This is a genomic window from Halomonas sp. TP35 (genome assembly GCF_052375975.1).
In the GTDB taxonomy this organism is placed as follows: domain Bacteria; phylum Pseudomonadota; class Gammaproteobacteria; order Pseudomonadales; family Halomonadaceae; genus Vreelandella; species Vreelandella citrativorans.
In genome coordinates, this window is record NZ_JBQSUZ010000005.1 from 1 (window position 1) to 57,671 (window position 57,671).

The 57,671-nt window shown below is 52.3% G+C and carries 49 protein-coding genes; 17 read left to right on the forward strand and 32 right to left on the reverse strand.

Features of this window, described 5'->3' with window-relative positions; all coding sequences use genetic code 11:
* The first annotated feature begins 528 nt into the window (after nucleotides 1-528).
* The 3 genes from pgaA to pgaC are packed head-to-tail and all read left to right on the forward strand — an operon-like array spanning nucleotide 529 to nucleotide 6,160.
* Entirely contained in the window at nucleotides 529-2,955 is a 2,427-nt protein-coding gene (gene pgaA, locus ACT3RU_RS07840) for a poly-beta-1,6 N-acetyl-D-glucosamine export porin PgaA (protein WP_192528025.1), read from the forward strand.
* Nucleotides 2,952-4,913: a poly-beta-1,6-N-acetyl-D-glucosamine N-deacetylase PgaB gene (gene pgaB, locus ACT3RU_RS07845; RefSeq protein WP_192528026.1), complete on the forward strand. Its 1,962-nt coding sequence runs from the start codon at nucleotides 2,952-2,954 to the stop codon at nucleotides 4,911-4,913. The genes pgaA and pgaB overlap by 4 nt, the downstream gene beginning before the upstream one ends.
* Nucleotides 4,910-6,160 carry a poly-beta-1,6-N-acetyl-D-glucosamine synthase gene (gene pgaC / locus ACT3RU_RS07850; RefSeq protein ID WP_192528027.1) on the forward strand — a complete coding sequence of 417 codons (1,251 nt, stop codon included), beginning with the start codon at nucleotides 4,910-4,912 and terminating at the stop codon, nucleotides 6,158-6,160. The genes pgaB and pgaC overlap by 4 nt, the downstream gene beginning before the upstream one ends.
* A gap of 200 nt (nucleotides 6,161-6,360) precedes the next feature.
* On the opposite strand, the gene ACT3RU_RS07855 is transcribed toward pgaC, so the two are convergent.
* Nucleotides 6,361-6,882, reverse strand: coding sequence for a GNAT family N-acetyltransferase (locus ACT3RU_RS07855; protein ID WP_192528028.1), 522 nt, complete (start codon nucleotides 6,880-6,882; stop codon nucleotides 6,361-6,363).
* A 109-nt stretch (nucleotides 6,883-6,991) separates the two neighbouring features.
* On the opposite strand from ACT3RU_RS07855, the gene ACT3RU_RS07860 reads away from it, so the two are divergent.
* Complete coding sequence (locus ACT3RU_RS07860; protein ID WP_087107480.1) at nucleotides 6,992-8,308, forward strand: hypothetical protein; 1,317 nt, start codon at nucleotides 6,992-6,994, stop codon at nucleotides 8,306-8,308.
* A gap of 147 nt (nucleotides 8,309-8,455) precedes the next feature.
* On the opposite strand, the gene ACT3RU_RS07865 is transcribed toward ACT3RU_RS07860, so the two are convergent.
* On the reverse strand, nucleotides 8,456-8,977 hold the full coding sequence (locus tag ACT3RU_RS07865) for a zinc ribbon-containing protein (RefSeq protein ID WP_087107482.1): 522 nt from the start codon (nucleotides 8,975-8,977) through the stop codon (nucleotides 8,456-8,458).
* A 160-nt stretch (nucleotides 8,978-9,137) separates the two neighbouring features.
* Here ACT3RU_RS07865 and leuS point away from each other — a divergent pair, with 160 nt between their 5' ends.
* The 5 genes from leuS (at nucleotide 9,138) to ACT3RU_RS07890 (ending at nucleotide 14,726) form a co-directional block, all read left to right on the forward strand.
* Nucleotides 9,138-11,723, forward strand: a complete 2,586-nt coding sequence (leuS, locus tag ACT3RU_RS07870) for a leucine--tRNA ligase (RefSeq protein WP_192528029.1) — start codon at nucleotides 9,138-9,140, stop codon at nucleotides 11,721-11,723.
* On the forward strand, nucleotides 11,720-12,214 hold the full coding sequence (locus tag ACT3RU_RS07875; RefSeq protein ID WP_087107486.1) for an LPS-assembly lipoprotein LptE: 495 nt from the start codon (nucleotides 11,720-11,722) through the stop codon (nucleotides 12,212-12,214). Before leuS ends, ACT3RU_RS07875 begins: the two co-directional genes overlap by 4 nt.
* Nucleotides 12,211-13,278 (forward strand): DNA polymerase III subunit delta, encoded by a 1,068-nt coding sequence (gene holA, locus ACT3RU_RS07880; RefSeq protein WP_087107488.1) that lies wholly within the window; start codon nucleotides 12,211-12,213, stop codon nucleotides 13,276-13,278. Before ACT3RU_RS07875 ends, holA begins: the two co-directional genes overlap by 4 nt.
* A gap of 103 nt (nucleotides 13,279-13,381) precedes the next feature.
* Complete coding sequence (locus ACT3RU_RS07885) at nucleotides 13,382-13,786, forward strand: PA2779 family protein (RefSeq protein WP_087107490.1); 405 nt, start codon at nucleotides 13,382-13,384, stop codon at nucleotides 13,784-13,786.
* Between the two features lie 10 nt (nucleotides 13,787-13,796).
* Nucleotides 13,797-14,726, forward strand: coding sequence for a PA2778 family cysteine peptidase (locus ACT3RU_RS07890; protein ID WP_192528030.1), 930 nt, complete (start codon nucleotides 13,797-13,799; stop codon nucleotides 14,724-14,726).
* A 90-nt stretch (nucleotides 14,727-14,816) separates the two neighbouring features.
* Here the strand turns inward: ACT3RU_RS07890 and sthA are convergent, their stop codons facing one another.
* The 9 genes from sthA to ACT3RU_RS07935 all read right to left on the reverse strand — a co-directional run bounded on the left by sthA (nucleotide 14,817) and on the right by ACT3RU_RS07935 (nucleotide 24,586).
* Nucleotides 14,817-16,208 carry a Si-specific NAD(P)(+) transhydrogenase gene (sthA, locus tag ACT3RU_RS07895; protein WP_087107494.1) on the reverse strand — a complete coding sequence of 464 codons (1,392 nt, stop codon included), beginning with the start codon at nucleotides 16,206-16,208 and terminating at the stop codon, nucleotides 14,817-14,819.
* Nucleotides 16,209-16,304: 96 nt separating this feature from the next.
* Nucleotides 16,305-16,559 (reverse strand): (Na+)-NQR maturation NqrM, encoded by a 255-nt coding sequence (nqrM, locus tag ACT3RU_RS07900; protein WP_087107496.1) that lies wholly within the window; start codon nucleotides 16,557-16,559, stop codon nucleotides 16,305-16,307.
* 267 nt (nucleotides 16,560-16,826) lie between these two features.
* A complete protein-coding gene (gene nqrF / locus ACT3RU_RS07905; protein ID WP_172118386.1) occupies nucleotides 16,827-18,059 on the reverse strand; it encodes an NADH:ubiquinone reductase (Na(+)-transporting) subunit F in 1,233 nt (410 codons plus the stop codon).
* 71 nt (nucleotides 18,060-18,130) lie between these two features.
* The gene (gene nqrE, locus ACT3RU_RS07910) at nucleotides 18,131-18,748 is read right to left on the reverse strand and encodes an NADH:ubiquinone reductase (Na(+)-transporting) subunit E (protein WP_087107500.1); all 618 of its coding nucleotides are present in this window, start codon (nucleotides 18,746-18,748) and stop codon (nucleotides 18,131-18,133) included.
* A gap of 1 nt (nucleotide 18,749) precedes the next feature.
* Entirely contained in the window at nucleotides 18,750-19,418 is a 669-nt protein-coding gene (locus ACT3RU_RS07915) for an NADH:ubiquinone reductase (Na(+)-transporting) subunit D (RefSeq protein WP_087107502.1), read from the reverse strand.
* Nucleotides 19,419-19,420: 2 nt separating this feature from the next.
* Nucleotides 19,421-20,239 carry a Na(+)-translocating NADH-quinone reductase subunit C gene (locus ACT3RU_RS07920; protein WP_087107504.1) on the reverse strand — a complete coding sequence of 273 codons (819 nt, stop codon included), beginning with the start codon at nucleotides 20,237-20,239 and terminating at the stop codon, nucleotides 19,421-19,423.
* Nucleotides 20,239-21,462 (reverse strand): NADH:ubiquinone reductase (Na(+)-transporting) subunit B, encoded by a 1,224-nt coding sequence (locus ACT3RU_RS07925; RefSeq protein ID WP_087107506.1) that lies wholly within the window; start codon nucleotides 21,460-21,462, stop codon nucleotides 20,239-20,241. Before ACT3RU_RS07925 ends, ACT3RU_RS07920 begins: the two co-directional genes overlap by 1 nt.
* A gap of 2 nt (nucleotides 21,463-21,464) precedes the next feature.
* A complete protein-coding gene (locus tag ACT3RU_RS07930) occupies nucleotides 21,465-22,814 on the reverse strand; it encodes a Na(+)-translocating NADH-quinone reductase subunit A (protein ID WP_192528031.1) in 1,350 nt (449 codons plus the stop codon).
* Between the two features lie 311 nt (nucleotides 22,815-23,125).
* Nucleotides 23,126-24,586 (reverse strand): glyceraldehyde-3-phosphate dehydrogenase, encoded by a 1,461-nt coding sequence (locus ACT3RU_RS07935; protein WP_087107510.1) that lies wholly within the window; start codon nucleotides 24,584-24,586, stop codon nucleotides 23,126-23,128.
* Nucleotides 24,587-24,827: 241 nt separating this feature from the next.
* Here ACT3RU_RS07935 and mfd point away from each other — a divergent pair, with 241 nt between their 5' ends.
* Complete coding sequence (gene mfd, locus ACT3RU_RS07940) at nucleotides 24,828-28,277, forward strand: transcription-repair coupling factor (protein WP_192528032.1); 3,450 nt, start codon at nucleotides 24,828-24,830, stop codon at nucleotides 28,275-28,277.
* A gap of 82 nt (nucleotides 28,278-28,359) precedes the next feature.
* Complete coding sequence (locus ACT3RU_RS07945) at nucleotides 28,360-29,481, forward strand: L,D-transpeptidase family protein (RefSeq protein WP_192528033.1); 1,122 nt, start codon at nucleotides 28,360-28,362, stop codon at nucleotides 29,479-29,481.
* A gap of 100 nt (nucleotides 29,482-29,581) precedes the next feature.
* Here the strand turns inward: ACT3RU_RS07945 and ACT3RU_RS07950 are convergent, their stop codons facing one another.
* The 6 genes from ACT3RU_RS07950 to ACT3RU_RS07975 all read right to left on the reverse strand — a co-directional run bounded on the left by ACT3RU_RS07950 (nucleotide 29,582) and on the right by ACT3RU_RS07975 (nucleotide 37,163).
* Nucleotides 29,582-29,845, reverse strand: a complete 264-nt coding sequence (locus ACT3RU_RS07950) for an Lpp/OprI family alanine-zipper lipoprotein (RefSeq protein ID WP_087107516.1) — start codon at nucleotides 29,843-29,845, stop codon at nucleotides 29,582-29,584.
* A 209-nt stretch (nucleotides 29,846-30,054) separates the two neighbouring features.
* A complete protein-coding gene (locus ACT3RU_RS07955) occupies nucleotides 30,055-30,684 on the reverse strand; it encodes a L,D-transpeptidase family protein (RefSeq protein ID WP_087107518.1) in 630 nt (209 codons plus the stop codon).
* Nucleotides 30,685-30,842: 158 nt separating this feature from the next.
* On the reverse strand, nucleotides 30,843-31,307 hold the full coding sequence (locus ACT3RU_RS07960) for a ferritin family protein (protein WP_087107520.1): 465 nt from the start codon (nucleotides 31,305-31,307) through the stop codon (nucleotides 30,843-30,845).
* A 92-nt stretch (nucleotides 31,308-31,399) separates the two neighbouring features.
* The gene (locus tag ACT3RU_RS07965; protein WP_192528034.1) at nucleotides 31,400-31,861 is read right to left on the reverse strand and encodes a DUF6586 family protein; all 462 of its coding nucleotides are present in this window, start codon (nucleotides 31,859-31,861) and stop codon (nucleotides 31,400-31,402) included.
* Complete coding sequence (gene topA / locus ACT3RU_RS07970; protein ID WP_192528035.1) at nucleotides 31,858-34,485, reverse strand: type I DNA topoisomerase; 2,628 nt, start codon at nucleotides 34,483-34,485, stop codon at nucleotides 31,858-31,860. Before topA ends, ACT3RU_RS07965 begins: the two co-directional genes overlap by 4 nt.
* A 305-nt stretch (nucleotides 34,486-34,790) precedes the next feature.
* Nucleotides 34,791-37,163, reverse strand: a complete 2,373-nt coding sequence (locus ACT3RU_RS07975) for a DUF3141 domain-containing protein (protein WP_225733878.1) — start codon at nucleotides 37,161-37,163, stop codon at nucleotides 34,791-34,793.
* A gap of 237 nt (nucleotides 37,164-37,400) precedes the next feature.
* Between ACT3RU_RS07975 and ACT3RU_RS07980 the strand changes: the two genes are divergently transcribed.
* Together ACT3RU_RS07980 and lipA are read left to right on the forward strand one after the other, a co-directional pair.
* Entirely contained in the window at nucleotides 37,401-38,387 is a 987-nt protein-coding gene (locus ACT3RU_RS07980; RefSeq protein WP_192528036.1) for a LysR family transcriptional regulator, read from the forward strand.
* 167 nt (nucleotides 38,388-38,554) lie between these two features.
* Nucleotides 38,555-39,607, forward strand: a complete 1,053-nt coding sequence (gene lipA, locus ACT3RU_RS07985) for a lipoyl synthase (RefSeq protein ID WP_087107531.1) — start codon at nucleotides 38,555-38,557, stop codon at nucleotides 39,605-39,607.
* A 121-nt stretch (nucleotides 39,608-39,728) separates the two neighbouring features.
* Here the strand turns inward: lipA and lipB are convergent, their stop codons facing one another.
* The 11 genes from lipB to ACT3RU_RS08040 form a co-directional block, all read right to left on the reverse strand.
* Nucleotides 39,729-40,379: a lipoyl(octanoyl) transferase LipB gene (gene lipB / locus ACT3RU_RS07990; protein WP_192528037.1), complete on the reverse strand. Its 651-nt coding sequence runs from the start codon at nucleotides 40,377-40,379 to the stop codon at nucleotides 39,729-39,731.
* Nucleotides 40,380-40,691, reverse strand: a complete 312-nt coding sequence (locus tag ACT3RU_RS07995) for an HP0495 family protein (RefSeq protein ID WP_087107536.1) — start codon at nucleotides 40,689-40,691, stop codon at nucleotides 40,380-40,382.
* A gap of 55 nt (nucleotides 40,692-40,746) precedes the next feature.
* Nucleotides 40,747-41,946, reverse strand: coding sequence for a D-alanyl-D-alanine carboxypeptidase family protein (locus ACT3RU_RS08000; RefSeq protein WP_192528100.1), 1,200 nt, complete (start codon nucleotides 41,944-41,946; stop codon nucleotides 40,747-40,749).
* A 59-nt stretch (nucleotides 41,947-42,005) separates the two neighbouring features.
* On the reverse strand, nucleotides 42,006-43,004 hold the full coding sequence (locus tag ACT3RU_RS08005) for a septal ring lytic transglycosylase RlpA family protein (RefSeq protein WP_192528038.1): 999 nt from the start codon (nucleotides 43,002-43,004) through the stop codon (nucleotides 42,006-42,008).
* A complete protein-coding gene (gene mltB / locus ACT3RU_RS08010) occupies nucleotides 43,001-43,969 on the reverse strand; it encodes a lytic murein transglycosylase B (protein ID WP_192528039.1) in 969 nt (322 codons plus the stop codon). Before mltB ends, ACT3RU_RS08005 begins: the two co-directional genes overlap by 4 nt.
* A 103-nt stretch (nucleotides 43,970-44,072) precedes the next feature.
* On the reverse strand, nucleotides 44,073-45,233 hold the full coding sequence (gene rodA / locus ACT3RU_RS08015) for a rod shape-determining protein RodA (RefSeq protein ID WP_087107542.1): 1,161 nt from the start codon (nucleotides 45,231-45,233) through the stop codon (nucleotides 44,073-44,075).
* Between the two features lie 3 nt (nucleotides 45,234-45,236).
* Nucleotides 45,237-47,144 (reverse strand): penicillin-binding protein 2, encoded by a 1,908-nt coding sequence (gene mrdA / locus ACT3RU_RS08020; protein WP_192528040.1) that lies wholly within the window; start codon nucleotides 47,142-47,144, stop codon nucleotides 45,237-45,239.
* A gap of 70 nt (nucleotides 47,145-47,214) precedes the next feature.
* Complete coding sequence (gene rlmH / locus ACT3RU_RS08025; RefSeq protein ID WP_087107546.1) at nucleotides 47,215-47,682, reverse strand: 23S rRNA (pseudouridine(1915)-N(3))-methyltransferase RlmH; 468 nt, start codon at nucleotides 47,680-47,682, stop codon at nucleotides 47,215-47,217.
* A complete protein-coding gene (gene rsfS, locus ACT3RU_RS08030) occupies nucleotides 47,679-48,065 on the reverse strand; it encodes a ribosome silencing factor (protein ID WP_087107548.1) in 387 nt (128 codons plus the stop codon). The genes rlmH and rsfS overlap by 4 nt, the downstream gene beginning before the upstream one ends.
* A gap of 78 nt (nucleotides 48,066-48,143) precedes the next feature.
* A complete protein-coding gene (gene nadD, locus ACT3RU_RS08035; protein ID WP_087107550.1) occupies nucleotides 48,144-48,803 on the reverse strand; it encodes a nicotinate-nucleotide adenylyltransferase in 660 nt (219 codons plus the stop codon).
* A gap of 46 nt (nucleotides 48,804-48,849) precedes the next feature.
* Complete coding sequence (locus tag ACT3RU_RS08040; protein WP_192528041.1) at nucleotides 48,850-50,157, reverse strand: glutamate-5-semialdehyde dehydrogenase; 1,308 nt, start codon at nucleotides 50,155-50,157, stop codon at nucleotides 48,850-48,852.
* Nucleotides 50,158-50,355: 198 nt separating this feature from the next.
* On the opposite strand from ACT3RU_RS08040, the gene ACT3RU_RS08045 reads away from it, so the two are divergent.
* The 3 genes from ACT3RU_RS08045 to ACT3RU_RS08055 are packed head-to-tail and all read left to right on the forward strand — an operon-like array spanning nucleotide 50,356 to nucleotide 53,553.
* Entirely contained in the window at nucleotides 50,356-51,204 is an 849-nt protein-coding gene (locus tag ACT3RU_RS08045; RefSeq protein ID WP_192528042.1) for a hypothetical protein, read from the forward strand.
* Nucleotides 51,201-52,127 (forward strand): diguanylate cyclase domain-containing protein, encoded by a 927-nt coding sequence (locus ACT3RU_RS08050; protein WP_192528043.1) that lies wholly within the window; start codon nucleotides 51,201-51,203, stop codon nucleotides 52,125-52,127. The genes ACT3RU_RS08045 and ACT3RU_RS08050 overlap by 4 nt, the downstream gene beginning before the upstream one ends.
* A 28-nt stretch (nucleotides 52,128-52,155) precedes the next feature.
* Nucleotides 52,156-53,553 (forward strand): bifunctional DedA family/phosphatase PAP2 family protein, encoded by a 1,398-nt coding sequence (locus ACT3RU_RS08055; RefSeq protein WP_192528045.1) that lies wholly within the window; start codon nucleotides 52,156-52,158, stop codon nucleotides 53,551-53,553.
* A gap of 5 nt (nucleotides 53,554-53,558) precedes the next feature.
* Here ACT3RU_RS08055 and ACT3RU_RS08060 read toward each other — a convergent pair whose 3' ends face one another.
* The 3 genes from ACT3RU_RS08060 to mpl are packed head-to-tail and all read right to left on the reverse strand — an operon-like array spanning nucleotide 53,559 to nucleotide 56,211.
* Entirely contained in the window at nucleotides 53,559-54,179 is a 621-nt protein-coding gene (locus tag ACT3RU_RS08060) for a LysE family translocator (protein WP_087107560.1), read from the reverse strand.
* Nucleotides 54,179-54,829 carry a flavin prenyltransferase UbiX gene (locus ACT3RU_RS08065; RefSeq protein ID WP_192528047.1) on the reverse strand — a complete coding sequence of 217 codons (651 nt, stop codon included), beginning with the start codon at nucleotides 54,827-54,829 and terminating at the stop codon, nucleotides 54,179-54,181. Before ACT3RU_RS08065 ends, ACT3RU_RS08060 begins: the two co-directional genes overlap by 1 nt.
* Complete coding sequence (gene mpl / locus ACT3RU_RS08070; RefSeq protein WP_192528048.1) at nucleotides 54,826-56,211, reverse strand: UDP-N-acetylmuramate:L-alanyl-gamma-D-glutamyl-meso-diaminopimelate ligase; 1,386 nt, start codon at nucleotides 56,209-56,211, stop codon at nucleotides 54,826-54,828. The genes ACT3RU_RS08065 and mpl overlap by 4 nt, the downstream gene beginning before the upstream one ends.
* 290 nt (nucleotides 56,212-56,501) lie before the next feature.
* Here mpl and ACT3RU_RS08075 point away from each other — a divergent pair, with 290 nt between their 5' ends.
* Nucleotides 56,502-56,891, forward strand: a complete 390-nt coding sequence (locus ACT3RU_RS08075; RefSeq protein WP_192528050.1) for a glutaredoxin family protein — start codon at nucleotides 56,502-56,504, stop codon at nucleotides 56,889-56,891.
* Nucleotides 56,892-56,902: 11 nt separating this feature from the next.
* Here the strand turns inward: ACT3RU_RS08075 and ACT3RU_RS08080 are convergent, their stop codons facing one another.
* Nucleotides 56,903-57,403, reverse strand: coding sequence for a hypothetical protein (locus ACT3RU_RS08080; protein ID WP_225733879.1), 501 nt, complete (start codon nucleotides 57,401-57,403; stop codon nucleotides 56,903-56,905).
* Nucleotides 57,404-57,671 lie beyond the last annotated feature (268 nt).

The following is a 57,671-nucleotide window of genomic DNA, read 5'->3' on the forward strand; positions in this document are numbered from 1 at the left end:
GCTGGAGGCGACGAAAACGACGCATCATGGATAACCAGGTATATGTTATCCTTTTAAGTTCAGCAGACAATTTATCGCAATGATGTGTCTAGCCACTTGCGCCTACAACTCGTCCTGAGCTCGACCAACTTTATGCCCAACTTACCTACCTACTGCTTCTTAAAAGCACATACTTCACACCCAGGAAAATAACTTACAATTAATCGTAATTACTAACATATAACCATTAAAACCTTCAACCTCTACCTTTATCCACTCTTTTAAATCTTACCTTTTAAATTCAACTTTTTATAAAGTAATTTGAGAAACACTCAACATTTTAATCATTCACGAAGAAAAATAATTAAAAAGAATAATACTTCAATACTCATCAATACTACTTAGACGTTCGGCATTACGAACCATTATTACCGGCTTCAATATCAACCTTTATCCTGGTTCAACCTATTAGATACTCCTATACACTGAATATACACGTTTTTCTTAGCAATAGCGTTTGCTACTACGCCTCAGTGTAGGAATAACACTATGCACGGTCATCCTCGCGCCTTATTACCCATTTACTTACTCGCTTGTTTAAGCGTAGATACGGTGTATGGGCAAACCACTATAAATGCACAGCGGGAAGCCTTGGTTTTAGAAGCACGCCATGGAGCACCTGGGCCTTCAATTGATGGTTTACAATCCCTTTATTATCGAACACAAAACAGTCGTGTACGGGAGGATTTGATAGCTCTGCTGGTACGTGCGACAAGGTATGAAGACGCGCTGGCAGTTTGCTCAGCGTGTCAACCCCAGGATTACAGCGACTCTGAACTTGCCAACCTGGGCGGTGCAGCGCGTAGTGCAGGTGATTACCCTAAAGCGCTCTCGCTATTTCAATCGCTTACCTATCGCAGTCCTACCTATGCAGAAGGTTGGCTTGGGCAAGCGTTAGTTCACACCGACATGGCTAATTATACCTTGGCCGATATCGCCTTACAGCAATATAGCCAAGTGGCAGGCACGACGACCGCCGGCTTGGAAGCCAAAGGCTATTTGGCCGCAAAAACAATGAATGCCGTTCAAGAGCTACAGGTTCGGCAAGCACTGGTAGAGCAAGACCCCGCCAATACCAGCGAGTTACAGGCACTCTACCGCTTGGCAGTGGGTTTAGGCGCCAGCTCCGCCGCCCGTAACATCATGCAGGACAACCCAACGGTTTTCTCTGAAAGTGACCGCCTTTGGCTTATCTACTACGAAGCAGTTACTGATATACGTTTGGGCATTCATACGGATCAGCCTCCCAGAACGCGCAGTGGCTTGGCCCAGTTAAACCAGGTACTGGATTCACCAGCGGTCCCTCAGGAATTAGTCAAGCTTGCCGAATATGACAAAGTCGTCGCACTTGCCCAGCTAAGGCACTTCTCCGAAGCGGAGGTCCTCGCCGTTAGGCTCCAACATCAGCATGGCCCGTTGCCAAGTTACGTGAGCCGGGCCAGAGCGTATGCCTTGAATGGCCTGGGCCGCCCTGACGAAGCCATTGCGCTTTACGAAGGCCTGATACAACAAACCCCTCAGCGTGGCTCTGACCCTGATGATCCGCTTAACGAAGGGCTCTTTTATAGCTATACCGACGCTCAGCGTTTTCGTGATGCTGATCGACTGTTGGCTTCCTGGCGTGCGAGCGAACCCGAACAGCGCTGGGATTTCACTCAGACCACGCGTATCAATAACCCAAACTATCAAAAAGTCCTGCTACTTGACGTGTTGCTTACTGCCTGGCGTGGTCAAGCTGGCTTGGCCAGCGAACGCTTGGCCAATTATCAAGACCAGGCACCTGGCGACCCTTATCTTTGGCAGGTTAAAGGTGACATTGAACGAGACCGAGGCTGGCAACGAAAAGCGGAAGTATCTTACCTACGCGCGACAGAGCTACTTTCCCCAGACCAGCAAGACGCAGCCCGCCATGGGATGCTGCTGGCCAACCTGGAGCGCGGGCAATGGAAAGGCACTACAACGGCCGCCGCGCAAGAGATCGCCGAAGCCAAACCCAGCGCAACCCGGGATGAGCTAGTACGAACGTTGCGTGAGCTACGTGCACCACAGCTGACTAACTCGGTAACGCGTAGCGAGGGGCAAGGTAGCGGCACCCAAGCCTCGCGGGAATGGCGCTATGACGTGCTTTTGGAAGGACCACGTAATACAAGCGGCTCCCGCGCATTTGCACAACGCATCGGTCAGTATGGGAAATTTGATGACACAAACCTTTACGCAGCCTACGACATAGCGGGTTATGAGTGGAACTTACACCCAGCGACCATAAAATTTGCCGCCGGGCACGGTGCCCAACTTAACAATAACTTTATGGCTTCGGTTGAGTTGCGCTACGCCGCTTCAGACCACCTAACCACCACGCTGGGTATCGAACTTAACACACCAGACACTCCTTTACGGGCGTTGCGTGACGGCATTAATGCCGACCGATATCGCGGAGAGATCGCCTATCGTCATGATGAGCGCGGCGCAGGAGCGATCGGCCTGATGGTGACCGACTTTGAAGACAACAATCTGCGCCAATCTGTCTATGGCTACTGGAACCAAACACTCTATCATCTTGATCGCTGGCAAATTAACGGTGAAGTGTATACCACCACGTCACGCAACGATGAGGTTGAGGCCAGCTACTTCAACCCACGTCGAGACGCCAACCTCGGTGGTGTTTTATCACTAAATTATGAACTCCCCCTCGATTATCGACAGTCGTTTATTCAGACCCTATCGCTAGGCTCCGGACGCTACTGGCAAGAAGACAATGGCAGCGAAAACACCTGGTCGCTGGGTTACGAGCATCAGTGGCAATTAGCACCCACGTTCAATATTGAATATGGCATTTTCAGAGAAAGGTCCGTTTACGACGGCACCCCTGAATATGACAACCGCATTGAGGCCAGCTTTATATGGAGGTTCTTATGAAACATTGGCGTGTTTTTGTAATTAGCGCTGCCTTGCTGGCCATGCTAAGCCTTCAAAGTGCCCACGCAGCCCGGGTGTCCGGTGATTACGTGGTTATCAGCTATCATGACATTGTTGATACGGCGGTTACCCCCGATTTACCCATCTACTCACAAACCATTACCCGAAGCCGTTTAATTGAGCACTTTAACCTGCTGGCAACAGGCGGCTACCATCCTGTTAGCCTTCAACAAATTATCGACGCCAAGGCTGGTGGGCCGCCGCTCCCCGAAAAGGCCGTACTGCTTACCTTTGATGATGGGTACCGCAGCTTTTATGACATCGTTTTTCCGCTACTCAAACTCTATAACTTTCCGGCTATTCAAGCGGTGGTGGGAAGCTGGATGGATGTTCCCGCCGGCGGGCAAGTTCCCTATGGCAATACAACCTTGCCTCGCGAACGTTTCTTAACCTGGGAGCAGGTCCGAACGCTTGATGAATCGCCCTTGGTCGAAATTGCCTCGCATACCTACCGCCTACACTATGGCGTTAAGGGAAACCCGATGGGTAACGAGCAAGCCGCCTCTATCACCAGCATCTGGGACCCCCAAACCGGCTATGAAAGTGAAGCCACCTATCTTCAAAGAATTCACGACGACATGGCGCGAACCCGGCAGCAGTTTCAAACGCATTTGGGTCGCTCTCCTCGCATAATGGTGTGGCCTTACGGTGCCTATAGCAAAGCAACGCTGGATATCGCTGGCGAATACGGGATGACGTACACCTTTAGCTTGCTAAGTGCGCCCAATCAACTCAACGACGCCATGCGAACTATTAACCGCTACCTCATTGACCAGGAAACCGGCCTTCAAACCATTGATGAAATACTGTCTGATCGCGTATGGCAGCCCGAAGAACTCCGTATCGTCCACGTTGATTTGGATTACGTTTTTGATGAAGACCCCGTGCAGCAAGAACGAAACCTCGACAGGCTGATTGAACGAATTTTTAACTACGGAATTAGCACCGTTTATTTACAAGCATTTGCAGACCCAGATGGCAACGGCGTCGCCGATGAACTCTACTTCCCTAATCGTCATTTACCGGTAAGAGCCGACCTTTTCAACCGAGTCGCCTGGCAGCTTAAAAAACGTGCTGAGGTAAAAGTCTATGCCTGGATGCCCGTTCTCTCATTTGATCTTGGTGACGGACACCGCTATGTCACCGATGTCAGAACGGGTGCCGAGAACCCCGGCCAATACCGCCGACTCTCACCCTATGTAGAAGATAACCGTCGTATTATCCGTGAAATTTATCAAGACCTCGGGCGGCTGACGAAATTCGATGGCCTGATCTTTCACGATGATGCTTTTCTCACCGACTTTGAAGATAACAATCCCGAAGCACTGTCCGCCTATGCACAGGTTTCTCTGCCTGCTGATGTGGCCTCGATCAAGAACGATGACAACCTGATGGATCTATGGACTCGGCATAAGACCCAGTTCTTGACAAATTTTACTGACGAACTGACACAAGCCGCTGACTACTATCGCCAAGCCGACAACAAAGTATTCACAACGGCGCGCAACCTTTATGCAGGCACGATAATGAACCCAGAAAGCCAACTGTGGTTCTCCCAGGATATCCAAAATTTCGCAGAGAGCTACGACTTTGTTACCGTCATGGCCATGCCCTATATGGAAGAAGCAGACAACCCTAACGAATGGCTGCGGGCGCTGGCGCAACGCTCACTTTCTCAGGTTAATGCCAATCAGTTGGTCTTTGAATTACAGACCCAGGATTGGCGCACCCAAACCCCGATCCCCAGCGCGGAAATCGCTGAATGGATACGTTTGCTGCGCGAAGAAGGCATCAAACATATCGGTTACTATCCGGACGATTTTATTCAAAGCCATCCTGAAATCAGTGTTATTAAGCCCGCCTTCTCCATTGGACGTCGCTTTAGGGCTCTCCCATGAACATACTCGACTACCTAGCCATGTTCACGCTTGGTTACCCGAGCCTAATGGCAACCATCTGGATTTGTGGCGGCATCTACTTTTATGTGCATTGGGAACGTAAGCAGCCTTGGCCCGATACGTTTGAATGGGATGAAAACGCGCCTTCAGTCACGGTGTTGCTGCCCTGTTATAACGAAAGCGCTAATGTCGATGAAACTGTTCATCATCTTTTCAAGCAAAACTATCCGCACATAGAAGTGGTTGCCATTAATGATGGTAGCAATGACAGCACCGGTAGTCGGCTTGAAGCGCTCGCGGTTGAGTATCCTGGGTTAAAAGTGCTGCACCAACCCAACCAGGGTAAAGCTAGCGCTATGAATCTTGGGTTGGGTGAGGCAACGGGCGAGATCATTGTGGGCATTGATGGAGATGCCATTCTCGATTACGACGCTATTAGCTACATGATGGGGCATTTTATAAGCAGCCCTAAAGTAAGCGGCGTCACCGGCAACCCTCGCGTGAGAACCCGTTCAACGGCTATTGGCAAAATACAAACCGGCGAATTTTCCGCGATTATCGGTCTTATCAAACGAGCCCAGCGTATCTACGGCATGGTGTTTACCATATCCGGTGTTATCTGTGCATTTAGACGCACGGCTCTGGAGAAAGTCGGCGGCTGGAACACCGATATGATTACCGAAGATATCGACATTAGCTGGCGTTTGCAGCTGGCAGGCGGCCATGTCCGCTACGAGCCACGCGCCATGTGCTGGGTGCTGATGCCTGAAACGCTGCGCGGGCTTTTTAAGCAGCGGCTGCGCTGGTCCCAAGGTGGTGGAGAAGTCGTTTTGCGTTATTTCTCTCAAACCATTCGCTGGAGGAATCGGCGCTTCTGGCCATTGATGCTGGAATATATCGTCAGTGTGGTCTGGTGCTACTCGGTGATCGCTTTACTTATCGCCTGGCTTATTTCCCTGGCGGCTCAGCCCACGGCTTGGCCGATCACAACACAGACATTCTCATATTTTGGCAGCCTTCTTATCGCGATTAGCTTTATCCAATTTACCGTCAGTTTTTATATCGACAGTCGCTACGACAAACAGATATTTCGCTGCGTTTATTGGAGCATTTGGTACCCATTTGCCTACTGGATGATCAATATGGCGACCGTTGTTATTGCCTTCCCAAAAGCCATCATGCGCCAACAAGGAAGGCTTGCGACCTGGACCAGCCCAGACCGAGGAGAGCCCTTCCATGAACAATAAACTCGTGCCTATCATTATTGATAACCCTTCCCAACGAGGCTGGGGCTACCGTATCCGCGACCTCCTTATTACGGCTGCCACACTTATTTTATGGCTACTCGTGCTGGCAAGGTTATACACCTTCTTTGTTATTGAAGAGGCCATTCTGGAACAACTTTATGGCTCCCTTATGATCAAAGTCGTCGCCTCTGGCTTTGTCGTTACCTTTCTGCTTTTTCATTGCTGGGCGGTTTACAACCAATACCTGTATACCCGCATTGTGAAACACCATTAACATTACGCGCAATCATCAACACTTCGTCTGATGAATATAAATTACTAATAGTGGCTTCAATCTCAGCGCCTAATGTGGATCTATATAATCGTTGAGCAACGTTATCCGCTCTAGTGGTGACCAATACGTGCTTTAACGTGGAACCCTGTTGTGCCAGCTGCTCTTTAACCAAAGGGAGTGAATTTTCGATTAAATTTTTCCCAACCCCTTTACCTTGACGATTTGGCAATACTGCCAATTGCTCTAACTCCAGAACCGCCTCCGGGCGGAAGCCGCTTTTTTGCATCCAAACAATATATCCAATAACGCTACACTCCTCCTCTACGACAAAGCAAAGAAATCGAGGAGAGGCACTGAGACTGCATTCCAACCATTCATACGAATGCGTTTGGCGAGGAAATGCCAGTGAATGGACGCTTGCAGCTTCGTCTAAATCAGCGATGTTCATTGACCTTATTTTCATTAAAAACCTCATCAATTTATTGATAGCATATCGGCTGCGACTAGCCTTTCAGCACCAACCCTATTAGCCTGCTAATTCACTTTAAGGGTTTAGCATGCAAGAAACGACTTTTCGGCAGCGCTTGGCGGGTGTGCTGATTCTGCTTGGGTTGATCGCACAGGTTCTTGGGTTTACCGGTCTGATAAACACGGCGCACGCAGTGAGCTATTTGTTGTGGCTCGCCGTGATATTGCTGTGGAAGGACATTCCCAAGCGCTCACGTTTTCAGGCCGGCGTGTTGATGGTTTTGGGCATATTAATGCTGCTGGTGGCGCGTTTTTATTACCATGACCACGTGGATTGGCCCGCAATGCTGCAGGGCAATGCCTTTGTAGTGGCCATGCTGGTAGGCGTCAGCTTTATTTCCCTGGTAGGTAAACAGCAAGGGCGAAAAAAAGCGCCTGGCAAACGCTTAACGGGCAGTGGCGGCGTATTACGTACCTGGCTTGGCGTGCATTTTCTGGGCACGATTTTGAATATATCGACCGTTATTATGGTCGGTGACCGACTGGCACGAACGGCTCCTTTAACGATTCCACAGTACCTGGCATTGAATCGAGGGCTGTCAAGTGCCGCGCTGTGGTCACCGTTTTTTGCTTCCATGGGAATAGTGATCGCACTCGCACCACAGATGCAGTACTCCTACGTGGCACTCTTTGGATTCCCATTAGCAATGATTTCCGGGTTGCTAACGACGCTTGAACTTGGCCGCCGATTTGATTTACGTGAGGTGTATGGCTTTTCTCTGGCACCGCGCAGCCTACTAATGCCCGTGATCATGGCCTTGTTGGTCATGGTGTTTCATTTCTGGCTAACGCCCAGACTCTCAATTGTTGGCATTATTACCTTTTTGATCCCGGCCGTTGCCTTGATCTATAACCTGCGCGAAGGCACCGGCTATACGTTGTGGCGTGTTCGCCAACACACCACCACACGCCTCCCGGCCATGCGAGGAGAAGTCTCACTGTTTTTAGCGGCTGGGCTTTTTACGCTGGGGCTTTCAGCGCTTGTGGCTGCCGTAGCGGGCAACGATTGGACGCTATTCGAAACCTTTGGCGCACAGCAAGGCATGATGAGTTTTCTCAGCATTGTGCTGAGTGCGCTGGTGGGGCTTCACCCGATTATTGGGGTATCGGTGCTGGCCTCCATCGTAAGTTTGCACGGTGGAGAGCACACTCTGTTTGCGTTTGTCTGTTTATGTTCATGGGCCGTGGGCACCAGCGTCGGGCCTTTATCAGGAATTAACCTGAGCCTTCAGGGCCGCTACGGGATCAACGGTTACCACATGATGAAAAACAATCTTTTTTATGCAACGGTGATGAGTCTACTTTCGCTAGCCTCAATCACTGCGATGAGCTATCTGGTGACGTAGCTCCCCGCCTATTGCATCACACAGAATTACCAACGGAACAGGGGCAACCCCCTTCGGTGAGCCCCTGCTCTGACCACCCAACTGACTAGATTGAGCTACTGACGCGTCCTCCCTGCCCACACCATTTTACAGCGGTTAGAGAGCTGCTCAGGTTTCGATAACCTTACTCGGAAACCGATAAAAGTAGCGGTGACCACATTGATGGCAAGGCTCAAGGCGCGCCACATGGGGCAGCATTACCTGAGTATCACAGTGGACACAGGCCATCAGGCCTGGTGCCGCCATTTCACCTTCGCAATAATCTGCCCGAGCTGCCTCAAGATCTTCATCAAAGCGCTCACGCTCTACAATGCTTCGATCTGCGATGGAAAGTAGTGACTCCGCAACGCGACGAGAAAGCCCACTGATATCCACGCCCAACCAGGTAGCGACCTGCATCCCGGTATCTGCCAGGTAGTGGCGCATATCTTTTAAGTCGCGCTCAACCCAAGCGCGCAGCAGGGCCAGCTCATCTTTCGTGTACTCTTCAAGCTCCTCTTCAAAAGCGACTGCGTCGTCTAAATCCTTTTGCAGATTGTCCCAGGTTAAGTCATTTGCGCCATGCTGCATGCGCTCCAGCAAGCGCTCATAGCCTTCGCGCAAGCGGTGGTCATTGTGTTGTTCACTCATGATGCCTCTCCTTTTGTCGACGCAGGTGTTTCCTATCATCAGCTTGCCGTTCAAGGATACCCCTTCATAGGATACAATCGACACTACTTATCTGACAGTCGTCATCTACCATTCACTTTGCGCCCTATTGGGCGAATACGCCAAGGCATTAAAAAAACCGATGGACGCACACTATAGCCCTCGTGAAATTGAACGTGACGCCCAGCAGTACTGGGACAAACATCAGTGCTTCAAAGCAGTAGAAGACGCGAATCGCGAGAAGTTTTACTGCCTATCCATGTTCCCCTACCCCAGCGGCAAGCTGCATATGGGCCATGTGCGTAACTATACTATCGGTGACGTCATTTCACGTTTCCAGCGCATGCAGGGTAAAAATGTGATGCAGCCCATGGGCTGGGACGCTTTTGGCATGCCTGCGGAAAATGCAGCGATCCAGAACCAGGTACCGCCTGCGGAATGGACATATCAAAACATTGATTACATGCGCAACCAGTTGAAAGCGCTAGGCTTTGCCTACGACTGGAGCCGCGAATTCGCCACCTGCGATACCAGCTACTATCGCTGGGAACAGTGGTTCTTTACCAAATTGGTCGAGAAAGGCCTGGTTTACAAGAAGATGTCCACAGTGAACTGGGACCCGGTTGATCAGACCGTACTTGCCAATGAGCAGGTCATTGACGGCCGCGGCTGGCGCTCAGGTGCGCTGGTTGAGCGTAAGGAAATTCCGCTGTGGTTCTTGAAGATCACCGACTACGCCGATGAGCTTTTGACCGACCTGGACAAAGTAGAATGGCCTGAGCAGGTCAAAACCATGCAGCGCAACTGGATTGGTAAATCTCGTGGCGTTGAGCTGACGTTTGATATCGAAGCGGCAGACGGTAGCGCGGCTGAACCACTAGCCGTTTACACTACTCGTCCGGATACACTGTCAGGGGTTACCTACGTCGCGGTAGCCGCTGGCCACCCGCTTGCCAAACAGGCGGCAGAACAAAACACAGCGCTGGCAGCCTTCTGTGAAGAGTGCGCCAAAGGCGGCACCTCAGAAGCTGAAATGGCCACTAAAGAGAAACTTGGCATGGCCACCGGCCATGTAGCCATTCACCCGCTGAGCGGCGCTAAAGTTCCGGTGTTTGTGGCCAACTTTGTACTTATGGAGTTCGGCACCGGCGCTGTCATGGCAGTACCTGCCCACGACCAGCGCGACTGGGAGTTCGCCACCAAGTACGGTGTCGATATTAAACCTGTTATTGCCGATGAAAACGGCAATACGCCCGACCTTTCCGAAGCCGCGTATATTGAGCATGGTGCGCTGATCAATTCCGGTGAGTTCGATGGCTTGGAGTTTGAGCAGGCCTTTGACGCGATTGCCGCAAAACTTACCGAAATGGGCCGTGGCGAGGTTAAAACCAACTATCGCCTGCGCGATTGGGGTGTTGCCCGCCAGCGGTATTGGGGCGCGCCGATTCCGGTTAAATACGGCCCGGAAGGCCAGACCGTTCCGCTGACCGATGAAGAGCTCCCGGTATCACTTCCCATGGAAGTGACGGTTGACGCCTCCGGCTCACCGCTCAAGAAAATGCCTGAGTTTTCTGACCTGGGCGATGGTTGGGTACGCGAAACCGATACGTTTGACACCTTTATGGAGTCCTCCTGGTACTTTGCGCGCTTCTGCTGCGCCGATAATCATGACGCCATGCTGGACGATCGCGCCAACTACTGGTTACCGGTCGATCTTTATATCGGCGGTATCGAGCACGCCATTTTGCACCTGCTATACGCACGTTTCTTCCATAAGCTGATGCGCGACTTTGGCCTGGTTGATTCTGATGAGCCCTTCCAGCAGTTGCTTACGCAAGGCATGGTCATCGCAGAAACCTACTATCGCCATACCGATAACGGCGGCAAACAGTGGTTCAACCCGGACGATGTCGACGTTCAGCGTGATGAGAAAGGCCGTCCGCTAAGCGCTGTCCTGATAAGTGATGGTCAGCCGGTTGAGATGGGCGGCATCGAAAAAATGTCCAAGTCGAAAAATAACGGTGTTGATCCGCAATCGATGATCGATAAGTTCGGTGCTGATACCGTTCGCTTGTTCATGATGTTTGCGGCGCCGCCCGAGCAGTCGCTGGAATGGTCTGACTCAGGTGTTGAAGGTGCGCACCGCTTTATCAAGCGCATTTGGCGCCAAGTGAGCGAGCATCTTGAAGCCGGCACACCGGGTGAGCTGAAGGTTGATGCGCTTAATGATGACCAAAAAACACTGCGTCGAAAAACGCATGAAACCATCAAGAAAGCCAGCGACGATATTGGCCGCCGCACCACCTTTAATACCGCTATCGCAGCAGTCATGGAGCTTTCCAACGCGCTTGGAAAGTTTGATGACACCTCTGAGCTTGGTTTAGCGGTTAGCCGTGAAACGCTGGAAGCATGTGTCTTGCTGCTTTCCCCAATCACTCCACACGTGTGCCATCAGTTGTGGCAGAACCTGGGGCATGCAGAACCCGCTATTGAAGTGCAGTGGCCAGTGCTTGACGAAGCAGCGCTTACTCGCGATAGCATTGAACTTGTCGTGCAAGTAAACGGTAAGTTACGTGCACGCCTGGAAGCACCGGCTAGTGCAGACAAAGCAGCCATCGAGAAACTGGCGATGGAAAACGAAAACGTCCAGCGCCACTTGGAAGACAAAACGGTCCGTAAAGTGATTGTCGTGCCAGGCAAGCTGGTAAACATTGTGGTAAGCGGATGAATCGACGCACATTTTTGACAACCAGCATCGCCGCTTCAGCGGCGGTGCTACTCAGCGGTTGCGGCTTTCATCTGCGCGGCCATGGCGCTATGCCCAGCCTGCCCGCGCTGACGCTGGAAGGGGACATTAATAGCACCACGGCCCAGCAGCTACGTGCACGCCTGACACAGTTAGGAACGGAGATTAGACCTGACGCGCCTTGGCGCGTCACGTTAGGCCCCCCTTCCTTACTGGAGCGACGCATTGGTAGCGATAGTCGCGCCAGCCGTGAACACGAGCTGGTGCTGAGTACAACGCTCTCGGTCCAACAGCGTCAGACCAATGCATATGCGCTTAACGGCAGTAACGTATCTGTCAGCAGAACCATCCGTGTTAACGATGATGATTTGCTCAATCGTGAAACCTTGTTCAATGAAGCAGAGCAATCGCTTGCGCGGGAGCTAGCACAACGTATTGTGGAACGCTTGGTTAACATTAAGGGTGTTGAGTGAAGGTTTTTGCCGACCAATTGCCGGGTGCCTTAAGTAAAGCGCTGCCTAAGGTCGTCATCGTAGCGGGCGATGAGCCGCTCCAGCACCGCGATGCCTGTGATGCAGTACGTGCCGCCGCGCGCCAAGCCGGTATTGAAGAGCGCGAAGTACTGGACATAGATGCCAACTTTGCCTGGGGCCGCTTACTGGAGGCCGCCAGCAACCTTTCATTATTTGCAACCAGCAAGTTGATGGAAGTTCGCTTGGGCACCCACAAACTGGGCCAGGAAGGCAGCAAAGCACTAGCGCAGTACGCTGAAACCATCACCAACAGCGACGACATGCTGCTGCTCAGCATGGGTAAGCTGGATGGCAAACAGCAGAAAAGCGTCTGGTTTAAAGCCCTTGATAAGCATGGCTTGTTTGTCCCCGTATGGCCCGTAGATAATTCTCGCTTGGGCTACTGGCTACGTGATCGAGCATCAATGCATGGCCTGCAGATTGACCTTGAGGCTGCGCGCCTACTGGGTGAGCGTACTGAGGGTAACCTGCTGGCCGCCGATCAGGAGCTTCAAAAACTCTCACTGATTCATCCGCAAGGTACCCGCTTAAACGTTGAGAGCATCGCCCAGGGCGTAGAGGATAGCTCGCGCTTTGATGTGTTCAACCTGGCGGATGCCTGTTTAAAAGGTGAGGTTAGCCGCGCCTCACGTATAGTGCAGGGGCTGCGCAGTGAAGGGGTCGAAGCACCCATCGTGCTATGGGCATTAAGCCGCGAGTTGCGAACACTACTCTCTTTGCATCAGCACCTGGATCAAGGCCAAAGTTTTGAGCACGCCTGCAAAACCCAAAAGCCAATGATTTTTGACAAGCGCCGCCCCGCTTATCAAAAGGCCATAAAGCGTCTTCCCATGAAGCGCTTGCACAAGCTGCTGTTGATGGCCCAACGGCTGGATTTAGCCGTTAAAGGGGCCGCTAACGTGCCCTTATGGCCAGGTCTTCATGACTTGGCGATGACCATGGCGGGCGGTAAAGGTATTCTTGCTGAGACAGCCTGGACCTACCGCATTAGTGCAAATAATTAGCATATTGCACAATAGACTTAAAGCCCGTCCTCTTTATTCCTATACTAGTGATTAGAGCAGCACAATGCTCGATACCCCTGACCAGTCTCTAAGGAAGAAGACGATGAAAACATTGCGCGCTTACCTCTCTACACTCTTGATCGCGGCGCTAGTGATCACCAGCCTGCCCGTCGCTGCTGCGCCTGCCGCCCCCCAATCCATGGATTTAGTTTCAACTCAGTCTGTTTTAGCAGGTGATCGTGTCGGCGCTGACCGTGAGCGGATAAACGAAATTCTGGCCCGTGCCGATGTACAGGACCAGCTGCTAAAGCAGGGTGTGGATCTTGATGAGGTAGACGCCCGCGTTGCCGCTCTGAGCGATGCCGAAGCACAGCAAATGGCTCAGCAGCTTGATCAGTTGCCTGCCGGTGCAGGCGGCGGTGTTATCGGTGCCCTGTTTGCCGTTTTCATCATTTTGCTGATTACTGATATTCTCGGTTTGACCGACGTTTATCCGTTTACCCGCTAAGCCAGCCACTATGAAAACATTGTTGCCCTACGCCCGCTTTGCGGGCGTTTTTATGCTCGCCCTACTGCTTTCTGCCTGTGCCCGCAGCCCTATTTTACTCGACAGCACCTACGAAGCCTTGACCCCTCAGGTAGAAAATCGTGCCGTACCGTTTTTTGCCCAAAGCGAGTACCAGTGTGGCCCGGCAACGCTTGCCATGGTGTTGAACTACCAAGGCGTTGAGGTGGGCGTTGACCAGCTGATTCCGCAAGTATTCTTGCCAGGGCGTGACGGTAGCGTTCAACCTGAAATGCTGTCTACCGTTCGCCGCCATCAACAACTTGCCTACCCCATTCGCGGTACTATGGATGCACTGTTAAACCATTTGGCTAACGGTGACCCAGTCGTGGTGATGCAGAACCTGTCACTGCCTATTTATCCCATGTGGCACTACGCGGTGGCTATCGGATTTGACTTACCTGATGAAACGCTCATCCTGCGCAGTGGTGAACGTGAGCGACATACGCTGTCGTTTAGCCGCTTTGATGCGACCTGGGCGCGCAGTGGTCGCTGGGGATTTATTGTGGCCAACCCCGGCACTCTACCGGAAGGCATTAGTGCCCGTAATGCACTGGAGGCTATTAGCGCTTACGAAGAAGCTCACGGCCCCAAAGAAGCTCTAAGCAGTTGGCAAACCCTGGTTAATCGCTACCCAACTAATCCACTGGCGCAGTTTGCGCTGGGCAACGCGCTGTACGCCGATAGCCGGCCCAAGGAGGCGATGACAGCCTTTAACGCAGCGACCCAGTACAATGCACACATGGGGGCCGCTTGGCTCAACCTGGGGATTTTGCTGCTGCAACAGGATAAGCCCGACGAAGCACACAACGCCTTGATGCAGGCAGCATCAATAGACGGCAGTTGGCAGGCACGTGCGCAGCAGTTACTGGGCGAATATTAAGTATGCAAAAGGGGCCACTCTATTTCTGGTGGCCCCTTTTACACAGCGATGTATGACACTACATCTGTGCTTTACGCTACCCAAAACGCGTTAAAACACTCTGTTCAAGCCATTTTGTGCTGCCACTCGGTACGCTTCTGCCATCGTTGGATAGTTAAAGGTTGTGTTCACAAAGTACTTAAGCGTATTGGCTTCGCCTGGCTGCTGCATAATGGCCTGGCCGATATGTAGAATTTCGGAGGCCTGGTCACCAAAACAGTGGATACCCAGAATTTCCAACGTATCCTGATGGAAGAGAATCTTCAGCATGCCCACGACATCGCCGGTTATTTGTGCACGCGCGGTATCTTTAAAGAACGCTTTTCCGACTTCATAGGGCACTTTGGCTTCAGTCAACTCGCGCTCGTTAGGACCAAACGAACTAATTTCAGGAATAGTGTAAATGCCGGTGGGTACATCGTTGACGAAGCGATACTCTTTATCGAGCAACTCATTGCAAAGGTTTAGCCCTTGGTCATACGCGGCACTGGCAAGGCTCGGCCAACCGATCACGTCACCGGCGGCATAAATATGCGGAATTGTCGTACGGTAGTGTTCATCAACGCTGAGTTGGCCACGCCCATTGGCTTCTAATCCAATATTCTCAAGTCCCAGGCTATCGGTATTGCCCGTGCGACCATTGGCCCATAAGAACGCATCTGCGCGGATCTTTTTGCCCGACTTAAGATGCACGACAACGCCAGACTCATCGCCTTCTACACTCGCGTATTCCTCGTTATGACGAATCAATACACCATGTTTACGCAGGTGGTAAGAGAGCGCATCACTGATTTCATCATCAAGAAATGAAAGCAAGCTGTCACGGTTGTTGATGAGATCTACCTTAAGGCCTAATCCTGAGAAAATTGACGCATACTCACAGCCGATAACGCCTGCGCCAAAAATCACTAACGTACGCGGCGTATGAGAAAGGCTTAGAATGGTGTCAGAGCAGTAGATTCGTGGGTGGCGGAAGTTAATGTCCGCGGGCCGATAGGGCCGTGAGCCGGTAGCAATCACAATTTTTTTGGCGACCAGCTCTTCCATTCCTTCATGCTGGTCGCGCACAACCACGGTATGCTCATCTTTAAAGCGCGCAATACCATGAAACAAGTCGATTCGATTGCGAGCATAAAAGGTAGTACGCATTTCTACCTGTTTATCAATCGTGCCGCGCGAACGCTCCATCACTTTAGGGAAAGAAAACCAGCGCGGCTCACCAATATCGCGAAACATTCGGTTGGTGTTAAACGCCATGATTTGCTTAACCTGGTGGCGCAACGCTTTGGAGGGAATAGTGCCCCAATGGGTACAGTTACCGCCTACCTGTGCCTGCTTTTCGATAATCGCTACACGCTTACCGTGCTTGGCGGCGTTAATAGCCGCGCTTTCACCTGCAGGGCCTGTACCAATAACCACGACATCGTAATTGTGAACCGCCATACTTTCTGCGTCTCCTCGTTCCCCAATAATAAGGCGCAGCTGATCACTCGGCTGCGCCCTGCACTATTTCTCTTACCGATACTGTTACGGATTGTGCTAGCGCCGTGTAGCGTCGTAGCCCAAGTCCGCTCCGCGGCTTTCATCACTGCGGCGACGCACATTTCCTCGCTTGCGGTTCTCCTCTTCACATACGTCATCTTTACCGCCACAAATATCGCAGCCGTCTTTCATACCAATCTGATTTAAACCGCCACATGAACCTGCTATAGGCTTACGACCCATCAAAACGCCAACCGCCATCGCGCACATTATCAACGCCATAAAGCCAAATACCAGTAGCCAAATCGCCATGTTAATCTCCCTGCATTGCTATGGATGCACCACCTACCGACAACAGCTTAGGCAATTAGTGCCTTCCAGATACTTGCTATACCTTAATTGTACCTTAGCTGACACGTACTTATTAGCTGCCACGTACTTATAACTGCCAAGCACTTATTAAATGCTCAGCACCTATTAGCGAAGGTAGCGTAGGCTTGGGTCTATTCAAAACAAATGGGGCCAACCTTACGGCCAGCCCCAAATGTGCCCGAAGGCTACTTTCGATTACGTGAGCACTTACCCGCCGAAGTCATCCAGCATGATATTTTCAGGCTCAACCCCGAGATCAAGCAGCAGCTTAATCACGGAAGCATTCATCATGGGCGGCCCACACATGTAGTATTCACAATCTTCAGGCGCCGGATGGTCCTTCAGATAGTTTTCATACAGTACATTATGGATAAAGCCCGTCGGCCCTTCCCAATTATCTTCAGGCTGCGGATCAGAAAGCGCCAGATGCCATTCAAAATTCGGGAACTCTTCTGCCAACTGATCGTACTCTTCGTTGTAGAAGGTTTCACGCCAAGAGCGTGCACCGTACCAGAAAGACATTTTACGCTTAGACTTAAGACGCTTAAGCTGATCGAAGATATGGCTACGCATCGGCGCCATACCCGCACCACCACCGATAAAGATCATTTCGGCGTCGGTATCCTTGGCGAAGAACTCACCAAACGGACCCATTACGGTCACCTTGTCACCAGGTTTCAAGTTGAAGACGTAGGTAGACATTAGGCCCGGCGGATGACTGCTGCCTGGGGGCGGTGTAGCAATACGAATGTTGAACTTGAGGATACCCTTCTCTTCCGGGTAGTTCGCCATAGAGTAGGCGCGAATCACTTCCTCATTGTTCTTGTGGGCAACCTTGAAAATTCCAAACTTGTCCCAATCGCCGCGATACTCTTCCTCGATATCAAAATCGGAGAATTTAATATCGTAAGGCGGTGCAACCAGCTGAACATAACCACCCGCGCGGAAGGCAACTTCTTCGCCTTCAGGCAGTTTTAGGTTCAGCTCCTTGATGAAGGTCGCGACGTTAGGGTTAGCGATAACTTCGGTTTCCCACTTTTTAACGCCGAACACTTCCTCAGGTACTTCGATCTTCATGTCTTGCTTAACGGGCACCTGGCAAGAGAGCCGCCAGCCCTCTTTCTTTTCACGCATGGTGAAATGCGACTCTTCAGTCGGCAGAATGGAACCACCACCCTCTTCCACACGGCATTTACATTGGGCGCATGAACCACCGCCGCCACATGCCGAGGAGAGGAAAATACCATTTGCCGCCAAGGTGTTTAAAAGCTTACCACCGGCCTGAGTCGTCAAGGTGTGCTCAGGGTCGTGATTAACTTCAATCGTCACGTCCCCGCTACTCACAAGCTTGCTGCGCGCTGCCAGAATGATCGCCGTTAAGCTAATAACGATGATCGTGAACATGACAACACCGAGCAAGATGACAGATGTATCAACCATGTCGGTTTCCTATTGCTGAGGTTTCCTGTAACCCGGCAGCGCAGAACGCCGCCGGGAAAAACCGGCTCCGTTTAGAGCTGAATGCCCGAGAAGGACATAAAGCCCAACGACATCAGACCTACGGTGATGAAAGTAATACCCAGCCCTTGCAAGCCACCAGGCACATCGCTGTATTTCAGCCTTTCACGGATACCTGCCAAGGCCGTAATAGCCAACGCCCAACCAACACCGGATCCAAAACCATAAACGAGGGATTCACCGAAGTTGTAGTTACGCTCAACCATGAACAGCACGCCACCCAAGATGGCACAGTTGACGGTAATAAGCGGCAGGAATACGCCAAGCGCGTTGTACAGTGCAGGCACGTACTTATCCAAGAACATTTCAAGAATTTGCACTAGTGCTGCAATGACGCCGATATAGCTCAATAACCCAAGGAATGAGAGGTCAATATTCTCAGCACCGCTAATACCGGTCCAGGAAAGTGCACCTTGCGCAAGTAGAAGGTTGAATACCAGGTTATTAACAGGCACTGAAATAGTCAGGACTACAATAACCGCGATGCCCAGGCCAAACGCGGAGGAAACCTTCTTGGAGACCGCGAGAAAAGTACACATCCCCAGAAAGAATGCCAAGGCCAGGTTTTCAACAAAAACCGAAGCGACGAAAAGGCTTAAATAGTGTTCCATTTTACACAGCCTCCTGTGGCTTGGAGTTTTCCTTCATCTTGAACTCCGTCTCTTCTACCTGCCCTGGATCGATTGAGCGCATAACCCAAATCATCAGGCCGATAATAAAGAAGGCGGACGGAGGCAACAGCAGCAGACCGTTAGGCACATACCAGCCACCATCTTGAACGGTAGGCAGGATAGTAAAACCGAACACACTACCTGCACCCAATAGTTCACGGAAGAAGCCAACCACCAGCAACACGAACCCATAGCCCAAGCCATTCCCGATACCGTCCAGGAAAGACATGCCGGGGGTGTTGGACATGGCAAAGCCTTCCGCACGACCCATTACAATGCAGTTGGTAATGATCAGACCCACAAATACCGACAGCTGCTTGGACATTTCATAAGCATAGGCTTTGAGGATCTGGTCAACCACGATTACCAATGAAGCAATAATCGTCATCTGCACAATAATACGGATCGAAGAAGGAATATGATTCCGAATCAGTGATACGAAAAAGCTTGAGAGCGATGTGACGAAAATAACAGCTAACGCCATTACCAACGACACGCTCATGCTGGTCGTTACTGCCAGCGCAGAACAGATCCCCAATATCTGAAGTGCAATGGGGTTGTTCTGAAAAATAGGCGCTATTAAAACGCTTTTTGCATTTACGTCCGCCATGATTAAGCCCCCTCACCGTCTTCGAAGTCGGTATCGGTGTTATCGGCGTCTTCCAGCTCAGTACCACTGCGGAATTTCGCAAGGTATGGACCGAAACCTTCTTCGCTCAACCAAAACTGCAGCATGTTGGTCACACCATTACTGGTGAGCGTTGCACCGGATAACGCGTCTACTTCATTTTCACCACTAGCGCTTTTGCTCAGGCGGATGGCCGGTGAGAGGTCGCCCTCTTCATCGTAAATCTCTTTACCTTCCCACTGAGCCTGCCAACGTGGGTTGTTCACTTCACCGCCCAAGCCCGGCGTTTCACTGTGGTCATAGTAGGTAATACTGATAATAGTATTACCGTCACCTTCGATCGACAAAAAGCCCATCATCCGGCCCCACAGGCCTTGTCCACGAATCGGCAAAACGATTTGGTCTGGGTCGCCTGCATCACCGACCAGATAAACCGTCGCGTAATTTTCAACCCGAGAAAGCCCCGCAATGTCACGGTCTCCAGACAACGTGCGGCCGGTTGCCGGGTCACGCGCTGCTTCAAACCCATCAAAGGTTTCAGGGTCAAACTCATCGGTATACTCACCGGTTTCAAGTTCAACCACACGTGATGTGATTTGGGTCCGGAACGCTTCCTCGACATCCGTACCCGGCTCGTATAAACGCGCCACGTTAAGGATATTGGTTTTACGGTCTAATTCCTGGTTGAGCTGTTGAGCAGGGCGTAGCGCCACGGCGGCCGTCGAAACAATCACCGAACACACGATACACAATGAAAACGCTACAATCAGGACCTTCTTGATTGAGTTATTACCTTGTGCCATTAGGCAGTCTCCTCGGCCGGAACGCCAGTACGCTTGATACGGCGTTTTATATTGGCCTGGACGAAGAAGTGGTCAATCAATGGTGCAAACAGGTTAGCAAAGAGAATTGCCAACATGATGCCTTCGGGGAAGGCGGGGTTAACCACGCGAATCAGTACCGTCAGTACACCAATTAGCACACCAAATATCAAACGGCCCTGGGTCGTCATGGAAGCAGAGACGGGGTCAGTAGCCATAAAGACCATACCGAATGCAAACCCACCTATCACGAAGTGCCAATACCACGGCATGGCAAACATGGGGTTGGTATCGGAACCAATCAGATTAAACAACGTACTGGTGGCTACCATCCCAAGGAACACGCCAAGCATTATTCGCCACGAGGCAATACGCGTGTACAGCAGCACCAATGCCCCGACAAGGATCGCAAGCGTCGACACCTCGCCTACTGAGCCTGGAATAAAGCCAATAAAGGCATCCCACCAGCTAAACGCATTAGTGACTGCACCCATGCCGTCCTGGAACGCCATCGAAAGTACCGTTGCACCCGTATAACCATCAGCGGGCACCCAAATGGCGTCGCCGGAAATTTGCGCAGGATAGGCGAAGTAGAGGAAGGCACGACCAGTAAGCGCCGGGTTCAGGAAGTTTTTGCCAGTACCGCCAAAAATTTCCTTACCGATCACGACACCAAAGGTGATACCCAGCGCTACCTGCCAAAGCGGAATAGTTGCCGGAAGAATCAGCGCAAATAGCACCGAAGTAACGAAGAAACCTTCATTAACTTCATGGCCACGCTTGATGGCAAACAGCACTTCCCAGAAACCACCAATGGCAAAAGTGACCAGGTAGATAGGCAGGAAGTACGTGGCGCCAAGAACAAAGTTGGACCATAAACTACCCGCATCATGCCCGCCAGCCAATGTCATCAGGATCGCTTCACGCCAGCCACCCATGGAGGCATAGCCTGCATCAATAGCCACGTTGGCTTGCCAACCCGCGTTCCACATACCAAAGAACATTGCCGGGAAAGTACACAGCCAAACGGTGATCATAATGCGCTTCAGGTCGATACCATCGCGCACGAACGACGTTGTTTTGGCAACGCTTGGGGGCGAGTAGAAAATCGTATCTACGGCTTCATAAAGCGGGTAGAACTTTTCGTACTTACCGCCTTTATGGAAATGCGGCTCGATATTATCGAGTGTTTGTCGAATACCCATTATCAGGCCTCTTTCTCGATCATGGCGAGGTTGTCACGCAGGATAGGGCCATACTCATATTTGCCGGGGCAAACGTATGTGCACAGCGCCAGGTCCTCTTCGTCTAGCTCAAGACATCCAAGTTGCATGGCAACTTCAATGTCACCCACGATCAGCGAGCGCAGCAGCTGAGTCGGCATGATATCCAGCGGCATTACCGTCTCGTAAGTACCAATCGGTACCATGGCACGTTCAGAGCCATTGGTCGACGTGGTAGGCGCGTAGTTACGCAGGCCTTTAATACGCGAGAGGTAAATACCCAGAATCGAGTGACGATCGGCCCCAAGAGAAAGCCAGCCTAACAAGGCACGCTTGTTGCCCTCTTCAAGCAAGCTAATCTGATTGCTGAAACGCCCCAGGTAGGTCAGGTGTCCTTCCGCCGAGAAGCCCGAAAAAACCGAACCAGAAATTACTCGGGTGTCATCAGGTTTGATGACTTCGCCTGCCAAAAACTCTTGGGTACTTGCTCCCAAGCGGGTACGCAGAAGACGAGGTTTTTCAGCGCGTGGGCCGCCAACAGCGACAACACGAGTTGTATGCAGTTTGCCTTCGGCAAAGAGCTTACCAAACGCGATCACATCCTGATAACCGATATGCCAGACTTGTCTGTGCAGCGCGACTGGCGAAAGATAATGGATATGCGTACCCACCAGACCCGCAGGATGCGGACCGGCAAAACTTTCGGTTTTCACACCGTCAACATCCCCGCCAGGGATATTGGCATCAGCCCCCGTGCACAGAAAAACGTTGCCCTCGGTCAGGCGTGTTAGCACCTTGAGGCCGTCTTCAAATGCCTGGGTTTCTTCATTGATGACAATTGCTGGATCAGCGCTTAACGGGTGGGTATCCACGGCCGTTACAAAGATATCAGCAGGAATGCTATCAATAGCTGGCGTGCGAGAGAAAGGACGTGTACGCAATGCTGTCCAAAGCCCCGACTCAACGAGCTGGTCAACGACCAACTGTCGATCAAGCTGCACTAAAGAAGCGCGATCATGGGAAGCAAATGCCATCGCTTCTTCATTCTCGTCAACTTTAATAACTACAGACAGCAGGCGACGCTTTTCGCCACGGTTAATGGATACTACTTCACCACTTGCTGGTGCCGTAAAACGCACACCCTCAATTTTTTTATCGGTAAAGAGCAGTTGGCCCAGTTTGACCTTATCCCCTTCCTGAACTTCCATGGTTGGCTTCATGCCAACGTAGTCAGTGCCCAGGATTGCCACGTAACGCACAGGCTGCGCATCTTCAATACGCTGCTCGGGCGCTCCCGTGATGGGGAGATCCAGGCCTTTTTTGACTTCGATCATAGTCTCGCCCAGTTGATGGATCGGATATACGAAGGTAAGGGGTTCGAATGCTTATTTTCTGTTCAGTGAATTGTTGTTTTCTGTCAGATCGTTACCAGTCAGGCCCAAGCACGCTTGAACCACCCCGAAAAATCTACAGCATTATAAAGATAAGCGCGGCCAATGACCACATCCCTGATGCCCACAAAAAGTGTTACATGCCATCCATTCCAATTGATTTTACAATTAAAAACGCCACCCGAAGGTGGCGTTAAGCAATCCAGACGTGATGAAAAAAGCTATTCCGCAGCTAATTCACCGGCATAGAGGCACTATGCGTGGCGTGGCAGTTTTAAAAACTGTACGTTCGACATTTGCTGCAGGATACGAATAACCTGGCAGCTGTAACCAAACTCATTGTCGTACCATACGTACACAACCACGTGATTACCGTTAGCAATCGTTGCTTTTGCGTCCACGATGCCAGCATGGCGGTTGCCCACGAAGTCCGATGAAACCACCTCAGCAGAGTCCACATAATCAATCTGCTTCTGATAAGACGAATCAATGGACATACGGCGCAAATAATCATTCAGCGCGGCTGCGTCGGTTGGTTTATCTAACGTCAGGTTCAAAATGGCCATGGAGACATTCGGCGTCGGCACGCGAATCGCATTGCCCGTTAGCTTACCTTCCAATTCAGGTAGCGCTTTTGCTGCTGCTTTGGCCGCACCCGTTTCGGTTAATACCATGTTAAGCGCCGCACTGCGGCCACGACGATCACCCTTATGATAGTTATCAATCAGGTTCTGGTCGTTGGTGTAAGCATGAACAGTTTCCACATGACCGGTGGCGACCCCGTACTGATCATTGAGCACCTTTAGAACGGGCACAATGGCATTGGTGGTACAGGAAGCCGCCGATACAATACGGTCATTCTCACCAATGGTCGCGTGGTTAACACCGTAAACGATATTTTTAATATCGCCCTTACCTGGCGCCGTTAATAGCGCCTTGGCCGCGCCTTTACACTCCAGGTGTTGGCCCAAACCAGCCTCATCGCGCCAAATGCCGGTATTATCAACAATGACCGCGTTTTTGATGCCATAAGTGGTGTAATCGATTTCGCTGGGTGAGTCAGCGTAAATAACCTGAACCACATTGCCATTTACAGTAAGCGTACGCGCTTCGGCATCAACAGAAATAGTGCCTTCAAACGGGCCATGCACCGAGTCACGACGCAGTAAGCTGGCACGCTTTTCAAGGTCTTTACCCACATCGCCACGCCCACGCACCACAATCGCGCGCAAACGCAACAGGTTTCCGCCACCGGCTTTTTCAACCAGCACGCGCGCCAGCAGACGACCAATGCGCCCAAAACCGTAAAGTACAACGTCCTGCGGCTCGCCTTTACTGGCTCCCGGCTGATAACCGCCAATAATATCCTGCAGTTCGTTATGCAAGAATGCGCTTAAATCACCACCGCCCTGCTTTTTAAACATGACCGCCAGCTTACCCACATCAACATGAGCAGGCCCCAGATTAAGCGCGCTCATCGCTTCAACGATGGGGAAGGTGTCCTCAACCGACAGTTCTGTTCCTTCAATTTTGCGCACAAACCGATGATCTTTCAGGATACGAATAACGGACTGGTTGATCAGCGAGCGCCCATACATGGTAGCCACAACATTGTTATGCCGATAAAGGCGCCCAACAAGCGGGATCATCTGTTCGGCCAGAGCCTGGTTGTTCTGCCATTCCTCAAAAACGTTTTCGAGAGCTTGCTGACTCACATGCGGCCTCATTGGGTAATGATAAGGTAGTGATAAAAGGTTTCAGGCGCATTATCCCGGCCTTATTAGCTACTCGCAATGGAAGGATGGTCGCACACGTTGTAGGGGTATTACAGGAATAGAGGTTTGACTACAAACACAAAATAGGCTCTCACACTAACAGTAATGTTTTGGCCCTCTAACTGAAAGAGGCGATCGTGTATGATCCAGTATCCGTTTCAGCGCAAAATGATACCTGACTATGCCTTCATTCTCTCTGCTCGAACCGCCTCAGCCACACGGGGCTCGCGACACGCTTTTCTGGACAGCGCCCCCGGGTAGTGCGTCTGCACTGGCGTTAGCCCAGGTAGCTTCTAGCGCCCCGCTGCTGGTAATTACACCCAACACGGCCAGCACTCAACGCCTGGAACAAGACCTGGCGTTCTACAGCGATGTCCCAGTACTGCCATTCCCTGATTGGGAAACCCTCCCCTACGACAGTTTTTCTCCGCATCAGGATATCGTCTCGGCCCGCTTGCGCACGTTACGCCAGCTACAAGACGGTGTTCGCGGCATTGTATTGGTGCCTATTAATACATTAATGCAGCGCCTTCCCCCGGTCTCGTATATCGCGGGGCGTGTAATGACGCTGAACGCGGGCGCCAAGCTTAACCGGGATACCTTTAGGGAGTCGCTTACGCGGGCAGGGTATCGCGCCGTTGAAACCGTGTACGAGCCTGGCGAATACGCCATACGCGGCGCACTAATTGATCTTTTTGCGATGGGGATGGATGAGCCGATTCGTATCGACTTATTTGATGATGAGATCGACACACTTCGTCATTTTGACCCTGGCAGTCAACGCTCAACGGGCAAGGTAGACACGCTGGAACTACTTCCTGCCCATGAGTACTCGCTTAGCCGCAGCGCAATCGCCTGCTTTCGCGAGCAGTTTGAAACCCTGTTCGATGTCGACCCTCGTCAGTGTCCGCTCTATAACGACGCTCTTAAAGCCATACCTTCGCCCGGGCTTGAGCACTATTTGCCGCTATTTTTTGACGAAACGGCGTCTTTGTTTGATCACGTAACCGATGATACGCGGGTGGCGCTGCTACCCGGCGTTTTCCAAGCCGCCGAACAGCACTGGCAATCCATTGAAGCGCGCTACATCAATCTGGGCGTTGACCCTACCCGCCCACTACTGCCGCCTCGCCGGGCATTTTTCCCGGTTAGCGATGTATTTTCGGCGATCAAATCACGCCCTCGTATTGAACTCACTGAAGACGAAGCGCATCGTCATGCCTTAATGCCGGAAGCAAAAGCGCTCCCGCCGCTGGCCATTAATGCACGAGCCAAACAGCCACTGAGCGAACTGGAACGTTTTTTAAATAGCGAACCTGATACGCGGATACTGTTTGTCGCTGAATCACGCGGGCGTCGCGAAGCATTAGAGGAAGTGCTTGCACCTCTACCCCTATCACTGCCTTATGTTGATAGCTTTCAGTCATTTCTTAAAAGCCAACACCCCTTCGCGATTACGGAAAGCTTGGTAGATAGCGGCTTATGGCTTACTGACCCCAGCCTTGCCATTATTAGCGAAACGGAACTGTTCGGCGAAGTCGTTCGCCAAAGCCGACGGCGTGAAAAAGCCACTGATGATAATGAATTAGCGGTTCGCCACCTTTCGGAACTACGCGAAGGGGCACCCGTTGTTCATCAGGCGCATGGGGTAGGACGCTACCTGGGGCTAGAAACCCTCGCGGCTGGCGGGCAAGCCAACGAATTCTTAGCCCTCTCTTACGCCGATGGCGCCAAGCTTTATGTACCCGTTGACAGTCTTCACCTTATTTCACGCTACAGCGGCGCTGATGATGAGCTGGCACCGCTGCATAAGCTGGGTTCTGATCAGTGGGAAAAGGCGCGCCGTAAAGCGGCCGAAAAGATTCGCGATACTGCCGCTGAATTGCTGGATGTTTACGCAAGACGAGAAGCCCAGCAAGGGGTTGTCTATGAAGCACCAGGCGATGAGTACGTGCGCTTTGCCGCCAGTTTTCCGTTTGAAGAAACGCCCGACCAACAAGCGGCTATTGAAGCCGTCATTGAGGATATGGTTTCTCCGCAGCCCATGGACCGTGTGGTATGCGGTGATGTTGGGTTTGGTAAAACCGAAGTGGCCATGCGCGCCGCGTTTTTGGCCGTGCAGTCAGGTCGCCAGGTCGTCGTTCTCGTACCGACCACGCTGCTCGCTCGCCAGCACTTTGAAAACTTCCGTGACCGCTTTGCCGATACGGCCGTCAATATCCGTTTGATCTCGCGCTTCACGGCGGGCAAAGAGATGACCCAGACGCTCGAAAGCATCAAAAACGGTCAAACCGATATCGTGATTGGCACCCATAAGTTGCTCTCCAAAAGTGTTGAGCTACCTCAGATGGGCCTGCTAATTATCGACGAAGAGCACCGCTTTGGCGTTGCGCAAAAAGAAAAGCTTAAAACCCTGCGTGCAGAGATTGATATTCTCACCCTCACCGCCACCCCCATCCCACGCACACTCAATATGGCAATGAGCGGTATTCGGGATCTTTCTATTATTGCGACACCGCCCGCTCGCCGCTTGTCAGTTAAGACGTTTGTACAGCAGCGTGATAACAGCATTATCAAAGAAGCCCTGCTACGGGAAATACTTCGCGGCGGTCAGGTCTACTTCCTTCACAACGAAGTAAAGACGATTGAAAACGCAGCTCAACAGATCCGCGAGCTGGTGCCAGAAGCTCGCGTCGCCGTGGCGCATGGCCAGCTCCCTGAACGCAGCCTTGAACGCGTAATGTCGGACTTTTACCATCGCCGTTTTAATGTCTTGGTATGCTCAACAATCATTGAAACCGGCATTGACGTACCCAGCGCCAATACCATTCTCATAGAACGAGCCGATAAGTTTGGCCTGGCGCAGCTGCACCAACTACGGGGGCGCGTAGGCCGCAGCCACCACCAGGCCTATGCTTACCTGCTTACGCCTCCCCCCAAGGCCATCACGCGCGATGCGGTTAAACGCCTTGAGGCTATAAGCGCCTCTGATGACCTTGGCGCTGGGTTTACTCTGGCAAGCCACGACATGGAAATTCGTGGCGCAGGTGAGCTACTAGGAGATGAACAAAGCGGCCAAATGGAAACCATTGGCTATACTCTTTATATGGAAATGCTGGATAGAGCAGTGAAAGCAATCCGCGCTGGCAAAACACCTAATATTGAGGCGCCCTTCAATACCGGCGTAGAAATTAGCTTGAACCTGCCCGCACTGATTCCAGATGACTATATTCATGATGTACAGCAGCGGCTTGTTATGTATAAGCGCATTGCCAATACACAAAGCGATAGTGAGCTTAAAGAACTACAGGTCGAGCTCATTGACCGCTTCGGCCTACTGCCACAGCCGCTGAAGAACCTGATACGTCAAACAAAGCTACGCCAACGCGCAGAGCAGCTAGGCATTAGCCGTATTGAAGCAGGCGAAAGCCGTGGCCGGGTGCTGTTTGATGGCACAACGAAGGTCGACCCACTCACCCTGGTTACGTTGATTCAAACATCGCCCAAGCACTATCGCCTGGATGGTGCAGACACCTTGCGGTTTGAATTTACAATGGAAAACAGCAATCAGCGTTTCGAGCAAGTTGAAGCACTTATAACGACCCTTAATCAAAAAGTAGCGGCGGCGTGAACCTTGGGGCAAACTGACGGCAAGCAACCATTGTTTGCCCGTTTACGCGTACTAGCAGTGCACTAACTTATTAGGAAAGACCATGAACATTCGTCACAAATTCAACCTTTGGGGTCCTACCAGCCTGGCAGTATTGTTGGCAGCCTCCCTTACTGGCCCTGCTTATGCGCAAACCGCATCTGAACAAGCAGAAAATGCGCCCGCGATCGCCGATGAATCCGTGGCAAGCGCTGAGCAGATTACCGACGCGCGTGAACTACCCCGCGGGCATTTTCGGCTCCCTGACCAAGGCGACATTATCGGTGAGTCGTATACCATCACGGTTGACGACCCCGCTGAGACTCTCATAGATATCGCTCGTCGTCATAATATCGGCTACGAAGAAATCCGCATGGCCAACCCCGGTGTCAGCATGTGGGTGCCTGGCGAAGGAACGGAAATCGTTATTCCCGCCCAATATATTTTACCGCCTGCACCACGTGAAGGGGTTGTTGTTAACCTTTCCGAGCTGCGCCTGTATTACTACCCTGCCGACAACCCGGGCATCGTTGAAACGTATCCGGTGAGCGTGGGCCGTGAAGAGTTTGCAACCCCCGTTGGCATTACACGCACGACCATTAAAGTAAAAGATCCGGCGTGGGCTCCTCCTGCCTCCATGCGTCGTGAAGCGGCCGCTCGCGGCGAGCCAGCGCCCTCCGTAGTGCCTGCTGGGCCGAACAACCCTTTGGGCGAACATGCCATCCTGCTTGCTATGCCGAGCTACCTGATTCATGGCACCAACCGCCCTGATGGCGTTGGCATGCGCGCCAGCCGCGGCTGCATTCGTATGTACCCTGAAGACATTAAGTCACTCTACGAGCGCCTGCCAAGCGGTACGCAAGTAAACTTGATGGATGCGCCTTTTAAAGCTGGCTGGGCAGCTGATGGCACGCTGTTCGTGCAGTCCTACCCGCAGCTTGAAGAGAACGTGGGTGACTTTGAACCGCTCCTGGATGCCATTGATCGCGTTGATGCGCTAACTGAAGACCAGGTAGCTGTCGACTATGCAAAAGTAAAAAGCGCCGTAGAATCACCTAACGGCCGTTTTGTAGCCCTTTATGGCCCTCAGGCACAGCCAACCGTAGAAGAGGAGCCTGCCAGCCGTAACAGCCTGCTTGAGGAGGTAGAACTTAGCCACCGACAAATGACTGAAGAAGATGCTTAACCTAAAATAGACAAGCAATAAAAAAACCCCGCCGAGGCGGGGTTTTTTTACATCTTCAGCAACCGCTGAGTCAAACATCAACCCAGTGGTCCAAGCAGAATTACTTCTGCATGGAGCGCTGGAACATGCGGTTCATTTCTTCACGGTTTTGCTCAGTCATCTGCAGTGCAGCATTCGCGTCACGCTGTGCCTGGTTTGCAGTGTTCAGAGCTTGTGAAGCCATGCTGCGTGCTTCTGCGGCATCAGCCTGTGCAGATTCAGCAGTCATGCGAACTTCTTCCAGAGCGCTGGTAGAAGCACAGCCAGCCAGGATTGCCAGAGAAGCGGCAGCGGCGGTCATTTTCAGAGTCGTTTTCAAAGTCATAATGTTCTCCTTGAGTCTTCCTTGGGTACAACGTTAAGGGTATGACAAACCTAGGCTAATTGCTTAGCTGCGCTTTGTCTACCTGCGGTGCAGGTTCTTTTCAGTGACTTGTGCATGAGCACGCTAGTCAAACGCTGTTTTATAATAGACCACAACGCTTGTCTATAGCCACTTGTAGAAAACCTCTTACTTCCTTCAACAACATAAGACTAGCCGATCACGACGCGAGTGCCAATATCAACAAGCTGCACAACTCGCTCAATTTGCTCATTTGTTACCGCCACGCACCCTTGAGTCCAGTGGTAACGGCTATGAACATCAGGGTCTGCACTGCCGATACCATGAACACCAATGGCTCCACCCAGCGCCGTATTTTGCGGAGGATGGCCATATCGGCGGTAATAGTCGAAATAGGCTTCATAATCGCGTTGCGAGTATATGCCATTTTCTAACGCCATCCGCGCATGGGCCGGCGTAGGATAATCGATACCAATAAAGATATGCCATCGACTTTCGTAATTAAAACGATTAATACGAAATTCGCCCAGCGGCGTAACGTTATCCCCCATTACCCGCTGCGTTTTTGCACCTGAGCGACCCAGCGAAACCGGGCTAAAAAGCTCAACCAGCGTATCGCCACGATACACGCTAAGTGTAGATTCTTGATCATTTATCAATAACCATACTTCGTTGCTGTAGCGGGGCAAATGAGCCCGAGACAGTAACGTCTCAACCAGGTCTATCGGCTGTGAGTTTAGCGTAGCATTTGACGTAGCAGCGCTGGCCACTACTGGCCAGCCAAGCGCCAGCGCTAAAAAGCGGCGACGGTTTAAAGGCATAGGTTAGCTCTCAAAAACAGGTTAGCTCAGCACTGGCCAACTAAGCATTTCTTGAAGGTGTTATACCTTATATACACCGCGTCTGTCAGCGATTTTGAGAACAATTTAACCATGTGGACACGCCAAGCCCTGCCAATGAAACGCTATTCAACGCAGCGCTAAATATCGTCAAACTTTTGCATACTGCTGACAAGCTTACGAATTTCTGCTTCGTGCCCCTCTGCCAGCGCATTAAAAAACTCTGCTTCTGGCGGTATAGCAGCTCTGGAAGCGCGATGCTCATAGAGTTCTTGAAGCTTTCGATTGGACTCAACAGCCATGCGCGCTATTTCATCGACTGAATTCCATTCAGACTTTTCCGTAAAGCGCTCAAGCTCAGGTGGCTGGGGAAACTCACTTGACTCATCAAACCAGGTCTCCAACACGTCTCTATGGTCATAACCATCATGAAACAAGTCATCAAGCCCTTTCTGCATCCGAAGCTCTCGGCTAGCTAGATAAGTCAGCACCATGCTCAAACGCTCATTATCTGTCCTATCAGCCGCTTCGCTGTACTGACGAGCCATACGCTCGTGAAAACCTTCAGCCCATACGACTAAGTCCTTGACCTGGTTGTAGCGCATCCGCGTCTCCTTTTCAGTCGTTCTATCATCTCGGCAACATTATGCTGCTGTATGAGCGTAGCCGGTCAGGATAGATTCGTCATGAGGCATGCTTACCACTCCTGGCTTGTCTCCCTTAGAGCGGCTATTTCCCGCTTTGCATCGCTTACGTAATCAAGCAATTGTTCCCTCAAGCTTTTCTGGCTCCCCATGGCGATCATGGCTGGATTAGTGACGGTGCGCCGTGCAGCCCCGTCGCTGCTGTGCAGCTGCTCTAATTTGAACGCCAGCCAGTTTAGCCAACTACCCGGCTCGCGCCTCACATCACGCAACCGCTGAAGCTCTGCCATGGGCGGACCATCAAGGGCTAATAACTCACGCCAAGCATGGTTTTCCAGACGCGCATGTTCGGTGACTTCTTTCAGCAGCGAACATAACGCCAGTTCAAACAGGGCCAAGGCGCTCTCTTCGAGCGCCATTTGACGAGCGACCGCATGCTCATCCTCACCAACAGGCATACTTACCAGCAGCTCGGCCTGATAGATCAGTTGATTAGTACGGGAGCGGTCGCTCATTTACGCTTGTCCTCTACGTGCCATTTGCCTGCATCAAACGTTGCTTTCCACCCCGTGGCTTTGCCTTCTTCATCGGTCATCACGTACTGCTCTTTGCTTTTACGCGAAAAACGAATTTGAGCCGGGCGGCCATCCGGGTCTTCGCTGGGCGCTTTGAGAATGAAGTGATACTTCTCAGGCAGCTCGTCAGCATGAGCTTTCAGCTCCTTCACCAACGGCGGACGCGTTTCACGATTTTTGGGGAATTTACTGGCCGCTAAAAACAGGCCGCTTGCCCCATCGCGCAATACGTAGTGGTCATCCACTTTCTGACAGGCAAGTTCCGGCATCGGAATCGGGTCCATCTTGGGCGGCGCCACTTCACCACTTTTCAATAGCTTACGAGTGTTTTTACACTCGCTATTGGTACAGCCAAAGTACTTGCCAAACCGGCCGGACTTAAGCTGCATTTCCGAACCGCACTTATCGCATTCGATAACCGGGCCGTCGTAGCCTTTGATCTTGAACTTTCCCTGCTCTATCTCATAACCATCACAGTCAGGGCTATTACCGCAGATATGCAGCTTGCGGGTTTCATCAATCAGGTAGTTATCCATTGCCGTGCCGCACTTATCGCACCGATGCTTGGCACGCAAGGCGTTGGTTTCCGCCTCTTCACCGGCATCCGCCGCCACGGCTTCCTCACCCGGGATCAAATCGATCGTGGTTTTGCAGCGCTCCTTGGGCGGCAGGTTATAACCACTACAGCCTAAAAACACCCCGGTAGATGCGGTACGAATCTGCATCTTGCGGCCACACGAGGGACAGTCAATATCGGTTGGCACGGGCTGATTGGGACGCATCCCGTCATCGCTTTCTGCCTTGGCAAGCTCTTCACGAAACTCGCCATAGAAGGCATCGAGTAGCGCTCGCCAATTGCGTTCACCCTCAGCGACTTCATCCAGGCTATCTTCCATACGTGCGGTAAAAGAGAAGTCCATCAAGTCAGGAAACGACTCTTTCAGGCGCTCGGTAACGATATCCCCCAGTTTCTCGGCATAAAAACGCCGATTTTCCAGCTGCACGTAGCCGCGATCCTGGATTGTCGAAATTATCGAGGCATAGGTAGAAGGACGACCAATCCCTTGCTTTTCAAGCTCTTTAACCAGGCTTGCCTCGGTATAACGTGCCGGGGGCTTGGTAAAGTGCTGCTGAGGGTCCAGCGTTTCCATCGCCATCGGCGTGCCTTTGGGTAAATCAGGCAGCGTCTGGTCTTCATTTTTACCGCTCGGCTTCATGACCCGTGTATAGCCGTCAAACTTCAGAACACGCCCTTTAGCGCGCAAGTCGTAGCCATCCACTTCAACGCTCAATGTGCTCGACAGATATTCGGCTGGCGTCATCTGGCAGGCGACGAACTGACGCCAGATCAACTCATACAAGCGCTCGGCATCGCGTTCCATCCCAGCCAAATCGGTTGCCTTGCGCTCAACGCTGGACGGGCGAATCGCTTCGTGAGCTTCCTGAGCACTCTCTTTGCTGCTATAGCGATTGGGCGCCTCGGGCAGATAGCGCTCGCCGTATTCGCTGCCAATAAACTCACGTGCACTTTCCACCGCATCTTTCGAGAGGTTGGTGGAGTCGGTACGCATATAGGTAATGTAGCCCGCTTCATACAACCGCTGGGCCATGGTCATGGTTTTCTTGACCGAGAAGCCCAAGCGTCCACTGGCCGCCTGCTGCAACGTAGAGGTAATAAACGGCGCCGTCGGTTTGGAGCTGGTCGGCTTATCTTCACGCGAGGTAATCGCAAGCTTCGCGTTACGCAACGCCGCAATACGTTCCATGGTGTCTTGCTCAGACGTCGGCTTGAACGCCTTGCCATCTTGCTTGGCGAGCGCAAAGCGCACCAACTCGCCATCTGGTGAGACTAAATCCGCGTGCACATCCCAAAATTCCTCAGGGATAAACGCGCGAATATCCCGCTCGCGCTCAACAATAAGACGTACTGCAACCGATTGAACGCGGCCAGCGGAGAGGCCACGGGCCACTTTGGCCCACAGCAGCGGCGAGAGCATAAAGCCCACCACACGGTCTAAAAACCGCCGCGCCTGCTGAGCTTCTACACGAGGAATATTGAGCGCACCAGGGGCTTTAAACGCATCCTGGATCGCATTTTTAGTGATTTCGTTAAAGACCACACGCTTATAACGGCTGTCGTCTCCGCCAATGGTTTCCCGCAAGTGCCAGGCAATGGCTTCCCCTTCACGGTCCAAATCCGTTGCCAGATAAACGGCATCTGCATTTTCAGCAAGTTTCTTTAGTTCAGCGACTACCTTTTCTTTGCCCGGTAGCACTTCATACTGGGCTTCCCAGCCGTTGTTGGGATCAATACCCATACGCCGAATTAACTGATCGTGGCTCTTGCGCTTTTTATACTCTGCCTTCTCTTCCGCCGACATTTTACGTGTTGCCGCGGCTTGGCGAGCGCGCTCCTTGGGGTCGGAAGCAGCCTTGCCCGAGCCGCTGGTCGGCAGGTCACGAATGTGACCCACGCTCGACTTGACGATGAAATCGTTGCCGAGATACTTATTAATCGTCTTCGCTTTCGCTGGCGACTCGACGATGACCAGTGACTTGCCCATAGTGCTCCACTTTTCTATTGCTTGGGCCGAGAGCCCGCGCTCTGAATACGGTACCGCATGGTTTTGAGTTTGCGGCGTTATTTCACTCGCCGAGACAAACATACGGATGAAAAAATGCGCCTACCCTACCCCAGGCCTTCACTTAGCGCCAGTGTCAACCGAACAGTAGTGAGAAAAGCTTACTTTTTTATACCGAAGTAGCTAGACACTAGACTGACGTTACGAGATCAGCAACCTACTATTTCTTTCATAAGCAGAACGCCCCTACGGTAAAGCAGAGGCGTTTTCTTTCAATCAGAACCCGATTAACGTTTGCGGGGGCCCTTGCCTTGACTCACTGGCGTGTCGGTCTTTTTGGCCTCACCCGGTGGGTTCTCAACAGCGGTTGCCTTATTGGCTGCCGTTTTTTTGACCGCAGGCTTGGCCGGACGTGCTTTATCAAACAACGCCTTTACCTGCACAAAACGTTCTGCCGCATGTTCAGTAAGCTCACCGCTTGCTGCAAACACCTGCTCCAGGTTTTTAATATAGCCATCAATCGCACTGCTGCTTTTACCGGCCAGTAACTCAGGAAGCGTATTCAGCGCCCTTTCACGATCAAGTTTTAAAATAAAGAATTGCTCGCGCACCAGCCGCTTGAATTCGCAAAGTTCGATGCCTGACTCAAGCTTCGCCCTTGTGGTACGTAACTGCTTGAAGTTGCGCTCATCGGTGGAGGGTGCACCACCCAATACGTAGATTAATGAACGCATAATCGCTTCATGTGCGCCCCCTTGGGCAATGCGCTCACGTAATTCTTCCCGGCGACGCGCCAGGAAGCGACGATGCTCAGGCTCAGCGCCCGGCCTCCGACGGTGTACATGCGCATCACCATAAAGCCCGACAGCCGCCTGTAGCAGTGGCTGGCCATAGATATCCATAAACAGACGCTCTGTACTGCTATCACGCAGATCGCGCCAGGCATTCAAGGCGGCTACGATCTGGTCAGAATGCATCGTCTCTAGCGCTTTAAAGAGATTATCTGGACCAATTTCTTGACGATTCTTGCGTATTGCTTCCGCCATTACCGGCAGGGGTACAGATAAAGGATTGCGGTCCGACAGCAGCTTGTAGCCTAGGCGAATGGGATGCATACGCCGAATAAAGCGCGCCGCCTCTGGCGTCATGACGGCCTGCAGCCAAGGTTGCACATACAGGCGGTACAAGCCTAAATTAATCTCGGAAATTCGGGCAACCGTCGCGAAACGCCGGTCATCGTCCGCATCATGGTGTACTTCGCGATCCAGCTCTTCAAAGTTACGCGGCGTAAATTCCAATAAATAGTCACGCTCATACAGCGCGGCATCGCTACCCTCTGGCGCCTCGGTAACCGAGGTTTCATACAACCCCGGTGGCAGTACGTCGATGTAGTCCATATTGGCGGTAAATTCAGAGTGCTCTTTGCGTGATACGCTGCCGGATACGAAGATCCCCAAATGGCCGGTCGTATCATGCATGCAGTAGACGATGGTTTGATCGTTGGCGATGATATCGTCGGTATCTTCGTATAAATCGCGAATCCAGCCCAGCGCCTGAGGGGGCGGGGTAATGTCGTCACCGCGCGAACAGAACACCACCACCGGTGAACGTAGATTACGCAGATCAATCCGCCGTCCGTCACGGGTTACCAGTTGGGCCGTCGACAGCCGGTTACCAACAAATAAATTATCGACGATGTACTGGATTTCTTCGCCACCCAGAACCACGTGCCCGCCCCACCAGCGCTCAAAATCAAGATAACGCTCAGTTTCTGTGTCGATGTTAGCGTACAGGTGGTACTGCTTTTTCCAGTACGTATTGGCAGGATTCAAGCGCTCAAAGTTTTGCACCAGCCAGGCGCCGTCGAATAAGCCGTTACCCATATCGCTGGTGAATGCGGTGATCCAGCTCCCCCCCGTCATGCCGCCGGCATAACGCATGGGCGCATTGCCATGCTCCCCCGCCCAGTAAGAAAGCGGCGCCCCCGCGATCAAGATAGGTCCAAAAACGTCCGGCTCAAGTGCGGCCGCCATCATCAACTGCCAGCCCGCTTGGCAATTGCCTACCACCATGGGCTTTTCACTGATATCAGGATGTAGCTCAATCACATGACGTAGAAAAGCAACTTCTGCCTCGACAACGTCCTCAACCGTTTGCCCCGGCTCAGGGAAGGGTAAGAAGCCGATAAAGTAGCAAGGGTGCCCTGCTTTTAACGCCACGCCTAACTCACTGTCAGGCTTAAAGCCACCAATACCAGGGCCATGCCCTGCACGCGGGTCAACCACCACGAACGGGCGCTTGCGGGGATCAGTGACGGTATTTTCAGGGGGCAATACACGCAGCAATTCATAGTTGGTAGGCTGGGCAAGCGTACGACCATCAAGCAGCACTTCGGTTTTAAACCCAAGCACACTCGGTTTGGTTTGTTCCATGTGATCCAGGTACTGGTTGCCACGCTCGCGCATTACATCCCAATAGAGCACGCTACGCTCAACGCTATCTCGCCAGTAATCGGCCGCGGCACGCCCAAACCCAAAGGGGTCCATGAAAGAGGACAGCGTCTCACTGCCCGGTAGCAGCGTGGAGGAATCGTTTGACTGCCCCCAAAAGGTACGTGTTAATGAGTTAGCGGTAAGCAAAGGGTTGGCGAGAAAATTCATAGAGTCTCCCTAGGGTGAATGCGCTGACGATCAACCTAAAAACCATGATGCTGCGATGCAATATAGCTTAAGCCACTTCTCAACAGACGTCGATGGGTAGCACCACTGATTTACCGCAAGCGCTGCAAACTAGCGACACGACAGGCATAAACAGTGGTAGCATTTTTAGGCAGCGTTAGTAATTCGTAACGCTCGCCGTATTATTCGCCGCCGGAGGGCAATTCTCTTGAGGTTGTTATGTCATCCCCTAAGCTGCTCAATCGCCTAACGTTTCGTCAATTACAAGTCTTCCAGGCAGTATATCGCCAGCGCTCTTACTCACGCGCAGCAGAACAGCTAGGGCTTACCCAACCCGCCGTCAGCGCTCAGATACGCCAACTGGAGCAGGCACTTGGCCAGCCGTTGTTTAAATATGCGGGAAAAACGCTGCATGTGCTGCCTGCCGCCGATACGCTGGCACTATCAACAAGAGAAATCTTTAGTCAGCTCTCCCGATTGCAGATGAATCTGTCAGACATCAACGGAAAAATTTCCGGGGAACTCAACCTGGCCGCCGTGTCATCAGCGCAGTATATCGTGCCGTATATATTGGCTCGCTTTCGCGCAAGCTATCCTGATATTCATGTGCGCTTGAAGGTATGTAACCGCAGCCAGGCGCTTGAGCGCTTGGCCGAACAGCAGGATGACTTGGTGATTATGGCCATGGTTCCCGAGGATGATCGCTTAGTCGTGACACCCATCATCGATAATGAACTGATAGCGGTGGTATGGCCTGACCATCCTTTACTCGCCATGCTGACGCCTACTCTGGCTGATTTTTCCCGCCACTATGTGTTAATGCGCGAACCAGGCTCCGGCGTGCGTAATGCCTTTGAACAGCTTGCTGCTTATCAAAAAGTCGCGCTACCGCACCGTATTGAGCTCGGCACTAACGAAGCTATCAAACAAGGGGTTATGGCGCATTTAGGCGTGGCCGTGCTGCCACGGCTTGCCGTACAGCTAGAACTTGAGCAGGGTCTTTTGTTTGAACTGCCACTACCGGATTTTCCCATCCGCCGAGCATGGTGCACGGTTTATCGCCTTGAGCGCTTTCCCACACCTGTGGCTGAGCTTTTCATGCGGTTTATTCGCGAGCATGTCGCTGAGTATCAACACTACTTTGCAGCACCTCCCAGCCCCTTACCAAGCCACGGTGTTGCCTGTTTGCCCATGCCGGTAAGCTAAGTTGACGGTGTCTTGTTAATCTCCAGATATGTTACATTACACCTACTACCTACGTATTAATTAGTAATCTGTTAATTGGCAACGTATTAATCGGCATGATTGGGGGGCAAGCGCTTACGTTTCTATGATAAGCCTTGCCTGCCGCACAGTAGAGAGGCTCTATTCCTATGAGCAACAACCCCACACAGCGTGTACCCAGCGGCCAGAAATTCCGTAATGAACACGGCACAACGGCGATCAAGGATGGCATGAAGGTGCGCACTGCGCAGGCTGAAGCCCCGTCTCTTGAACGCAAGCCCAAATGGCTGCGCGCTCAAATTCCCGGTGGCGAGCGCTTTGAAGCCGTTAAGCGCAATGTCTCTGAGCATCGTCTAAGCACCGTCTGTGCTGAATCACACTGCCCTAACATGGGCGAGTGTTGGAGCAATGGAACTGCCACCATCATGCTGATGGGGTCTGTGTGTACCCGCGCATGCCGTTTCTGCGCCGTTGATACGGGCAACCCCAAAGGCTGGCTGGATCACGAAGAGCCCGAAAACACCGCCAAGTCCGTCGAATTAATGGGGCTTCGCTATATCGTCCTAACATCGGTTGATCGTGATGATCTGGACGATGGCGGTGCGAACCATTACGCAAGCTGTATCCGTGCTATTAAAGCGCGTACACCAGACGTGGTCGTTGAAGCGCTAACGCCTGATTTCGATGGTGAACAAGCAGCCATTGAGAGCGTTGTGGATTCGGGCCTTGAAGTGTTTGCGCAAAATGTCGAAACCGTTGAACGCCTGACAAGCCGGGTTCGCGACCCCCGTGCAGGCTATCGCAAAACACTCGACGTTTTGGCCTACGCGAAACAGCATCGTCCCGATGTCATTACCAAAACCAGTATTATGCTGGGTCTTGGCGAAACCGATGAGGAGATCCTGCAAACGTTTGATGATCTTCGTGAAATTGGTGTCGATATTGTGACACTCGGCCAGTACCTGCGCCCCACGAAAAACCACCTACCGGTTGAGCGCTGGGTAAGCCCTGAGGAGTTTGATCGCTACCGTGTGCTAGGGCTTGAAAAAGGCTTTATGGAAGTTCCTTCCGGCCCGTTGGTGCGTTCAAGTTATCGCGCTGACCGAGTGTTCGAAAAGAACAATCTCGGGCTGGCCTCACCGGCAGCGATCCCAGGTCAGGAGTCTGATCCTAATATTATTCCCGCCCTAAACGTAGGCTGAAACAGAATTAAGCACGGTCTTAACCTGAGTAAGTTTAAAACAAGAAGCCGCCGCGAATATTAACTATCGCGGCGGCTTCTTGTTGTGTACTACCATACCTGCTCTACGCAAAACACTGCGATTAGCCGATAGCAACCAGCTCTCTGTTCAGCTTTAATGCCAGTGCAGATGCCAGTTGCTGGCCAACGTGATGCTCATTAGGCAAAGCGACAAGATCAGCCAAGCGAGTGACCGCCATACCTGCGTAGCCACAGGGATTGATACGCTGAAAAGCAGAAAGGTCTCCATCCACATTCAACGCGACGCCGTGGTAACTAGCTCCCCGCCGAATTCGCAAACCCAACGACGCTATTTTGGCCTCGCCCATCGGGCTTTTGACATACACACCCGGTGCATCCGGGCGTGTATGCGCACTGACCCCATAGTCGGCTAATACCGCAATGACTGCATTTTCCAGTGCAGACACCAGATCACGCACGCCTATTTTACTGCGCCGAACATCCAATAGCGGATACAGCACTATCTGCCCAGGGCCATGATACGTTACCTGCCCGCCACGGTCGGTTTGCACCACCGGTATGTCGCCTGGCATCAGTAGATGTTCAGGTTTGCCTGCCTGCCCTTGGGTGAAGACAGCGTCATGCTCTACCAGCCAGAACTGATCCGGCGTCTCACTGTCACGAGAATCCGTCAAGGCGCGCATTGCTTCCCAAACGGGCAGATACGGCCTGCGACCCAAGCAGTGCAGCTCAACAGGTGCAGAACTGCTCACTCACACCACCATATGAACACGGCCAGTGGCTTTTAGCTCTTCAAACAGCTGGCTAATTTGCTGCTCGCTGGTCGCATTAATCGTGATGCGAACGGATTGAAAACGACCGTTTCGACTATCCACCACTTGCAGCGTCGATTCATCAAAATCCGGTGCGTGACGCACCACGATTTGACAAACACAAGCCGTAAAATCCTCAGCAGCATCACCTACTATTTTTAAAGAGTAGTCACAAGGAAAAGTGATCTTGGGGGCTTCTTCTGCCACCGGCTCGCGCAGGTCTCGAAATCCCTTTTTCGTATCCTTAGTCATAACGCGCCTTTTATTGAAGTTAAAAAAGGCCCAGGATGCACCTGAGCCGAATCACTTAGTCAGTGAAGTTCGCAATTAAACCGCTGAAGAAGCGCTGAACCTGATCAAAAAGGCGTTTAAACAGCCCGCCCTCTTCCACATTTTCAAGCGCTACCAATTGGCGCTCGCCAACCATCTCTTCACCCAAGTAGACCTCTAGCGTGCCCACATCATCACCTACCGCAATAGGTGCTTGTAAATCAGAGTGTAGATTAAGACGAGCACGCAGCTCTTCATTACGGTTGCGCGGAAGGGTCATAAACACTTCTTCATCCACCCCCGCACGCAATTCGTTAATGTCACCACCCCAAACACGCGGCGTTGCAAGCACAGCACCACGCTCGTAGAGGTTCATGGTTTCGTAGAAGCGAAAGCCATAGCTTAGAAGCTTCTGAGTTTCCTGCGCGCGCGCTTCATCCGAATTGGTGCCCATCACAACAGAAATAAGCCGCATGCCATCGCGCTCAGCTGACGACACCAGGCAGTAGCCCGCAGCATCTGTCCAACCCGTTTTCAAACCATCTACTGACGGGTCACGCCACAGCAGCCGGTTACGGTTGGGCTGGTCGATGCCACCATAGGAAAAGTGGCGCTGCGAGTAGATCGCATAGTGCTCAGGGTAATCATTGATGATATGGCGTGAAAGTCGCGCCAAGTCATGCGCTGTTGAATAGTGATTATCAGAAGGAAGACCCGTTGCATTTTCAAAGTGGGTATTTTCCATCCCCAGTCGAGCCGCATGCTGGTTCATTAAGTCTGCAAAAGGAGCCTCCCCCCCCGCCAAGTGCTCTGCCATGGCCACGCTGGCATCGTTACCTGACACAATAATAATTCCGTGCAGTAACTCCTCGACGGGGATCTGGTTGCCCACTTCAATAAACATTTTTGAGCCACCAGTCCGCCAGGCGTTTTCACTGACATTGACCAGATCATCCAATGCGATGGTATCGCGATCCAACTCACGTTCAACAAGGTAGGCGGTCATGAGCTTGGTCAAGCTTGCAGGCGCCAAGCGTTCGTCTGAGTTGTGCTCAACCAGAATTCGCCCACTATTGGCATCCATTAAAATCCAGGAACTAGCAGCAAGCTGCGGAGCGGCTGGAATAATCGTTTGCGGCTGAGGTATGACTTGAGCCGCAGCAGGCAACGCAACAGCAGCCATAGCCGCAAACAAACACAATTGGGCAGAGCGGCGGATCGACACGAATACATTCATCACTAACATCTCACTTGCAAGAAAGTGGCGCTAAGCACCAAAGAATATAAAAAAATGAATTATCTCACGATAAAAACTTGAGGAAACCCCGCTTGACGAAGCGCTTCCCGAGCCTGGGTCTCTTGAGCCGGTGTTACTGGCCCCACCTGCACACGATGCACGTTAGCCTCATTCATCACACGAACGCTGTGTGGCAATTCGTTCTTCAATCGCTGACTAAGCTTACGAGCGCTATCAGCACTTTCCAGGGCGGCAATCTGGAGGTAATAACCGCCTGAAACCTCACCCTCAGAGGGGTTATTAGAGGACACAGACGGGGCTGTTTGCGGTACGGCTGCAGGCGCACGTTGCGTAGCGGCTGACGATGCGGACTCGGCAACGGGCGCATTCGCAACCGGCGCAGCACTCGCGGGCGCCCCGCCGCGCTCAGCTAGCCAACGATCAGGCTCAATGGCCTCGACTTTTACTCGTCCTGTACCATTATCCAATATACCCAACCGGGCGGCGGCTGCGTATGAAAGATCTATCTCTCTATCGCTATGAAAAGGACCACGGTCGTTAACACGGACAATCACTGACTGCCCGCTGTCCAGGCTGGTAACGCGTGCAAAGGTGGGCAACGGTAGCGAGCGATGCGCCGCCGACATTTTATACATGTCGTAAATCTCGCCATTTGAGGTCGCATAGCCATGAAATTTTTCGCCGTACCACGAAGCTAAACCTTGCTTGGCATAGCCAGAAGCATCCGGCATTACATGGTACTTTTCACCCCATACTTCATAGGTTGGACGGTTGCCTCCTGCAGAACGCGGTTCATTACGTGGTACAGCATCCGGCACGGTGGATACATCCGGCGGCGCAACAGGATACGCATCCCCATGCATGGCATAGCGCCCACCTCCACTGGCAGTAGTACTTGCGGCGGGTGCAGCAGCGTCAGGGTGAGTTTGAGATGGCGTAGCAACGCGCTGAGCTTCACGGTTCGCGCAACCGCTTACCAATATTATCAAGGCGATCATACTGCCTACTTGCCAGGTCCTTGGTTGCAACATGTTCATCCTTGTTCCTCAGCCTGCTGTTGAATGGCCTCAGCTAACTCTGTCACTGCCATGGCATATAAATGACTGTGGTTATAGCGTGTAATAACATAAAAGTTGTTTTCACCCAGCCGATAGCGTAGCTGTCCATCATCCTTCTCAAACACCAAGGGCATCACAAACAAGGTATCAGTAAGCGCTTCTTGCGGTTCAATCCCTTGCTGGGCTGTCTCGGCCACACTCATGGTCGGCGAAGACGTTTGGTTAAACGTCAGCGCTTGGGGCAACACTTCCGGTCCCGTTGCTTCATGATAAATGGCACCATTGTGCCGCCAGCCATGCTCAGCAAAATAATTCGCGACGCTACCGATGGCATCCACTGGGTTTTCCCATAAATCACGAATGCCGTCATCGTCAAAATCAACGGCATAGGCCTGGTAACTAGTGGGAATAAATTGAGGATATCCCATTGCGCCTGCATACGAGCCATAAAGTTCAGCCGGGTCGACCTTTTGCTCATAGGCGATCTGTAAAAAGGCGGCTAGCTCACCTCGGAAAAAATCCCCTCGACTGGGGTGATAAAACGCCAGCGTAGCCAGTGAATCCAGCACGCGATGGCGCCCTTTATGGCGGCCATAGTACGTCTCTACGCCAATAATGGCGGTAATAACATTACCCGGCACGCCATAAACATCTTCCGCACGTGCCAGGGTCTCAGCGTGTGCTTGCATAAAGGCAGCGCCCTCTTCGATACGCTGCTCAGTTAAAAATATATCGCGATACTCGTGCCACTTTAAGCGGCGCTCTACCGCACCTTCCATGGCATCCAGCACCTCTTGAGAATACGCTGCTTGAGAGAAAGCATCGCGTAACCACGCTTCCGGTATGCCTTGGGCGATTAACTCATCTACCAATATCTGGGTGCGTTCATTATGTTGCAGGTCCACCCCTTCCGCCGAGTGCTCCTCAGCGAATACGGCAGGCATCGAACACGCTATTAGCGCGGCGACAAGGCAACTGCCAGCTTTATTTCGGGCCCTTTTTATCAACTCACCACTCCTTTGAAAACACACCGCCCTGACTGAAATACTAACGTGGCAATAGCCGACGATGGGCATGAATAGACATGAGAATACCGAACCCTGCCAACAAGGTCACGCTAGAGGTGCCGCCATAACTCACCAAGGGCAGCGGCACGCCTACCACGGGTAAAATGCCGCTGACCATCCCCACGTTTACAAACACATAAATGAAAAAAGTGAGAATAATACTGCCGGCAAAAAGACGTCCAAACGTATCCTGTGAAGAAGCCGCCAACCAAATACCGCGACCTACGATCATCAAGTAAAGCGCCAATAAAACCAGCATCCCGATAAGCCCAAACTCTTCACCCAATACGGCAATAATAAAATCAGTATGCCGCTCAGGCAGAAATTCAAGCTGCGACTGCGTGCCCTCCAGCCACCCTTTTCCCCATAGCCCTCCACTACCAATGGCAGTGGTTGACTGGATAATATTCCAACCCGAACCTAGGGGGTCGCTTTCTGGATCAAGAAAGGTTAACACCCGCTGACGCTGGTAATTGTGCATATTCATCCACAAGAGCGGCACACACGCAGCCAACAATGCACCCACAAATCCAATCAAGCGCCAGGAAAGACCCGCGAGCAAAACCACGATGACAGCCGCACTGGCCACCAGTAACGATGTACCCAAGTCCGGCTGAATAGCGGTCAATACAACCGGCACACCAATGATCACCGCGCACACCACAATATCTTTTAATCGCGGTGGAAGCTGGCAACGATTTAAATAGGCAGCCACCATTAACGGAACCGCTAGCTTCATCATCTCTGAGGGCTGAAATCGGATAACGCCAGGGATCTCAAGCCAGCGCTTAGCCCCCATGCCAATATCACCGGCAATTTCCACTGCCAATAACATGATGACCCCTGCACCATAGGCAAAGGGTGCCCAGCGTAAAAACGTGGTCGGTGACAGCTGCGCCAATAATGCCATCACCGCCAGCGCAACGCCAAACCGCATCGCCTGAGCGATTACCGACTCAATACGCTGGCCAGACGCACTATATAAAACCAGTAGGCCGCCCACCATTAAGACCAACAAAAGGCCTAATAGCCAAGGGTCAAGATGGATGCGTTCCCAAATACTTTTACGTCGCGCGATACCGCTATCGGGCGGTCGAACGGGATAACGACGCAATGGGCGGGTAAGCGTCTGCCAAGGCATAGGTCAGTTCCCCTCCACTTGAGCGGTATCTTCTTCCAACACTTCGCGTACATCATCTGCGTCAGGAGCTTCATCTTTTAAAAGCCATGCATCGGTCATGGCGCGCGCCAAATGCGCTGCATGGGTACTGCCGCCGCCCGCATTTTCAACGATAACCGACACGGCAATTTGGGGGGAATCAACCGGCGCAAACGCTACAAACAAGGCGTGATCTCTCAGGCGTTCCTCAAGCTCATCGGCGTTATAGCGCTGGTCCTGACCCAAGGAAAACACCTGAGCCGTTCCCGATTTGCCGCCCATTCGATACTCAAGGCCAACGCCAGTCCGCCGTGCAGTGCCTTCGCTACCGCTGAGCACTTTCTCCATACCGCTAAATACCCGGTCCCACCAGGCATCATTTTCCAACTGAATATCGTCCAGCGTGTCGGGTAAATCTTCAGAAAGCGATGTATCGCCCACCTGGAGTGCTAAGCGGGGTTTTACCCAGTGGCCCCGGTTGGCAAGCGTTGCCGTTGCACTTGCCAGCTGCAACGGCGTTACTTGCCAGTAACCTTGGCCAATACCTACTGACAAGGTTTCGCCGGGATACCACGGCTGGTTAAAACGCTCCCGCTTCCATTCGCGAGACGGCATCAACCCAGTGCTTTCACCCTGAACATCGTAGGCGACTCGTCGCCCGAACCCGAACCCATTCATCCGTTCATGCAGATTATCGATACCTAAATCATGGGCCAATGTGTAGTAGTAAGTATTATTAGATACTGCTAATGAGCGCTCTAAATCCACACGGCCATGCCCCCAGCGCAACCAGTTCCGGTAACGCCGGGAGTCATTAGGCAGTTGATAATAGCCTGGGTCGCTAATCGTGCTGTCTGGGGTAATAACCCCCCCAGCCAGTCCCGCGAGGGCTAAAAAGGGTTTAATGGTCGAACCTGGTGGATAGTGACCACGAATAGAGCGGTTAAAAAGAGGTAAATCCAGGTCGTTCTGCAAGCCGCGATAGGAGGCGACATCGATCCCGGTCACAAACTGGTTGCTGTCAAACCCAGGCGTCGACACCATGGCCAGAATCTCGCCCGTTGCAGGCGCAATAGCGACGATCGACCCACGCCGCCCATCCATTAACTCGTAGGCAAGCGTTTGTAGCGACTTATCAATTGTCAGCGTTATGTTCTTCCCAGGCACTGGGTCCGTGCGGCCCAGCTCTCTTAATACTCGCCCTCGGGCGTTGGTTTCGACTTTACGCAGACCTGCTTCGCCATGAAGCTCCTCTTCATAGAAGCGTTCAATGCCGGTTTTACCAATAAAGTGGGTGCCGGCATAACGGCCGGCATCCAAATTTTGCAGCTCATCAACATTAATACGCCCTACATAGCCCAGCGTATGGGCCATAACGTTTGAATCGGGATAGTAACGTAGCAGTTGGGCTTCGACTTCAACGCCTGGCAGACGGTGGCGGTTAATCGCGAGCCGCGCGATTTGGGCTTCACTCAGATCGCTCATCAAGAGCGCTGGCTGAAAAGGACGCTGACGCTGGCGTGAACGTACGTTAAAGGCCTCGATGTCTTCTTCCGGCAGCTCCAGCAATTCCACTAACAGGGCCAGCGTTGCATCAAGATCATCAACACGCTCACGCACCAGCGTCAGGTTATAAGTAGGCCGGTTTTCGGCTAACAGCACACCATTTCGGTCGTAAATTAATCCTCGATTAGGCGGCAATGGCTCAACACGCACGCGGTTTTTTTCTGACCGCGTGGTGTAAATTTCGTGTTGAACAATTTGTAAGTAGCCTAAACGCCCTACCAGAAGACCGGTAAGCGTTACAACAACCAGAACGGCAAGAAGCGTTCTGACACGGAAAATGCGTAACTCTTGCTCAGAATTTTTTAGCGTGTCACGGCGCTGGGGCATGGCAACAGATGACTCTCAAATCAGACGATTGACGCAACACAGCCAACAAATACCACCACCTTTTGAGCCGTTAACGGTGGTAGGGGTGACCAACTAATAACGTCCAGGCGCGATAAAGCTGCTCGGCCAGCATGATACGAACTAACGGGTGCGGCAGCGTTAACGGTGACAATGACCACGCTTTATCGGCTATCGCAGAGAGGGAAGGTTCAAGACCATCAGGCCCGCCTACCAGCAATACGATATCGCGGCCCTCCATACGCCAGCCATCCGCTTCCTGGGCCAGCTGTTCGGTTGTCCAGGGTTTGCCTTTTACTTCCAGTGCAACCACATACTCATCACCGCGCAGTTTATCGCGAATGCGTTGAGCTTCTTGAGCACGCGCTTTGGCAATATCCGCATTTTTACCGCGCTGACCAAGCGGAATTTCTTCTATTTCAAGACTGAAATCCCGAGGGAGCCGTTTACGGTAGGTTTCAATGCCCTCTTCAACCCAAGCAGGCATTTTCGTACCTACCGCCAACAGCCTTATCCTCATGACATCGTGGCTCGCTCTTCAAAAAGTGCGCGTGCCTCATCCGCCATGCTTGCGTCGCTAGGCAGGTCTGCCCAGAGACGCTCAAGGTCATAAAGCACACGGGCTTCCGGCATCATGACATGAACAACAATGTCACCCAGGTCGACCAATACCCAATCAGCATTATCACCGCCTTCAACACCGCGCGGCGCAAGACCGGCTGCCTTGGCTTTTTCTACGACGTTTTGCGCAAGTGCCGCAACATGCCGGGTAGACGTACCGCTAGCAATCAACATAAGGTCGGTGACCTCAGTTAAGCTGGAAACGTCCAGTTGAGTGATATCGCGTGCTTTAAGGTCTTCTAACGCATCAAGCGCTAGGCTTTTCAGTGTATCGATGTGCATGACTCCTGCAGATAACCTCGTGTGGTATTCGGCTAACAAAACGGGCCATTGTAACGGCTTCTTCCGTGACTACCAGCGCTATTCAACATCCTGGTAAAAGCCTTTATGTAAAATGGCCTCTTCAACCGCTTCCGGGAGCAAATAACGAACGCTTTTCCCCTCACGAAGCCGCTGACGAATATAGGTCGCTGAAATTGCCATCATCGAAGGGAGCGACAGCAGTAAAACGCCACCATTTGGGCGCTGCATCAGCGCGTCCACGCCTTCGACTTCACGCTGCCCTACCAGTTCCCTTAATTCATCAGACCAGGACGCTTGATAACCAGGCCTTGCCATCACCACCAAGTGAGCGAGGGAAAACAACGTGTCGACCTGCTGCCACTGAGGAAGGCGTAAAAAGGCATCAAACCCAATCACCATTACTAAACGTGCCTGCTCGCCATATTCAGCCCTCAGTTCAGCAAGCGTATCAACGCTGTAGGATGGCCCTTCGCGGCGCAGCTCACGGCTATCAGCGTAAAGTCCAGGCGTAGTGCCAATCCCGGCTTGTAACAACGCCATTCGTTGCTCTGCCGATACTTGTGGCGCACCACGTAAAGGTGGCTTTGGCGCCGGTATCATATGAAGCTGGTCAAGGCCCAGCGCTTCTCGCACTTCCAGGGCGCTGCGCAAATGGCCATGATGAATAGGGTCAAATGTCCCTCCCAGCATGCCTGCTTTTATGGGTACTGAATTCATATCGGCCTACAACTCATAGCGCTGCAAAACTCATATCGTACACGCCTTATTGGCGAACCTGGCCATCGCCGAATACAACGTATTTACGCGTGGTAAGGCCTTCCAGCCCCACCGGCCCTCGCGCATGCAGTTTATCGGTCGAAATACCAATTTCAGCACCTAACCCATACTCGAACCCATCGGCAAAACGAGTTGAAGCATTCACAATCACAGAGCTTGAGTCCACCTCAGCCATAAAACGGCGCGCCAGGGAGTAGTCCTGAGTCACAATGGCGTCGGTATGGTGCGAGCCATAGCGCTCAATATGCGCAATCGCCTCTTCCACGCCATCCACTATTTTGATCGCTAACACGGGGGCAAGATATTCGGCATACCAATCATCCTCGGATGCCGCCAAGGCCTGAGGAAGCAGCGCTTGAGTGCGCTCACAGCCTCGTAGCTCAACCTCATGTCCTGCGTAAGCCCGCGCCAGCTCTGGCAGCAGCAAATCAGCAATCGGTGCATCTACCAGAAGTGTTTCCATGGTATTGCAGGTGCCGTAGCGATGCGTTTTAGCATTGACCGCGATAGCCATGGCTTTTGCGGGATCCGCCGTGGTATCGATATAAACGTGACAAACGCCATCAAGGTGCTTGATAACGGGCACTTTAGCGTCACGCGAAATTCGCTCAATGAGCGATTTCCCACCACGCGGGATAATGACATCCACGTAATCAGGCATGCTAATTAATGCGCCGACGGCGGCACGGTCGGTAGTCGCCACCACCTGAACACAGTTAGCAGGCAGCCCCACATCGACCAGTCCTTGCGTAATGCATTCGCCAATGGTCTGATTGGACGCGCTCGCCTCTGACCCGCCGCGTAAAATGCAGGCATTGCCCGATTTTAAGCACAAACTGGCCGCTTCAAGCGTTACATTGGGGCGTGATTCGTAAATGATGCCAATGACACCTAAAGGCACGCGCATTTTGCCTACCTGGATGCCGCTTGGTCGATAGCTCATATCGTCTATCTCACCCACCGGGTCAGGTAAGGCAGCCACTTGACGCAGCCCTTCAATCATCGCATCAAAGCGGGCGTCATCAAGCGCCAAACGGTCAAGTAGCGCACTATCCAGACCATTTTCCTTACCGCGCTGCATATCCTGAGCGTTGGCGCCTAAAATACGCGCGCGAGCAGCCATCAACTGCTGCGCTATTGATTCAAGGGCACGATTTTTTATGCCGGTATCGGCACGACGTAGCTCGCTTGCGGCTGAACGCGCTGCCTTTCCAAGCGCCTGCATGTATGCGGGAACATCACCGGCGGTGAGTTGCTGTTGAGCCTCATCTTGTAAGGGCGTTGAAACGCTCATGCTGTCTCCCTTTATCATCATGCACGCCGCCATCATTTTATCTGGTCAGGCGCGTCGTAATTGTGTCCAGTAGTAGGCAATATATTACGCTACTTAAACGTTATAATGAGCATTTTAAGTTTCACATTTGGTCCTGTCACCGCTGATTAGACGACGGGGAACGTACATGGAGTTCGTGAAGGTGAATAGTAAGCCACCATGCAAAGCAAATACAAAATTCACTTGCTTAGAGCCAATTTACTCGCCGCAGCGGCTGCACTAGCGTTCTGGACGTTGGACGCACAGCCCATAGCTATCCTACTGCTTTGGCTATCCGTCGGTTGGCTTTGCATTACGGCGCTGCTTCTGGACTTTAGTCATCGTCATTCCAGAGGGCTGCCCTGGCAAGTGCTGCCGGGCTTATTACTACTGGGGTTGATTGCCAGCGCGCCAGAGCAACATGACATGTTGATCTGGGCGTGGGCGGCTATTTTCATGCTGCCTCAGGCACGCTGGGTCCTTGCGCTTAATGCCATGGCCGCATTACTTAGCGGCGCCTTAATAGCGCCACAATTACCTCTTCCGGCCGGGGGGCTAATACTGCTGCTGTTGGGCATATTGTGCTTACTGGCGGTTTCTAGCGCACGCCAATTGGTTGATATGAATGGGGCTATCGGCCAGCGTTTACGCCTTATCCCAAAGGTTAACCTTTGGGCTGGCGAACAGTTGCTGCGCGATCTTCCCCGTGAACAAACCCGTTCTGAGCGCGAGGTTATCTACGCAGAGCTATTTATATTGCAGGTTAAGCGGCGCCAGCTTTGGCCCACCGCAAAAAAGCTTTGTGAGCTAACCTACTCCTTTGAGAACACCTATCGCCTGAATAGCACAACGCTTGCCGCCTTGATGCTTTCTCGCTCACCACAAGAAGCCACACGCCGTCGCAAGCAGCTCCAGGCAGCGCTCCCTGAAAATGTCGTTAGCCATCATGAGCCGCTAATGGATATTGAGCCCTCAACCTTAACGCTTGAACACCTCTGCAATACCCCCAAGGCGCAGGGTTCTTCATGAACAGCTATCCATTCTCCAAGCGGCTAATGACAATCACTTACATTACTAGCCTGGCAGTAATGATGGGGTACACGTTGTGGCTTTATAAAATGGGCAGCTACCGAAGCTTATGGGTACCCGCGTTTGTTACCCTAGTGCTATTAGCGGCCCTACTGATGCATCTAGGGCAGGGATTAAAGGGATACATATCTCAAGTACTGCTGGTAGGCAGCACCTACCTGACGGTATTAAGTACGCTTTCTATCTCTAACGTATCAGTCATCTGGCTTGGCCTGCCCATCACCTCTGCTTTTATACTCTTACCCCTTTGGCTTGCCTTGGTGCTGACGGGGGTGCTTGGCCCCCTTGTCTGGTTGTTTATCTCTCACCCGACACCCGAGCCACCCTTCTATCTCGGCTATGTTATTTTGCTTTTACTGCTGGCCCTCCCTCGGTGGGAGCATGCTCGCCGCCGCGCATTATTACAGGTCACCGATCCCTATGATTGTCACTGTCGTGCCTACAACTACGAAACGTTAAAGGAGCGCTTAAACAACGAATTTCAGCGTGCTGCCATGCTTAACAAGCGCTTAGCGGTACTGGTAATTCACCTGCCACAGCTGGATATGGCCGAAGAGCAGTTCGGCTCTCGAGCAAAAATCGCGCTACTTGATACACTGTGTAGCGAAGTGATAGGTCGCTGCCGTGATCATGACATATTGGGACGCGCTGGCGAGGCCACCTTCTGGCTGGTGCTGCCCGACACCAGCGAAAGCGGTGCGCTGCTGGTTCGTGAGCGGCTACAGCATGCACTTTCCCAATGTGTATTGGTTGAAACCGGTCATCTTGAAGCCCGTATTGCAGCTTGTTTGCCTCATAAAGAGAGCTTCGAGCGCTATATACAACGCCTGCACGCCCGTGCTCATGCGCTAGCAAACGGATGACAGCGTATCGCCCTTCCAGGAGTCCCTCGTGTCTTTAGTCGAAACCTTTCAACAGCTCTCGCTCTCTCCTTTCATGCTTCTTCTGCTGATGCTACTCATTTCGCTTGCAGAATCGTTAGCATTAGTGGGCTTGTTGGTACCCGGCGTGGTGCTGATTACGGCAGTGGCCTCTCTAGCGGGGCATGAGTCTATCGGGCTAGTGTGGTTAATAATGGCCGCCTTTTTAGGCGCGGTGATCGGCGACGGCATTAGTTTCAGGCTTGGTTATCGCCACCATGCACAAATCACTCAACGCTGGCCACTTTCCCTACATCCAGAATGGCTAGGCAGAGGCTCCCGTTTTTTTGATCGGTACGGCCTTTACTCGGTCTTTATTGGCCGTTTTGTTGGCCCGGTTAGACCCGTCATTCCGCTCATAGCGGGCATGATGCGGATGCCACCCCGTAATTTTTTATGGGCAAATATCACATCTGCCGCGCTGTGGGCACCTGCCTATGTACTGCCAGGCTATTTGCTCGGAAGAACATGGCAAGAACACCTTGATTTTCCCCCGGGCATCGAAACAGCATTGATCATAATAGCCGCCTGCGTGGTGGTACTCGCGGTAGTGTTTTCCTGGGGGCGAGCACAGGTGGGCCGTCATGGGCGCCTCTACCTTGCCACCGCTCGTTTAGCGCGTCGTATTCCGTTTATGCGCAGACCCTGGCTTGTCATGAGCCAATCTGGCGAAGTTCCTCTCGCTTCGCTGCTGCTATTTATTATTGCCTTAACCTGCCTTTCGGGTTGGACGCTGCTGGTTGTGCATCACAATGGTCCATTGACGCTAGACCTCTATATCCAACGGCTCTTTAGCTGGCTTCAAAACGATACCCTTATCGCTATAGGTGCCGTATTCGCCAAGATTGGCGACAAATTGGGCATTGCCGTCCTTTTGCTGCCGTGGGCACTATGGATGATCTTTTATAGAAGATGGGATGCCTTGCTGCATTGGGGAGCGGCAGTGGGAGGCGTAGCGCTTCTTAACACGCTGGGTAAAGCCATTTTCGGACGTGCTCGACCTGATACCCCCGATTACCTGACCGGCTCGCTCTCTTATCCTAGCGCCCATACGTCAACATCGGTTGTCGTATTGGGCCTGGCCGCCGCGTTTATTGCCTCAGAGCTACCTCTCCAAAAACGTATCTGGATCTATTGGGTGGCGATTGCTTTGGCGGTGCCGATGGCACTGTCACGGCTCGTTATAGGCGTGCACTGGTTTAGTGACCTGGTCGGCGGCGCTCTGCTTGGGCTGATGATCTGTGCGCTGGTTCGTTTAAGCTGGCAGCGCTATCCTCGAAAGCCATTAACTCCCTGCCCTTGGCTGCTATTGGGGTCGGCCTCGCTGGTATTAATCAGCCTTCGCGTGGCTTTCTTTCCACCAATGTAGGCGGCCTAGCCTAGCGCCAGCCATAATCCGACGCCCATCATTAACGTACCGGCAATGCGGTTAAGTAAACGAACATTGCCGCTTTTTCCTAGCGTTTTACGCAGCGTTTTACCGCCGACGGCATACACCAACAGGCTGGCAAACTCGATCAATAAAATGACCACAATCAGCAGAATCAGTTGGCTGCCAAGCGGGCGGCTGCTATCCAAGAAGGGGGGCAGCAGTACCATAAAAAATGCCCACCCCTTCGGATTAGCCACAGCGGTGACAAACCCTTGCATGGCAAGTGTTAGCCGTCCGGCGGCAGGCCCAGCATTTAGTTCACTGGGAATCGCCATACGCCCACGAGAGCGCCACATCATAATACCCAAATAGGCCAAATAAGCGCCGCCCACCCACTTGAACACCGTGAAGAGTTCAGGCTGACGGAGCATTAAGGCGGCTACCCCAGCGCCTGCCGCTGCGGCTACCAGCCCTACGCCAACCAGCTCTCCCATCATCATCCACAGCGTACGTTTCACGCCTTGAGTCATGCCCAGCACCATGGCAAGCGTCATGCACATACCCGGCGTTAGTGACACAAATAAAAACGTGGGTACAAATATTGAGAGCGTGGCCCAGTTCATTACTTATCCTTAGACATGTTATCTGCTTCATCCTCGCCCCAGCGAGGCATCAAGGTATGCTGAATGCCCAACTGATTAAGAATGCGTGCCACAATAAAATCAATGAGATCATCAATGGATTGCGGGCGGTGATAAAACCCGGGGGCGGCAGGTAAAATGACAACCCCCATGCGGCTTAGCCCCAGCATATGTTCCAAATGGATAGGCGAAAATGGACTCTCTCGGGGCACTATCACTAACGTTCGGCGCTCTTTAATCGCTACATCGGCCGCCCGCTCAATCAGGTTGTTACTTGCCCCAGTGGCAATAGCCGAGAGCGTTCCCGTCGAGCATGGGCACACCACCATAGCCGAGGCCGCTCCAGACCCAGAGGCAACAGGCGCCATCCAATCCTCTCGCCCAAAGCAGCGGATTTGGCCAGGCGCGGCGCCGCTACGCTCTCTCAATGCAGCAGCCAGCCGTTCTGGCTGTGCAGGCAGGCTAATGTCGGTTTCCGTGGCAATCACCATGTGTGACGCTTTGGAGATCATGACCCACACTTCATGGCCTGCCTCTACCAATACGTCTATCAGCCGCAGGCCATACTGCGCCCCAGAAGCGCCCGTTAATGCCACGGTGATCGGCTTTTTGAACAGGGAATCTTTACTCACGCGTTCAATTCCTTGGCCGTTAAGGCATTTAGTAGACGTTCATGTACGCCCTCAAAGCCACCGTTGGACATCACCACAATCCGATCCAGCGGTTCGGCATGGCGAACGACCGCCTCTACCAGCGTTTCAATCTGCTGATAAAGATGAGCTTTAGCACCTTGCTCAGCTACCAGCGCCTCCATCGACCAATCAATACCGGCAGGTTGATACCAATACACCTGATCCGCATCAGCGATGCTGTCGTTGAGTCGATCGCGTAGCGCACCTAACCGCATGGTGTTGGAGCGTGGCTCAATAACCGCCAGCAAGCGCCCTTTGGTCGTTGTGGCACGCAAGCCTTGCAAGGTCGCCGCAATCGCCGTGGGGTGATGGGCAAAGTCGTCAATGACTTGAACGCCCCCCACTTCTCCACGCACTTCCTGGCGCCGTCGTGGCGTTTCGAAACGCGCTAGTGCGGCGCATGCCCGGGCTAAATCAACTCCGCACTCGTGGGCAGCCGCTAACGCTGCCAAGGCATTTCGCGCGTTGTGAACGCCGCTTAACGACCACTCGATGACGCTATCCTCTTCGCCTTGGTCTGTGCGGTGAATCACCTGAAAACGGCTGGCATCAGGGCGCTCAAGGCAGAGCTGCCACGCACTTTGGGACTGCTCACCAAAGTGTTTAATGGGTGTCCAGGCTCCCATCGCCATTACTCGCGCTAACGCTGGCTGTTCATCGGCTACCAATAGACACCCCTGGCTTGGCACGGTGCGCACAAGATGGTGGAACTGGCGTTCAATAGCAGCTAAATCCGGAAAGATATCCGCATGATCAAACTCAAGATTATTGAGCACAGCGATATCGGGACGGTAGTGCACAAACTTGGAGCGTTTATCAAAAAAGGCCGTATCGTACTCATCGGCTTCAACAATAAAAGGCCCCCTAGGATCACCCAGCCGCGCGGAAACACCGAAATTTCGCGGCACACCGCCAATTAAAAAGCCCGGTACTTGGCCCGCGCTCTCCAATAGCCAGGCCAGTAAACTGGCGGTGGTGGTTTTACCATGGGTACCGGCGATAGCAATTACCCGCCGCCCTGGTAACACATGTTCAGCAAGCCACTGCGCTCCTGAGGTATACGGCAAACCGCTGTTAAGTAGCGCCTCTACTTCCGGGTTCCCGCGTGACAGCGCATTCCCCACTACCACTAGGTCAATCGAAGCACCAAGGTGCTCTGCTCGATAACCTTCCATTAACGTAATGCCTGCTTCAGCAAGCTGAGTACTCATCGGAGGATAGACATTTGCATCTGACCCGCTAACCTGATGGCCCTGCTCGCGCGCGAGTAGCGCAAGACTACCCATAAAGGTGCCGCAGATACCGATAATATGGAGATGCATGGTTTCTGTCCCTGAACAACGTAATAAACACAGCTTAAAATAGCTGAAAAGACTAGCATGCTCGGCTTGTTTACTCACCCAGAAGCAAGGGTTTAAGCACACATGGTGGTTAGAAAATGCCCCAATATACGTATAGCGAGCGTCGCCAAGTGACAAATGCGTTCGATTATTGCAGGATGCGCGCACACTTGTTTAAAGCCTACCTGTTGGCGCGTCGCATCGCTGTTTACAATGACGTACTTTTTCTAAGAACGCTGACCCATGCCCCAAGGTTAGCGATGGAGTTTATTATGCGTGTATTAATTCGCTATTTTTTCCGTGGTATTCGCTTGGTGCTGGCACCGGTCATGCTTATCAGTGAAAAACTCTCAACGCCTAACGCGGTTGAGCGTGCACCCGCCGATCAAGCGCGCGTCGACCAGGCTTGCCAACACCTGGCCCTTTATCAATTCCGTACCTGCCCTTTTTGCATTAAGGTGCGGAAAGAAATTGCCCGCTTAGGACTAACCATTGAGCTGCGCGATGTTCAGCATGACCCCGCACACAAGCAGGACCTTCTTGAAGGCGGCGGCAAAACCAAAGTGCCTTGCTTAAAGATTCACCATGAAGATGGTCGCGAAGAGTGGCTGTATGAGTCTGATGATATTAATGCTTGGCTACATCAGCAATTTGGGGCCTAGAACTCTGCTTATTAAAACTGTGCTCGATAGGCATTAACGTCAAACTGCACATCAATGTCGATTCCCTCAGCCCGGCTGGGCGCGTCGTCCTGTGCAGTTTGCAACGCCAATACGCCTTCGACACGCCCAGCAATATGAATGTGGCTGCCCTGCTGCTCAAGCTGCGTCAACGTGACGGTAACACTGCCTCCCTCAGAGGTATAAAGCGGCGGTACGGTGGTGCTGCCGATCAGTTGCACCACGTGGGCATCGATAAGCTGGTTGTCTTCAACCGTTAGGCTAATAGACAACCCTTCGTAGGCGTCCCTTTGATCAGGCTCGACAAACCCTGTGATAATGATTTGGCGTTGATCGCCAACCTCTACAAAAGAAGCATTGGAGTCACGGCCCTGACTCAGCACAAACCACTCCCGCGGCTCGCCGTCCAGCATGCCTTCAATAGTGTCAGACTGTACGCTTAATGGAAGCCAACCGATTAACACCAGAATGGTCCATTGATTCCATTTCATCATTTTCAGCCCTGCCTTTCAGCGGGTCACTAATGGCTTTCGTGGGCTGATAACAAACGCCCGTTTATTTTCCATCTACGACTTTAGGCTAGATTGCACTCCATTATTCACTGCTATAAGCCCAATCATTCAATAGTTGAATAGGGTCTATCATTATTTCGATTGTATGACGCATTCAACACTCTCTATGTTAATAGGATAGCTTACAAGCTGACCGTGTCTGCTTTGCTGTCTCGCCAATAGCGTTTAGACGGTAATGTGAACAATAAAA

What these genes read in the sequence shown, in the direction of transcription:
- pgaA (WP_192528025.1), top strand. Translation starts at nt 529, where the DNA reads ATGCACGGTCATCCTCGCGCCTTATTACCCATTTACTTACTCGCTTGT.
- pgaB (WP_192528026.1), top strand. Translation starts at nt 2,952, where the DNA reads ATGAAACATTGGCGTGTTTTTGTAATTAGCGCTGCCTTGCTGGCCATG.
- pgaC (WP_192528027.1), top strand. Translation starts at nt 4,910, where the DNA reads ATGAACATACTCGACTACCTAGCCATGTTCACGCTTGGTTACCCGAGC.
- ACT3RU_RS07855 (WP_192528028.1), bottom strand. Translation starts at nt 6,882, where the DNA reads ATGAACATCGCTGATTTAGACGAAGCTGCAAGCGTCCATTCACTGGCA.
- ACT3RU_RS07860 (WP_087107480.1), top strand. Translation starts at nt 6,992, where the DNA reads ATGCAAGAAACGACTTTTCGGCAGCGCTTGGCGGGTGTGCTGATTCTG.
- ACT3RU_RS07865 (WP_087107482.1), bottom strand. Translation starts at nt 8,977, where the DNA reads ATGAGTGAACAACACAATGACCACCGCTTGCGCGAAGGCTATGAGCGC.
- leuS (WP_192528029.1), top strand. Translation starts at nt 9,138, where the DNA reads ATGGACGCACACTATAGCCCTCGTGAAATTGAACGTGACGCCCAGCAG.
- ACT3RU_RS07875 (WP_087107486.1), top strand. Translation starts at nt 11,720, where the DNA reads ATGAATCGACGCACATTTTTGACAACCAGCATCGCCGCTTCAGCGGCG.
- ACT3RU_RS07885 (WP_087107490.1), top strand. Translation starts at nt 13,382, where the DNA reads ATGAAAACATTGCGCGCTTACCTCTCTACACTCTTGATCGCGGCGCTA.
- ACT3RU_RS07890 (WP_192528030.1), top strand. Translation starts at nt 13,797, where the DNA reads ATGAAAACATTGTTGCCCTACGCCCGCTTTGCGGGCGTTTTTATGCTC.
- sthA (WP_087107494.1), bottom strand. Translation starts at nt 16,208, where the DNA reads ATGGCGGTTCACAATTACGATGTCGTGGTTATTGGTACAGGCCCTGCA.
- nqrM (WP_087107496.1), bottom strand. Translation starts at nt 16,559, where the DNA reads ATGGCGATTTGGCTACTGGTATTTGGCTTTATGGCGTTGATAATGTGC.
- nqrF (WP_172118386.1), bottom strand. Translation starts at nt 18,059, where the DNA reads ATGGTTGATACATCTGTCATCTTGCTCGGTGTTGTCATGTTCACGATC.
- nqrE (WP_087107500.1), bottom strand. Translation starts at nt 18,748, where the DNA reads ATGGAACACTATTTAAGCCTTTTCGTCGCTTCGGTTTTTGTTGAAAAC.
- ACT3RU_RS07915 (WP_087107502.1), bottom strand. Translation starts at nt 19,418, where the DNA reads ATGGCGGACGTAAATGCAAAAAGCGTTTTAATAGCGCCTATTTTTCAG.
- ACT3RU_RS07920 (WP_087107504.1), bottom strand. Translation starts at nt 20,239, where the DNA reads ATGGCACAAGGTAATAACTCAATCAAGAAGGTCCTGATTGTAGCGTTT.
- ACT3RU_RS07925 (WP_087107506.1), bottom strand. Translation starts at nt 21,462, where the DNA reads ATGGGTATTCGACAAACACTCGATAATATCGAGCCGCATTTCCATAAA.
- ACT3RU_RS07930 (WP_192528031.1), bottom strand. Translation starts at nt 22,814, where the DNA reads ATGATCGAAGTCAAAAAAGGCCTGGATCTCCCCATCACGGGAGCGCCC.
- mfd (WP_192528032.1), top strand. Translation starts at nt 24,828, where the DNA reads ATGCCTTCATTCTCTCTGCTCGAACCGCCTCAGCCACACGGGGCTCGC.
- ACT3RU_RS07945 (WP_192528033.1), top strand. Translation starts at nt 28,360, where the DNA reads ATGAACATTCGTCACAAATTCAACCTTTGGGGTCCTACCAGCCTGGCA.
- ACT3RU_RS07950 (WP_087107516.1), bottom strand. Translation starts at nt 29,845, where the DNA reads ATGACTTTGAAAACGACTCTGAAAATGACCGCCGCTGCCGCTTCTCTG.
- ACT3RU_RS07955 (WP_087107518.1), bottom strand. Translation starts at nt 30,684, where the DNA reads ATGCCTTTAAACCGTCGCCGCTTTTTAGCGCTGGCGCTTGGCTGGCCA.
- ACT3RU_RS07960 (WP_087107520.1), bottom strand. Translation starts at nt 31,307, where the DNA reads ATGCGCTACAACCAGGTCAAGGACTTAGTCGTATGGGCTGAAGGTTTT.
- ACT3RU_RS07965 (WP_192528034.1), bottom strand. Translation starts at nt 31,861, where the DNA reads ATGAGCGACCGCTCCCGTACTAATCAACTGATCTATCAGGCCGAGCTG.
- topA (WP_192528035.1), bottom strand. Translation starts at nt 34,485, where the DNA reads ATGGGCAAGTCACTGGTCATCGTCGAGTCGCCAGCGAAAGCGAAGACG.
- ACT3RU_RS07975 (WP_225733878.1), bottom strand. Translation starts at nt 37,163, where the DNA reads ATGAATTTTCTCGCCAACCCTTTGCTTACCGCTAACTCATTAACACGT.
- ACT3RU_RS07980 (WP_192528036.1), top strand. Translation starts at nt 37,401, where the DNA reads ATGTCATCCCCTAAGCTGCTCAATCGCCTAACGTTTCGTCAATTACAA.
- lipA (WP_087107531.1), top strand. Translation starts at nt 38,555, where the DNA reads ATGAGCAACAACCCCACACAGCGTGTACCCAGCGGCCAGAAATTCCGT.
- ACT3RU_RS07995 (WP_087107536.1), bottom strand. Translation starts at nt 40,691, where the DNA reads ATGACTAAGGATACGAAAAAGGGATTTCGAGACCTGCGCGAGCCGGTG.
- ACT3RU_RS08000 (WP_192528100.1), bottom strand. Translation starts at nt 41,946, where the DNA reads ATGAATGTATTCGTGTCGATCCGCCGCTCTGCCCAATTGTGTTTGTTT.
- ACT3RU_RS08005 (WP_192528038.1), bottom strand. Translation starts at nt 43,004, where the DNA reads ATGAACATGTTGCAACCAAGGACCTGGCAAGTAGGCAGTATGATCGCC.
- mltB (WP_192528039.1), bottom strand. Translation starts at nt 43,969, where the DNA reads ATGCCTGCCGTATTCGCTGAGGAGCACTCGGCGGAAGGGGTGGACCTG.
- rodA (WP_087107542.1), bottom strand. Translation starts at nt 45,233, where the DNA reads ATGCCTTGGCAGACGCTTACCCGCCCATTGCGTCGTTATCCCGTTCGA.
- mrdA (WP_192528040.1), bottom strand. Translation starts at nt 47,144, where the DNA reads ATGCCCCAGCGCCGTGACACGCTAAAAAATTCTGAGCAAGAGTTACGC.
- rlmH (WP_087107546.1), bottom strand. Translation starts at nt 47,682, where the DNA reads ATGAGGATAAGGCTGTTGGCGGTAGGTACGAAAATGCCTGCTTGGGTT.
- rsfS (WP_087107548.1), bottom strand. Translation starts at nt 48,065, where the DNA reads ATGCACATCGATACACTGAAAAGCCTAGCGCTTGATGCGTTAGAAGAC.
- nadD (WP_087107550.1), bottom strand. Translation starts at nt 48,803, where the DNA reads ATGAATTCAGTACCCATAAAAGCAGGCATGCTGGGAGGGACATTTGAC.
- ACT3RU_RS08040 (WP_192528041.1), bottom strand. Translation starts at nt 50,157, where the DNA reads ATGAGCGTTTCAACGCCCTTACAAGATGAGGCTCAACAGCAACTCACC.
- ACT3RU_RS08045 (WP_192528042.1), top strand. Translation starts at nt 50,356, where the DNA reads ATGCAAAGCAAATACAAAATTCACTTGCTTAGAGCCAATTTACTCGCC.
- ACT3RU_RS08050 (WP_192528043.1), top strand. Translation starts at nt 51,201, where the DNA reads ATGAACAGCTATCCATTCTCCAAGCGGCTAATGACAATCACTTACATT.
- ACT3RU_RS08060 (WP_087107560.1), bottom strand. Translation starts at nt 54,179, where the DNA reads ATGAACTGGGCCACGCTCTCAATATTTGTACCCACGTTTTTATTTGTG.
- mpl (WP_192528048.1), bottom strand. Translation starts at nt 56,211, where the DNA reads ATGCATCTCCATATTATCGGTATCTGCGGCACCTTTATGGGTAGTCTT.
- ACT3RU_RS08075 (WP_192528050.1), top strand. Translation starts at nt 56,502, where the DNA reads ATGCGTGTATTAATTCGCTATTTTTTCCGTGGTATTCGCTTGGTGCTG.
- ACT3RU_RS08080 (WP_225733879.1), bottom strand. Translation starts at nt 57,403, where the DNA reads ATGATGAAATGGAATCAATGGACCATTCTGGTGTTAATCGGTTGGCTT.